The 46443-nt window shown below is 67.0% G+C and carries 47 protein-coding genes; 20 read left to right on the top strand and 27 right to left on the bottom strand.

Annotated elements, in window-relative coordinates; all coding sequences use genetic code 11:
* Positions 1–63: 63 nt before the first annotated feature.
* Positions 64–774 (bottom strand): DUF1194 domain-containing protein, encoded by a 711-nt coding sequence (locus tag DDE13_RS11860; protein WP_111404410.1) that lies wholly within the window; start codon positions 772–774, stop codon positions 64–66.
* 252 nt (positions 775–1026) lie between these two features.
* Here DDE13_RS11860 and DDE13_RS11855 point away from each other — a divergent pair, with 252 nt between their 5' ends.
* Positions 1027–1452: a c-type cytochrome gene (locus DDE13_RS11855; protein ID WP_235868680.1), complete on the top strand. Its 426-nt coding sequence runs from the start codon at positions 1027–1029 to the stop codon at positions 1450–1452.
* 129 nt (positions 1453–1581) lie between these two features.
* Here the strand turns inward: DDE13_RS11855 and DDE13_RS22860 are convergent, their stop codons facing one another.
* From DDE13_RS22860 to parE, 3 genes are all read right to left on the bottom strand, one after another.
* Positions 1582–2376, bottom strand: coding sequence for a hypothetical protein (locus tag DDE13_RS22860; RefSeq protein WP_162630966.1), 795 nt, complete (start codon positions 2374–2376; stop codon positions 1582–1584).
* A gap of 59 nt (positions 2377–2435) precedes the next feature.
* Positions 2436–2825, bottom strand: coding sequence for a BrnA antitoxin family protein (locus tag DDE13_RS11850; RefSeq protein WP_222626084.1), 390 nt, complete (start codon positions 2823–2825; stop codon positions 2436–2438).
* Between the two features lie 139 nt (positions 2826–2964).
* The gene (gene parE, locus DDE13_RS11845; RefSeq protein WP_111404429.1) at positions 2965–4926 is read right to left on the bottom strand and encodes a DNA topoisomerase IV subunit B; all 1962 of its coding nucleotides are present in this window, start codon (positions 4924–4926) and stop codon (positions 2965–2967) included.
* Positions 4927–5100: 174 nt separating this feature from the next.
* On the opposite strand from parE, the gene DDE13_RS11840 reads away from it, so the two are divergent.
* Both DDE13_RS11840 and DDE13_RS11835 read left to right on the top strand, forming a co-directional pair.
* On the top strand, positions 5101–5868 hold the full coding sequence (locus DDE13_RS11840; RefSeq protein WP_111404406.1) for a hypothetical protein: 768 nt from the start codon (positions 5101–5103) through the stop codon (positions 5866–5868).
* A gap of 113 nt (positions 5869–5981) precedes the next feature.
* Positions 5982–7370 carry an MATE family efflux transporter gene (locus DDE13_RS11835; protein WP_235868679.1) on the top strand — a complete coding sequence of 463 codons (1389 nt, stop codon included), beginning with the start codon at positions 5982–5984 and terminating at the stop codon, positions 7368–7370.
* Here the strand turns inward: DDE13_RS11835 and DDE13_RS11830 are convergent.
* On the bottom strand, positions 7363–8565 hold the full coding sequence (locus tag DDE13_RS11830) for a pyridoxal phosphate-dependent aminotransferase (protein ID WP_111404404.1): 1203 nt from the start codon (positions 8563–8565) through the stop codon (positions 7363–7365). The genes DDE13_RS11835 and DDE13_RS11830 overlap by 8 nt on opposite strands.
* A gap of 75 nt (positions 8566–8640) precedes the next feature.
* Between DDE13_RS11830 and DDE13_RS11825 the strand changes: the two genes are divergently transcribed.
* From DDE13_RS11825 to DDE13_RS11815, 3 genes are all read left to right on the top strand, one after another.
* Positions 8641–9033, top strand: a complete 393-nt coding sequence (locus DDE13_RS11825; protein ID WP_111404425.1) for a helix-turn-helix domain-containing protein — start codon at positions 8641–8643, stop codon at positions 9031–9033.
* Positions 9030–9344: an FAD assembly factor SdhE gene (locus DDE13_RS11820; RefSeq protein WP_111404402.1), complete on the top strand. Its 315-nt coding sequence runs from the start codon at positions 9030–9032 to the stop codon at positions 9342–9344. Before DDE13_RS11825 ends, DDE13_RS11820 begins: the two co-directional genes overlap by 4 nt.
* 80 nt (positions 9345–9424) lie before the next feature.
* Entirely contained in the window at positions 9425–9922 is a 498-nt protein-coding gene (locus DDE13_RS11815; RefSeq protein ID WP_111404400.1) for a MarR family winged helix-turn-helix transcriptional regulator, read from the top strand.
* Positions 9923–9979: 57 nt separating this feature from the next.
* Here DDE13_RS11815 and DDE13_RS11810 read toward each other — a convergent pair whose 3' ends face one another.
* Positions 9980–10414, bottom strand: coding sequence for a VOC family protein (locus DDE13_RS11810; protein WP_111404398.1), 435 nt, complete (start codon positions 10412–10414; stop codon positions 9980–9982).
* Between the two features lie 146 nt (positions 10415–10560).
* Here DDE13_RS11810 and thyX point away from each other — a divergent pair, with 146 nt between their 5' ends.
* On the top strand, positions 10561–11475 hold the full coding sequence (gene thyX, locus DDE13_RS11805; RefSeq protein WP_111404396.1) for an FAD-dependent thymidylate synthase: 915 nt from the start codon (positions 10561–10563) through the stop codon (positions 11473–11475).
* Position 11476: 1 nt separating this feature from the next.
* Here thyX and DDE13_RS11800 read toward each other — a convergent pair whose 3' ends face one another.
* Together DDE13_RS11800 and DDE13_RS11795 are read right to left on the bottom strand one after the other, a co-directional pair.
* The gene (locus DDE13_RS11800; RefSeq protein ID WP_111404393.1) at positions 11477–11761 is read right to left on the bottom strand and encodes a hypothetical protein; all 285 of its coding nucleotides are present in this window, start codon (positions 11759–11761) and stop codon (positions 11477–11479) included.
* Positions 11762–11967: 206 nt separating this feature from the next.
* A complete protein-coding gene (locus tag DDE13_RS11795; RefSeq protein ID WP_111404390.1) occupies positions 11968–12177 on the bottom strand; it encodes a cold-shock protein in 210 nt (69 codons plus the stop codon).
* A 178-nt stretch (positions 12178–12355) separates the two neighbouring features.
* Here DDE13_RS11795 and DDE13_RS11790 point away from each other — a divergent pair, with 178 nt between their 5' ends.
* Positions 12356–12691 carry an arsenate reductase family protein gene (locus DDE13_RS11790; protein ID WP_328587841.1) on the top strand — a complete coding sequence of 112 codons (336 nt, stop codon included), beginning with the start codon at positions 12356–12358 and terminating at the stop codon, positions 12689–12691.
* On the opposite strand, the gene thrS is transcribed toward DDE13_RS11790, so the two are convergent.
* The 3 genes from thrS to DDE13_RS11775 form a co-directional block, all read right to left on the bottom strand.
* Positions 12688–14634: a threonine--tRNA ligase gene (thrS, locus tag DDE13_RS11785; protein ID WP_111404388.1), complete on the bottom strand. Its 1947-nt coding sequence runs from the start codon at positions 14632–14634 to the stop codon at positions 12688–12690. The genes DDE13_RS11790 and thrS overlap by 4 nt on opposite strands.
* A gap of 194 nt (positions 14635–14828) precedes the next feature.
* Positions 14829–15230 carry an MAPEG family protein gene (locus tag DDE13_RS11780; RefSeq protein ID WP_111404385.1) on the bottom strand — a complete coding sequence of 134 codons (402 nt, stop codon included), beginning with the start codon at positions 15228–15230 and terminating at the stop codon, positions 14829–14831.
* Positions 15227–16003, bottom strand: a complete 777-nt coding sequence (locus DDE13_RS11775) for an ArsR/SmtB family transcription factor (RefSeq protein WP_111404421.1) — start codon at positions 16001–16003, stop codon at positions 15227–15229. Before DDE13_RS11775 ends, DDE13_RS11780 begins: the two co-directional genes overlap by 4 nt.
* Positions 16004–16156: 153 nt before the next feature.
* Here DDE13_RS11775 and DDE13_RS11770 point away from each other — a divergent pair, with 153 nt between their 5' ends.
* Entirely contained in the window at positions 16157–16897 is a 741-nt protein-coding gene (locus DDE13_RS11770; RefSeq protein WP_111404383.1) for an alpha/beta fold hydrolase, read from the top strand.
* Positions 16897–17898 carry an alpha/beta hydrolase gene (locus DDE13_RS11765; protein ID WP_111404381.1) on the top strand — a complete coding sequence of 334 codons (1002 nt, stop codon included), beginning with the start codon at positions 16897–16899 and terminating at the stop codon, positions 17896–17898. The genes DDE13_RS11770 and DDE13_RS11765 overlap by 1 nt, the downstream gene beginning before the upstream one ends.
* A gap of 184 nt (positions 17899–18082) precedes the next feature.
* Here the strand turns inward: DDE13_RS11765 and phaZ are convergent, their stop codons facing one another.
* Positions 18083–19351, bottom strand: coding sequence for a polyhydroxyalkanoate depolymerase (gene phaZ / locus DDE13_RS11760; RefSeq protein WP_111404379.1), 1269 nt, complete (start codon positions 19349–19351; stop codon positions 18083–18085).
* Positions 19352–19462: 111 nt separating this feature from the next.
* Between phaZ and phaC the strand changes: the two genes are divergently transcribed.
* The 4 genes from phaC (at position 19463) to DDE13_RS11740 (ending at position 23627) form a co-directional block, all read left to right on the top strand.
* Positions 19463–21256: a class I poly(R)-hydroxyalkanoic acid synthase gene (phaC, locus tag DDE13_RS11755; RefSeq protein ID WP_111404376.1), complete on the top strand. Its 1794-nt coding sequence runs from the start codon at positions 19463–19465 to the stop codon at positions 21254–21256.
* A 153-nt stretch (positions 21257–21409) separates the two neighbouring features.
* The gene (locus tag DDE13_RS11750) at positions 21410–21853 is read left to right on the top strand and encodes a phasin, PhaP (protein WP_111404419.1); all 444 of its coding nucleotides are present in this window, start codon (positions 21410–21412) and stop codon (positions 21851–21853) included.
* Positions 21854–22003: 150 nt separating this feature from the next.
* On the top strand, positions 22004–22597 hold the full coding sequence (gene phaR / locus DDE13_RS11745; RefSeq protein WP_111404374.1) for a polyhydroxyalkanoate synthesis repressor PhaR: 594 nt from the start codon (positions 22004–22006) through the stop codon (positions 22595–22597).
* A gap of 37 nt (positions 22598–22634) precedes the next feature.
* Positions 22635–23627 carry a LysR family transcriptional regulator gene (locus DDE13_RS11740; RefSeq protein WP_111404372.1) on the top strand — a complete coding sequence of 331 codons (993 nt, stop codon included), beginning with the start codon at positions 22635–22637 and terminating at the stop codon, positions 23625–23627.
* Positions 23628–23636: 9 nt separating this feature from the next.
* Here DDE13_RS11740 and DDE13_RS11735 read toward each other — a convergent pair whose 3' ends face one another.
* The 9 genes from DDE13_RS11735 to DDE13_RS11695 form a co-directional block, all read right to left on the bottom strand.
* Positions 23637–24827, bottom strand: a complete 1191-nt coding sequence (locus DDE13_RS11735) for a DegT/DnrJ/EryC1/StrS family aminotransferase (RefSeq protein ID WP_111404370.1) — start codon at positions 24825–24827, stop codon at positions 23637–23639.
* A 109-nt stretch (positions 24828–24936) separates the two neighbouring features.
* Positions 24937–26238: an NAD(P)/FAD-dependent oxidoreductase gene (locus DDE13_RS11730; RefSeq protein WP_111404368.1), complete on the bottom strand. Its 1302-nt coding sequence runs from the start codon at positions 26236–26238 to the stop codon at positions 24937–24939.
* 6 nt (positions 26239–26244) lie between these two features.
* Positions 26245–27603 (bottom strand): glutamine synthetase family protein, encoded by a 1359-nt coding sequence (locus tag DDE13_RS11725; RefSeq protein WP_111404366.1) that lies wholly within the window; start codon positions 27601–27603, stop codon positions 26245–26247.
* A gap of 1 nt (position 27604) precedes the next feature.
* Entirely contained in the window at positions 27605–28360 is a 756-nt protein-coding gene (locus DDE13_RS11720) for a type 1 glutamine amidotransferase (RefSeq protein WP_111404364.1), read from the bottom strand.
* Between the two features lie 58 nt (positions 28361–28418).
* Complete coding sequence (locus DDE13_RS11715; RefSeq protein WP_222626083.1) at positions 28419–29732, bottom strand: glutamine synthetase family protein; 1314 nt, start codon at positions 29730–29732, stop codon at positions 28419–28421.
* Between the two features lies 1 nt (position 29733).
* The gene (locus DDE13_RS11710; protein WP_111404362.1) at positions 29734–30564 is read right to left on the bottom strand and encodes an ABC transporter permease; all 831 of its coding nucleotides are present in this window, start codon (positions 30562–30564) and stop codon (positions 29734–29736) included.
* Entirely contained in the window at positions 30561–31442 is an 882-nt protein-coding gene (locus DDE13_RS11705) for an ABC transporter permease (protein ID WP_111404360.1), read from the bottom strand. The genes DDE13_RS11710 and DDE13_RS11705 overlap by 4 nt, the downstream gene beginning before the upstream one ends.
* A 64-nt stretch (positions 31443–31506) precedes the next feature.
* Positions 31507–32226, bottom strand: coding sequence for a transporter substrate-binding domain-containing protein (locus tag DDE13_RS11700; RefSeq protein ID WP_111404357.1), 720 nt, complete (start codon positions 32224–32226; stop codon positions 31507–31509).
* A gap of 31 nt (positions 32227–32257) precedes the next feature.
* A complete protein-coding gene (locus tag DDE13_RS11695) occupies positions 32258–33034 on the bottom strand; it encodes an ABC transporter ATP-binding protein (protein ID WP_111404354.1) in 777 nt (258 codons plus the stop codon).
* A 242-nt stretch (positions 33035–33276) separates the two neighbouring features.
* Here DDE13_RS11695 and DDE13_RS11690 point away from each other — a divergent pair, with 242 nt between their 5' ends.
* Positions 33277–33459 carry a hypothetical protein gene (locus DDE13_RS11690; protein ID WP_111404352.1) on the top strand — a complete coding sequence of 61 codons (183 nt, stop codon included), beginning with the start codon at positions 33277–33279 and terminating at the stop codon, positions 33457–33459.
* On the opposite strand, the gene DDE13_RS11685 is transcribed toward DDE13_RS11690, so the two are convergent.
* Complete coding sequence (locus DDE13_RS11685) at positions 33447–34226, bottom strand: alpha/beta fold hydrolase (protein WP_111404350.1); 780 nt, start codon at positions 34224–34226, stop codon at positions 33447–33449. The two genes, DDE13_RS11690 and DDE13_RS11685, sit on opposite strands and share 13 nt — an antisense overlap.
* A 134-nt stretch (positions 34227–34360) precedes the next feature.
* Here DDE13_RS11685 and DDE13_RS11680 point away from each other — a divergent pair, with 134 nt between their 5' ends.
* Entirely contained in the window at positions 34361–34747 is a 387-nt protein-coding gene (locus DDE13_RS11680) for a hypothetical protein (protein WP_111404348.1), read from the top strand.
* A gap of 190 nt (positions 34748–34937) precedes the next feature.
* Here DDE13_RS11680 and glyA read toward each other — a convergent pair whose 3' ends face one another.
* Positions 34938–36233, bottom strand: coding sequence for a serine hydroxymethyltransferase (gene glyA, locus DDE13_RS11675; protein WP_111404346.1), 1296 nt, complete (start codon positions 36231–36233; stop codon positions 34938–34940).
* A 219-nt stretch (positions 36234–36452) separates the two neighbouring features.
* Here glyA and DDE13_RS11670 point away from each other — a divergent pair, with 219 nt between their 5' ends.
* On the top strand, positions 36453–37211 hold the full coding sequence (locus tag DDE13_RS11670) for an NAD kinase (RefSeq protein ID WP_111404344.1): 759 nt from the start codon (positions 36453–36455) through the stop codon (positions 37209–37211).
* A 63-nt stretch (positions 37212–37274) separates the two neighbouring features.
* Complete coding sequence (locus tag DDE13_RS11665) at positions 37275–38291, top strand: endonuclease/exonuclease/phosphatase family protein (RefSeq protein ID WP_111404342.1); 1017 nt, start codon at positions 37275–37277, stop codon at positions 38289–38291.
* Between the two features lie 170 nt (positions 38292–38461).
* Here the strand turns inward: DDE13_RS11665 and prpE are convergent, their stop codons facing one another.
* The 4 genes from prpE to DDE13_RS11645 form a co-directional block, all read right to left on the bottom strand.
* Positions 38462–40366, bottom strand: a complete 1905-nt coding sequence (gene prpE, locus DDE13_RS11660) for a propionate-CoA ligase PrpE (protein ID WP_111404340.1) — start codon at positions 40364–40366, stop codon at positions 38462–38464.
* Positions 40367–40443: 77 nt separating this feature from the next.
* Entirely contained in the window at positions 40444–41697 is a 1254-nt protein-coding gene (locus DDE13_RS11655) for a CoA transferase (protein ID WP_111404415.1), read from the bottom strand.
* Entirely contained in the window at positions 41694–42548 is an 855-nt protein-coding gene (locus tag DDE13_RS11650; RefSeq protein WP_111404413.1) for an FAS1-like dehydratase domain-containing protein, read from the bottom strand. The genes DDE13_RS11655 and DDE13_RS11650 overlap by 4 nt, the downstream gene beginning before the upstream one ends.
* A 90-nt stretch (positions 42549–42638) precedes the next feature.
* Positions 42639–44918, bottom strand: a complete 2280-nt coding sequence (locus DDE13_RS11645) for an NADP-dependent malic enzyme (protein WP_111404337.1) — start codon at positions 44916–44918, stop codon at positions 42639–42641.
* A 163-nt stretch (positions 44919–45081) separates the two neighbouring features.
* Between DDE13_RS11645 and DDE13_RS11640 the strand changes: the two genes are divergently transcribed.
* Both DDE13_RS11640 and DDE13_RS11635 read left to right on the top strand, forming a co-directional pair.
* Positions 45082–45525: a cytidine deaminase gene (locus DDE13_RS11640; RefSeq protein ID WP_111404335.1), complete on the top strand. Its 444-nt coding sequence runs from the start codon at positions 45082–45084 to the stop codon at positions 45523–45525.
* Positions 45518–46443: thymidine phosphorylase (locus tag DDE13_RS11635; RefSeq protein ID WP_235868678.1), on the top strand; the 926-nt coding region annotated here is incomplete at its 3' end. The genes DDE13_RS11640 and DDE13_RS11635, both read left to right, overlap by 8 nt.

The following is a 46443-nucleotide window of genomic DNA, read 5'->3' as shown; positions in this document are numbered from 1 at the left end:
CTCCGTTTTCGATCTTGAATCAGAAATGAGACCAAACGGGAATCCCTTGATTGCAGACACGGCCTAGCGCGCGGCGACGTCGCGGTCGGGCATCGTGCCGGAGATTTCGAGGATCAGCTTGCGTTTGACGGCATCCGCGAAGCTTTCGCGGCTGTCGGCGGTGACGACGAAGGCGCCGAGGCCGCCGATGATGCGGGATTCGTACTGGGATTCGAGATCTCCGGAGCCCGCACGGCCGGAAGGGCAGTCGAAGCACAGGATCGGCAGGCCGTTGATGGTGATGCCGGCGTCGACGACGGTGTCGCGGGCGGACTCCATGGGGGCGCCGCGCCACGAATTCGCGCTGTCGCCCGAGAAGTCGATCACCTTGCGCCAGCCGTCCATATCGTTGGTTTCTATAAGGGTTTTGCCGAACAGAAGCGCGTCGCCGATGGCGTTTCGCCCGAACGCGCCGCGGGGGCCGGTGCGGATTCTATCGGCGAAATTTGCGGCGGCTTCGGGGCCGTCTATGAGGGTCCAGGGGGCCACGACGGCCTGGTTGGCGGCCCATTCGGCGTAGGTGACCAGAATGTGGCCGTAGGCGGTTCCGGCAATGACTTCAAGCACTTCGGGGTCGGTGATGGCGGTGGCGTAGCCTTCGCGCTGGAAGGCGATCTCGGCCTGGTCGATGGAGCCGGAGGCGTCCGCCAGCAGCACGAGTTCGAGATCGGTGTCCTGGGCAAACCCTTGGGTTGCCATGAGAATTCCGAGGGCTGCGAGAAAGGCGCGGGGCATGGGCGGCTCCGGTTCTGGGAAAGGGGGCGTTATATGAATCGCATATGACTTTCATATGACTCTCATAGGACTCCGGTCGGACGCGCCCGCGCCGGGGTCGGAACCATGAGCGTCTGACCGGGGCGCGTGGACACATCTGCCGACCCTAACCCGGCGTGGCGCACGCGGTGGTCACGGATGGGTGATGCGGGTGCCGCAGGGACGCGCGCCGGGCGGCGTGGTATGATCCGAACAATGACAGGAGGGACGGTCATGCTGGAACGAGTGATGATGGCGGGGCTGGTGGCGGTGTGCCCATTGGTATTCCATGCGGGTGTGGCGGCGCAGGAGGCGGACCCGGACCCGGCCGAGGGACAGGCGCTGTTCGCGGCCTATTGCGCGCAGTGCCACGGGGCGGATGCGACCGGCAACGGGCCGATGTCGGAGATCATCGCGGTGCCGACGCCGGACCTGACGCGGCTTTCGGCGCGGAACGACGGGGTGTTCCCGGTGGAGATGGTGGCGCGCCAGATCGACGGGCGCAACCGGGTGCTGGCGCACGGGGGCGACATGCCGATCTTCGGCCCGTTCCTGAGCAGCGACGACCACGTGGTGTTCCGCCTTCCGAGCGGCCAGCCGATGATGACGGGGATGCCGGTGGCGGATCTGGTGGTGTGGCTGGAGTCGGTTCAGGGCTGAGGTCGTCTTGCAAACGCTCCGGGGGAGCGTTTGAGGCCGAAGCGCGCGGAGTGCCGGGAGAGGTCGTCTTGCAAACGGTCCGGGGGACCGTTTGAGCCCGAAATGCGCGGAGCGCATTACGAAGTCCGTCTACTCCGCATTGCTTTGAGGATGAAGTTGGCGTTTGCTGCGAGCAATGATCTTCTGTGAGGTGTCTTGAAAGCCCATCATTAAGTGGAAGATGTTGTGATTGTGAAATCTCGCTCCCGGGCGTATCTTTGAGTTATTTTTCTTATTGTTAAATTCATACCCAACCAAAGTAGGAGTTCCATGGCCAAGTAAGTTGAATGCGTCCGAAAATAATGCATGGTGCCTCATAGCGTTTCCAAGGCAGTTTATCAAGCCAAGGTAATCAAGAGTGCGATCTTCTGTATCTTGATCGTCAAAAAAGCACAGCGATAGCGTTTTCTGGAGCTCTCTGCTTTCACGATTTCTTATTAGCGCTCCCAAATCGTCTGGATCTATCGCGTCTGGAAAAGATTCGGAGTTGCTCTTCTTGCCCCTATGGATGATGATTTGCATCAAGTGCAAGTGTGTTTCAAAGAATCGTCGGATATCAAAAACAAAACTTTCTGCAAGAAAGTGGTAATCATGAAGGCTGTAGGTAGAATAAGTCACATCCTTAACGCTTTCCTCGATAGGAAAATTTCTCTGCCAAGGACTGCAGAATCCTAGCATAATGCTTTCTTTTTCCGAGAGTGCTTCATGAAGGCGCAAAAGGGAAAGAAATTTTTTGTGGACTGCTCTAAATCTAAAGATTTGATCAAGTGACATTTTTCCCTTGAATGGATAGTCGCAATGACCCAAATCAATCATTTCAAGGGTATGGGATGGGCGGCCAGCGTCATAGTTTATTTCAGTAATATCAACGTCGCAAATTCTCATTTTCTCATTTCTTTAAATCTTGCGTTCGAAAAACCAAGTGTCGCAATTGCGAATCGTTCTCAAACCCCCAACGCCTTCCGCAACGCCGCATTCGCGCGGGTTTGCCAGCCTTTGCCGTCAGCCTTCAACGCCGCCACGATATCGCGGTCGAGGTAGAGGGTCACGCGCTGTTTGCGCGCGGATTCGGGCAGGGGCGGGCGGCCGAGTTTGCCGTGGCGGCGCAGGATGTCGGCGATTTCGGGATAGTCGGTGACCGGGCGGGCGTTCTCGAAGAAGTTGTCGTCCAGCGGCGGGTTGTCCGGGTCTTCTTCGACCGCGCGCGTGATCGCAGCATCCTCTTCGTCTGACGGAATGTGGATCTTGCGGGTCAGGCGCTGTTCGTGAGCCATCGTTGCAATTCCCTTCTGTTCGCGTTGCCACGCGAAATTAGCCGCCGTCGCCCTGCGCATCTACGAAGAATAGAGGGTTTTTTCCGGGGCGTCAGCCCCGGATCGCGCCCGACCCGCCCCCCAGGGCGGGCGCGAACGCCCACCCTCGGGCCGGGCGCGATCCTCAGTTCGTAAATTGCGCGCGTCGCCAAGCGACTTACTACACGTCCAATTCTTCGACAAACCGCGCGTTGTCGGTGATGTATTCGAACCGCTTCTCGGGGCGTTTGCCCATGAGGCGGTCCACCAGATCGGCGGTCTCTCCCGGTTCGTCATCGTCGATGCTGACCCGGATCAGCTTGCGCGTTTCGGGGTTCATGGTGGTGTCCTTGAGGTCCTTGGCGTCCATCTCCCCCAGCCCCTTGAAGCGGGACACGTCGATCTTGCCCTTGCCGCCCAGCCCGGTGGCCATGAGCGCGTCGCGCTCGGCCTCGTCGAGGCAATAGGCGCGGTTGGGGCCCTGGGTGAGCCGGTAGAGCGGCGGGCAGGCGAGGTAGAGGTGGCCGCCGTCGATCAGCGGGCGCATCTGCGAAAAGAAGAACGTCATCAGGAGGGCGGCGATATGGGCGCCGTCCACGTCGGCGTCGGTCATGATGATGATCTTGTCGTAGCGCAGGTCGTCGATGCGGAACTTGGACCCCATGCCGACGCCGAGCGCCTGGCAGAGATCGGAGATCTCGGCGTTCTGGGACATCTTGCCGGAGGCGGCGCCGAGCACGTTGAGGATCTTGCCCCGCAGCGGCAGGAGGGCTTGTGTCTTGCGGTCGCGCGCCATCTTGGCCGAGCCGCCCGCGCTGTCGCCTTCGACGATGAAAAGCTCGGTGCCGTCGCGGGCCGACAGGGTGCAATCCACGAGCTTGCCGGGCAGGCGCAGCTTCTTGGTGGCGGATTTGCGGGCGGTTTCCTTTTCGGCGCGGCGGCGGAGCCGTTCCTCGGACCGCAGCACGAGGAAGTCGAGGATGGCGCCCGCGGATTTCGTGTCGGCGGCGAGCCAGTTGTCGAAATGGTCGCGGACGGCGGATTCGACCAGCCGGGCGGCCTCGGTCGTCGCCAGCCGGTCCTTGGTCTGGCCGACGAATTCCGGTTCGCGGATGAAGCAGGACACGACGGCGCAACCGCCCGCGGCGAGGTCCTCGCGGGTGATCTGGGCGGCCTTGCGGTTGTTGGCGAGATCGCCGTAGGCGCGGATGCCCTTGAGGATGGCGGCCCAGAACCCGGCCTCGTGCGTGCCGCCCTCGGGGGTGGGGACGGTGTTGCAGTAGGACTGGATGAAGCCGTCGCGGGCGGGGGTCCAGTTGATCGCCCATTCGACGGAGCCGGGGGCGTTGAGCCGTTCGCGGAAGCTGACCTTGCCGGCGAAGGGGCGGTCGGCATAGGTGGCGGCGTCGCCCAGCGTTTCGCCGAGATAGTCCGAGAGCCCGCCGGGGAAGTGGAAGCGGGCCTCGAGCGGCGTTTCGCCGTCATCGATGGCGGATTTCCAGCGGATTTCCACCCCGGAGAAGAGATAGGCCTTGGAGCGGGCCATCTTGAGCAGGCGGGCGGGCTTTAACTGTAACTTTCCGAAGATGTCGGCATCAGGGTGAAAGGTGACCGAGGTGCCGCGGCGGTTGGGGGCCTGCCCGATCTCGGTCACCGGACCCTGCGGGATGCCGCGGGCGAAGTCCTGCGCGTAGAGGGTGCGGTTGCGGGCAACCTCGACGCGCAGGTGATCCGACAGCGCGTTGACGACGGAGACACCGACCCCGTGCAGCCCGCCCGAGGTTTCGTAGCTGTCGCCGCCGAACTTGCCGCCGGCGTGGAGCGTGCAGAGGATCACCTCCAGCGCGGATTTGCCGGGGAATTTCGGGTGCGGGTCCACGGGGATGCCGCGGCCGTTGTCGCGGATGGTGACGGAGCCGTCGGCGTGCATCTCCATCTCGATGCGGGTTGCGTGGCCTGCCACGGCCTCGTCCATGGAATTGTCGAGCACTTCGGCCACGAGGTGATGCAGCGCGCGTTCGTCGGTGCCGCCGATATACATGCCAGGGCGCTTGCGGACGGGTTCCAGCCCTTCGAGTACCTCGATGGACGAGGCGTCGTAGCCATCGCCGGGGGCTGCACCGGAGAGGAGATCGTCTGCCATGGGCTGCTCGTCCTTCGCTGTCGCGCGGTGTCGCGGGCGCGTCATTGTCCTGTCATTGACGGGCACCATAGCGCGCGGAGGATGGGACAGGCAATCGGCAGCGGCGCGCGCGGTTGATTTGCGCCCTATGACATGCCACAAGATACTGGGGCGTGAGCGGCAGGGACAAACAAGATGCGCAGGATCAAGGCAGGAATTGTCGCGGCGGGCGTCGCCGGGGTCGTGGCCGGGACGGCGGGCGCACAGCAGTTCGACGCGGGCTTCGGCTATACCGCGCGCGACGAGATCGAGAAACCGGGATCGACCGAGGAACTGGACAACGATATCGCGCGGCTGGTGCTGGGCCTGACTTGGGGGGCCGGCGGCGACGGGCGGATGCGCGGGGCCGTGGAGCTTGGCTTTGCCAATAACGACGACTGGTCCGGCGATCTGACCGGCAATTACGGGGCCGAACTGGTCTTTGCCCGCAAGGTCGGCAATCAGCGTTACGGGCTGGGCGGGCGGTTCCGCGACGACGAGGAACTGACCAGCACCACCGAAGTCGCCTATTCCATCGAGCATCTGGGCGAGTCGCTGGACCTGCGCGGCCTCGTGGGGCTTCAGATGCTGGCGGATGCGGACAGGGTGCCGGGGCGGGACGACAACACCTTCTTCGCGCAGGGCGAGATCACGATCTATCCCACAAGCGGGCTGGCCCTGTCGGCGGCTGTTCTGGCCGATGGCGATGGCGAGGGCTATGGCGTGGGGGTCGAATACCGCCCCGCGGGCTGGGGCGTGAGTTTCTATCTCGACTATGCTGAGGCGTTCGACGACTACCGCGACGTGGCCAGCTATGACGCGTTCGCGGGGGGCATCCGCTTCGTGCCCGGCACATCGTCGCTCAAGGCGCAGCGGCAGGGCGGGCTGGGCCGGATCATGCAGCGCTATTTCGAAGCCCAGTAAGCGGCCCGGCCCGACATCCCGACATGTGCCGTCCCGGCGAAAGCCGGGACCTCCCGGCGGGCCTGCCGTGGCTGCCGCTGGACGTCGGCGTTCTGCCGCGCTAAGGGCCGCGCATGCCCCAGATGTCCTATCCCGCCCATGTCCGGGCCACGCTTGTCCTTGGTCTGCCGCTGATCGGCGGGCAACTGGGGCAGTTCCTGATCCATGTCACCGATGTCGTGATGGTGGGCTGGTACGGCGTGCCGGACCTTGCCGCGCTGGTCGTCGCCAATTCCATCATCATGGTGCTGATCCTGTTCGGGTCGGGCTTCGCCTGGGCGGTGATGCCGCTGGCCGCGGCGGCGGCGGAAGCGGGCGACGACCTTGTGGTGCGGCGGGTCACGCGCATGGGGCTGTGGGCGTCGCTTGGGTTTGCGGTGCTGACCGTGCCGCCGCTGGTGTTCACCCCGGACCTTTATGGCCTGATGGGCCAGCCGCCGCGCGTGGCGCTGCTGGCGGGGCAGTATTTCGCCATCGCGGCGTGGGGTGTGTTTCCGGCGCTGATCATCATGGTGCTGCGCAGCTACCTGTCCGCGCTGGAGCGCACGCAGGTCGTGCTGTGGGTCACGCTCGCGTCGGCGGTGGCCAATGCGGGTTTCAACTGGGTGCTGATCTTCGGCAATCTCGGGGCGCCGGAGCTGGGCGTGCGCGGCGCGGCCATCGCGTCGATCCTGACCAATCTCGTGGCGATGGCGGGGCTGGCCGTCTATGCCCGCTGGCGCGAACCGCAGCACGAGATCTTCGTACGCCTGTGGCGGCCGGACTGGAGCGCCCTGCGCCGCGTGCTGCGCATGGGTTTTCCCATCGGTGTCACGACGCTGGCCGAGGTCGGGCTGTTTTCGGCGGCGTCGATCATGATGGGCTGGGTCGGGACCGAGGCGCTGGCCGCCCATGGCATCGCGCTGCAACTGGCGACCGCCGTGTTCATGGTGCATCTGGGCCTGAGCCAGGCGGCGACGGTGCGCGCGGGCCGGGCCTATGGGCGGGGCGATGTCGGGCATCTGCGGCGCGCCGCGCTGGTGGCGGCGGCACTGTCGCTTGTCGTGGCGCTGGTGACGGTGGCGGTGTTCCTGGCCGTGCCGCGGCCCCTGATCGGGCTGTTCCTCGACCCGGCGGAGCCGCAATTGCCCGCGATCATGGCCATCGGCGTGACGCTGCTGGCGGCGGCTGCGCTGTTCCAGGTGGCCGACAGCGTGCAGGTCATGGCGTTGGGTGTGTTGCGCGGCGTGCAGGACACGCGCGTGCCGATGATCTATGCCGCGATCAGCTATTGGCTGCTGGGGGCGCCGGTGGCGTATCTGCTGGGGTTCACCGCCGGATGGGGCGGGGTCGGCATCTGGGTCGGTCTGGCCTTCGGGCTGGCCTGTGCCGCCGTGCTGATGCTGCGCCGGTTCTGGTGGTACATCGTCCCGGGGCTGGAGCGCGCGGAGGGCTCCCCCGCGCGCCCCGCATTCGTCATGTGAGCGTGGCGCAGAATTCCTGGATGCGCGTGCAGGCGGTTTTCAGCGCATCGTCCGAGGTCGCGTAGCTGACCCGGAAGCAGGGCGAGAGCCCGAAGGCCGCGCCGAACACGACCGCGACGCCCTTTTCCTCCAGCAGGGCCGTGGCGAAGGTTTCGTCATCGTCGATCTTCGTCCCGCCGGCGGAGGTCTTGCCGATGCAGCCCGCGATCATCGGGTAGACGTAGAACGCGCCTTCGGGCGTGGGGCAGGTGATGCCCTCGCAGGCGTTGAGCATCGACACCACCAGATCGCGGCGGCGGCGGAACGTCTCGTTGTTGACCGGGATGAAATCCTGCGTGCCGTTCAGCGCCTCTACCGCGGCCCACTGGCTGATCGAACTGGGGTTGGAGGTGGATTGCGACTGCACCTTGCGGATCGCGCCGATCAGCTGTTCCGGGCCTGCGGCGTAGCCGATGCGCCAGCCGGTCATGGCATAGGCCTTGGACACGCCGTTGACGGTCAGCGTGCGGTCGTAGAGCGCCGGTTCGACCTGTGCGGGGGTGCAGAATTCGAACCCGTCATAGACGAGATGTTCGTACATGTCGTCCGACATCACCCAGACATGGGGATGGCGCATCAGCACGTCGGTCAGGGCCTTCAGCTCGTCCCAGGCGTAGCCCGCGCCGGTGGGGTTGGAGGGCGAGTTGAAGATCAGCCACTTGGTCTTGGGTGTGATCGCGGCTTCGAGCTGTTCCGGCGTCAGCTTGTAGCCGGTCTGGCTGGAGGCTTCGGCCACGACCGGCGTGCCGCCCGCGAGCAGCACCATGTCGGGGTAGCTGACCCAGTAGGGGGCAGGTATCACCACCTCGTCGCCGGGGTTCAGCGTGGCCATCAGCGCGTTGTACAGCACCTGCTTGCCGCCCGTGCCCACGGTGACCTGCGCGGGCGTGTAGTCGAGCCCGTTGTCGCGCTTGAACTTGGCGCAGATCGCGTCCTTCAGTTCGGGCAGGCCGTCGACGGCGGTGTATTTCGTCTTGCCCGCGTTGATGGCGGCGATGGCCGCATCCTTGATGTTCTGGGGGGTGTCGAAATCGGGCTCCCCGGCGCCAAGGCCGATGACGTCCTTTCCGGCTGCTTTCAGCTCGCGGGCCTTGGTGGTGACCGCGATCGTGGGGGACGGTTTTACGCGGGCAAGGGTCGCGGACAGGAAGGTCATCGGGCTCTCCGGTTGTCATGGATGATGCGGGTGCTTAGGATGTGCAGCATGATCGATCAAGAGATGACCGCCGATATGGCGGAAACCGACGAGCCCTGGTTCACGCCGGAAAACAGCACGCTGGGCGACCGGCTTGCTGGGGCGCGGGAGGCTGCGGGCATGACGCGGGCCGAACTGGCGCGGCGCATGGGGCTGAAGCTGTCTACCATCGACAAGTGGGAGGACGACCTGGCCGAGCCGCGCGCGAACCGGCTGCAGATGCTGTCGGGGCTGCTCGGCGTGTCGCTGACATGGCTGCTGACCGCCGAGGGCGACGGGCCGGGGCCGAGCGACGAGCCGTTGGGCGACGACCTGCGCAAGGTGCTGTCGGAGATGCGGCAGGTGCGTACCGACCTTCTGCGCGAGGCGGAGCGGATCGGACAGCTGGAAAAGCGCCTGCGCAGCCTGCTGAAGGAACCGGCGGCATGAGCGATCCCGTGCGCGATCCCCTGCGCGAAACCGGCGGTGGAGCGGACGAGCCCCGCGAGACGCGGCTGAAACGGCTGCGCATGCGGTCGATCCGCCGGGGCATCAAGGAGATGGACCTGATCCTCGGCGCCTTCGCGGCGGAGGAGCTGGCGAAGCTGCCGACGGCAGGGCTGGACCTGTACGACGCGCTTCTGACCGAGAACGACCACGATCTTTACGGGTGGGTCAGCGGGCAGACGCCGACGCCGCCCGAATACCTGGACCTCGTCAGCCTGATCGCGGCGCACCAGTCGAATATTGCGCGCAATTGAAGCATCTTCGCCGCGCAACTTAACCCAATTTTGGCAGAATCCCGCGACCTTCGTCAGACGTGTAACGATGGAGGATTGCGATGAGCATACACCCTAACCTGCCGGAGCGGGCAGAGGCCGACCTGATGGGCGGCTATCTCGAATCGCTCGCTCTTGTCGAACGGCTGCACCGCCTGCTTCTCGATGTCATCAAGGACGAATTCGAACGGATCGGCATCCTTGAGATCAACGCGGTGCAGGCGCTGCTGCTGTTCAATATCGGCGATAACGAGGTCACGGCCGGTGAACTGAAGACCCGCGGGTATTACCAGGGGTCGAACGTGTCCTACAACCTGAAGAAACTGGTGGAGATGGGGTTCATGGACCACCAGCGCTGCCAGGTGGACCGCCGTTCTGTCCGCGTGAAGCTGACCGAACGGGGCCGCGAGATCCGCCGGATCATGGAGGGCCTGTTCGCCCGCCATGCCGAGGGTCTGGAAAGCCGCGGCGTGATGGGGGCGGACGGAATCGCCACCATCAACAGTTCGCTCAAGCGGGTCGAACGGTACTGGACCGACCAGATCCGCTATATCTATTGATCCGCCGGGCACCGCCCGACCGATCCGGACCAGAACGGTCCGCCCTTTCCGACCCGATCACCAGTGGCCGACATTTTCCATGCTTGCCCACGGTTCCTGCGGCGGAAGCGACTCCCCCATCTGAAGCAGTTCCACCGACACGTTGTCCGGCGACCGGACGAACGCCATGTGACCATCCCGCGGCGGGCGGTTGATCGTCACACCCGCGGCCTGCAATTCCGCGCATTTGTCATAGATGTTCTCGACCCGGTAGGCGAGATGGCCGAAGTGACGGCTGTCCGACGGCAGGGCGTCGTCGCCGTCCCAGTTGTAGGTCAGTTCCACGTCGGCGCGCCCATCGGCCTGGTCGGGCGGGCACAGGAATACGAGCGTGAAGCGGCCCTTGTCGTTCTCGATCCGCCGCCGTTCGACCAGCCCGAGCAGCTTGTAGAAGGCCAGCGACGCCTCCAGGTCCTTCACGCGCACCATGGTGTGCAGGTATTCGATCTTCATGGATAATCCTCCTTGGTTGTCCCTGACATACCATTGCCTCATGCGCGAACAAGCCCTGCGTCGATCCTGTGGAAAACTCCATCTGGTGGTTTCGCGCCCCCGCTTGTCCATATATCGTAAGCGTAGCGACTCAGACGGAGACCGCCATGTCCCTGACCCAAGACCAGCTTGACGATATCGCCGCGGCCCGTGCCGAGACCCGCCCGACCCGCCGCGCGGTGAGCGAGGGAATGGAGGCGCATCTCTACACCGCCCACCCGGTGCTGGACCACGGCTTCGTGCGGGTCATCGATTACATGGGCGATGACAGCGCCATCGTGCAGGCGGCGCGGGTCAGCTATGGCGCGGGCACGAAGAAGGCGCGCGACGATGCGGGATTGATCCGCTACCTCATGCGGCACTGGCATTCGACGCCGTTCGAGATGTGCGAGATCAAGCTGCATGTGAAGCTGCCGGTCTTCGTGGCGCGGCAGTGGATCCGGCACCGCACCGCGAACGTCAACGAATACTCGGCGCGGTATTCGATCCTTGACCGCGAGTTCTATATCCCCGCGCCCGACCAGCTTGCCGCGCAATCGACCCAGAACAACCAGGGCCGCGGTGCCGTGCTGGAGGGGGAGGAGGCTGCGCGCGTGCTGGACATGCTGCGCGCCGATGCGGACCGGGCCTATGACCATTACGAGGCGATGCTGTCACAGGAGGGGCAGCAGGGACTGGCGCGGGAACTGGCGCGGATGAACCTGCCCGCCAATGTCTATACCCAGTGGTACTGGAAGGTGGACCTGCACAACCTGTTCCATTTCCTGCGCCTGCGGGCCGACCCCCATGCGCAGTACGAGATCCGGGTCTATGCCGACACGATCTGCCGGATCGTGGCGGACTGGGTGCCCGCCGCCTATGCCGCGTTCGAGGATTACCGCATGGGCGGGGCGCAACTGTCGGCGCGGGGGCTGGACTGCCTGCGCCGGATGCTTGCGGGGGAGACCGTCACGCAGGACACCAGCGGCATGAGTGCCGGCGAGTGGCGCGAGTTTCGCGCCCTGATCGCGCCGGGCGGCTAGCTCAGGCGGCGGGACCGTGGCCCTGCCAGTCGCGTGCCATCGCCTTGAGCGCCGCGACAGCGTCCGGGTTCGCGGCTTCCCATGCGCGAAAGGCCGCGAAGGCCGCGTTGGACTGGGTGGCGCGGGCAGGGCTGCCTTGCGGCGCCGGATCTGCACTGTAGAAATGGGTCTTGGCAGTCTCGTAGGCGCGCGAGCAGCGCATCGCGTCCGCGCCGGGCATGCTTGCCGCCTCGGATGACAGCGCGCAGGCGTAGTAAAGAACGAGATCGAGAACGAAACGGGACATCTCCGGCTCCTTTCGCGGATGCGAAGGACCGGCAAAAGGGGCGTGTGTGCCGAGCGCCGATCCCCCTGCATCCAAGATGGTCGAGCCGGGGCGCGGCGCAAAACAAGAAATGCTGCACCGCAGAAACCAGATGCGGTGTTGCCGATTTCCTGATCGGCTTCTGGTTATTTGCCTAAATCAAGGGCGCTGTCGGCGCCCCGTCCGTTTCAGTCGAGGAGCCGCAGATCGGTGGCGGATTCGCGCCCGTCCCGCCCGGCGCGCATTTCGTATTCCACTTTCTGGTTGTCCGCGAGCCCCGTCAAACCGGCGCGTTCGACGGCCGAGATATGGACGAAAACGTCCTTTCCGCCCGTGTCGGGCGCGATGAAGCCGAAACCCTTTGTCGTGTTGAACCATTTCACGGTGCCTGTGGGCATCGCGTATCTCCCCGTTCTGCGCCCGTGTCCGGGCCGGCCGCCTTCGACGCGCGGGGCGGACCCGACCGAATGCCCGATCCCGCTTGCACCCTGTTCGTGCAGGGATAAAACAAGGGTGAATCGGCGCGAAGGCAAGTAAATTTCCCGAAAAATGCGGGCGCGCGGGCAGGGGGACGCCATGGCGGATATCACGATCTACGGGTTGAAGGCGTGCGATACCTGCCGCAAGGCGATGCGGGCGCTGACGTCGGCGGGGCATGATGTGGCGCTGCACGACGTGCGGTCGGACCCCGTGCCGCGCGCGACGCTGGCCGCATGGCTGGATCGGTTCGGGCCCGAGTTGGTGAACCGTAAGTCCACGACATGGCGCGGGCTGTCGGAAGGCGACCGGGCGCGTGACCCGGCCGACCTGCTGGCGGAGCACCCGGCGCTGATGAAGCGCCCGGTGATCGTGACGGACGGCGCGGCCCATCTGGGCTGGACCGCGCCGGTGCAGGCGGCCCTGCGGGTCTAGACGATATCCGGTGCGCGGGCGTCGCGGGCCAGCGTGTCGGTGATGGCGTCCAGCGGTTCGGTGACGGTGGCCTTTTCACCAAGCCTGCGCACGGTGACGGTGCGGTTCTCGACCTCGCGCGCGCCACAGGCAAGGATGACGGGGACCTTGGCGACCGAGTGTTCGCGCACCTTGTAGTTGATCTTCTCGTTGCGCAGGTCGGCCTCGGCGCGGATGCCCGCGGCCTGCAGGGCGTTGACGACCTCGCGCACGTAATCATCCGCGTCCGACACGATGGAGGCGACGACGACCTGCCGCGGGGCCAGCCAGAACGGCATCCGGCCCGCGTAGTTCTCGATCAGGATGCCGATGAACCGCTCGAAGCTGCCCAGCACGGCGCGGTGAAGCATCACGGGGCGGTGTTTCTCGCCATCCGCGCCGATGTAGTTGGCGTCGAGCCGTTCGGGCAGGTTGAAATCCGCCTGGAACGTGCCGCATTGCCATTCGCGCCCGATCGCGTCGGTCAGCTTGAAGTCGAGCTTGGGGCCGTAGAACGCCCCTTCGCCCGGGTCGACTTCATAATCGTTGCGCACCGACAGGATCGCCTTTTCAAGGGCGGCTTCGGCCTTGTCCCAGACGGCATCGCTGCCGACGCGGACATCGGGTCGGGTGGACAGTTTGATGTCGAAGGTGCCGAAACCCGTGTCCTTGTAGACGCGCGACAGCAGGTCGATGAACTTCGCGCATTCCGCCTCGATCTGGTCTTCGGTGCAGAAGATATGCGCATCGTCCTGGGTGAAGTTGCGCACCCGCATCAGCCCGTGCAGCGCGCCATGGGCTTCGTAGCGGTGGCACGATCCGAATTCCGCCAGCCGCAGGGGCAGGTCGCGGTAGGACTTGATGCCCTGGTTGAACACCTGAACGTGGCAGGGGCAGTTCATGGGCTTGAGGGCGTTGACGCGCTTTTCGTTGGCGTGTTCCTCGTCGATTTCCGTGATGTACATGTTTTCACGGTACTTGTCCCAGTGGCCCGAGGCTTCCCACAGCTTGCGGTCCACGACCTGCGGCGTGCGGATCTCGCGGTAGCCGTCGCGGTCCAGCTGGCGGCGCATGTAGTCTTCGAGCTGGCGGTAGATGGTCCAGCCATCGGGATGCCAGAAGACCATGCCCGGCGCTTCGTCCTGGAAATGGAACAGGCTCATCTCGCGCCCCAGCCGCCGGTGGTCGCGCTTTTCGGCTTCTTCGAGGAAATGCAGATGCGCCTTCAGGTCTTCGCGGTTCTGGAAGCCCACGCCGTAGATGCGTTGCAGCATGGGCCGGGTGCTGTCGCCGCGCCAATAGGCGCCCGCGACCGACATCAGCTTGAACGCATCCGCGGGCACTTGGCCCGTGTGCTGCAGGTGCGGGCCGCGGCACAGGTCCTGCCAGTCGCCATGCCAGTACATCCGCAGCGGTTCGTCGCCCGGGATCGAGTCGATCAGTTCGACCTTGTAGGGTTCATTGTTCGCCTCGTAATGGGCGATGGCGCGGGCGCGGTCCCAGACCTCCGTGCGGACGGGATCGCGCGCCGCGATGATCTCTTTCATCTTTTGTTCAATGAGACCAAGGTCTTCGGGGGTGAAGGGATCTGCCCGGTCAAAGTCGTAGTACCAGCCGTTCCTGATCACGGGGCCGATGGTGACCTTCACGTCGGGCCAGATCGCCTGCACGGCGCGGGCCATGATATGCGCAAGGTCGTGCCGGATGAGTTCCAGCGCCTGCGCGTCGTCCTTCATGGTGTGGATGGCGATATCGGCATCCGCGTCGATGGGCCATTGCAAATCCCAGTGAGCGCCGTTGACCTTGGCGGAAATCGCCTTTTTCGCCAATGACTTGGAGATATCCTCGGCCACGGCGGCGGGGGTCGTTCCGCCGGGATAGACGCGCTGGGAGCCATCGGGAAGGGTGAGGGTGACGTTCGCCATTGTCTGGCCTCCTCGTCGGTTCGGCGCCTACGAAACGCCCGGTTGCGGGTATGGGTTTGGCGCGTTCTGGCCGGGGCGCGGCGCGGTGTCAAGCCGCCCGCCGAGGCCGCGATCCCGTGTATGACTCCCGTATGACTCTTGTATGACTCCGGTATGCCCTGCGTCCGCGCCGCCCGTGCGCCGGGACTGTCGGGTCATACCACGAGAACCACCGCCGCGATGGCGAGGATGCAGACCCAGCCGGCGGTGAACAGGACCGGCCGCAGGGGCATCCGCGCCATGCCCGAGATCATGCCCGCCGCGTGGGCGAGACGGACCCAGAAGAACGCGACGCTGGCCCAGACCGTCACCGGGGTGGATACCCCGGCCAGATGCGCGACCAGCACGACCACGGCGAAGGGCAGGAACTGTTCGAGCAGGTTCAGATGCGCCCGGTGCGCCCGGTGCATCCAGGCGGGCAGCGCGCGCAGGTCGGGCGGCCGCAGGAAATCGGCGTGTGCCCGGCCTGCCTGCGTGTTCATCCCGACGATGAAGGGAAGCCAGAGCGACGCGGCCAGCAACGCGGTCAGCGTCAGCCAGAACAGTTCCGCGGTCATGCCGCGCCCCCGTCGGACACATGGGCAAAGCGGACCGCTTCGCCGGTTTCCAGCCAGGTCTTCAGCCCCGCCGCCCAGCGGGCCCAGCCGTCGGACACCCCTTCGCCGGGGAGGACGGGGAAGGTCAGGCCGTAATGTTCGACCGTCAGGCTGCAATGGTCGCCCTCGGCCGCGATCCGGAACACGGTGCGCGACGGCGCGCCGCCGCCTTCCCATTGCGGCTCGAACGTGGCGACGATGCGGGTCTTCGGCGTGATCTCGATCGCGCGCGACCGCAGCATCAGCGACCCATCCGCGAAGCGGTAATCGAAGCAGTCGCCTTCCCGGTCCACGCGATGGGCCATGAAGTGCCACGCCGCCATCTGGTCTGCCCGGGTCAGCGCATCCCAAAGCGCGTCCTGCGAACAGCGGATGAAGGTCTGCAGGACGAAATCGGGTTTGGCGTCGGTGTCGTGCATGGTCTGGTCTCCTTCCAGTGTGGACTTGAGTTCGATGAGCGCACGGGCCGCGGGTTTGGCGATCAGCGGTTCGATCCAGCGGTCGATGGCCTGCTGGAGCGGCACGGCGTTGAGGTAGTGGTACTTGAACCGCCCCCGCCGGAGCGTGGTGATGAGCCCCGCGTCCTCCAGCACGCCGAGATGTTTCATCACCCCGAAGCGGGTCATCTCGAACCGCGTGGCCAGATCGCCGAGCGTCTGCCCGTCGCGCGCGCGCAGGGCATCGAGGATTTCGCGTCGGGCGGGGTCGCCGAGGGCCTTGAAGAGCTTGTCCATGAACCGCATATACGTGATTCTATGGTCACGTGACAATATGGTAACTTATGCGCGATGTGCGTCCAGTCCCCTTTCTGCCGGGACCGTGCCCGGACGGGCTTGCGCCGCGCGCGTCGTGAGGCGAGGCTGGTCCCGCGCGCAGGGAGGACACGCATGCGAGGGCCCGAATTTCTGGACACGCCCGAGGGACGGCGGATCGGCTATGGCCGGGTCGCGGGAGATGGCCCCGGCGTGGTCTTTCTGGGTGGGTTCGCGTCGGACATGTCCGGCACCAAGGCGACGCATCTGGAGGCCTGGGCGCGGGCGCGGGGCCGGGCATTTCTACGGTTCGACTACAGCGGTCATGGGGTGTCGTCGGGCGCATTTGCCGATGGCTGCATCGGCGACTGGGCGGCGGATGCGCGCGCGGTGCTGGATGCGCTGACCGCGGGGCCGCAGATCCTTGTGGGGTCGTCCATGGGCGGGTGGATTGCGTTGCTGCTCGCGCGCGCCGTGCCGGACCGGGTGGCCGGGCTGGTGACCATCGCCGCGGCGCCGGACTTTACCGATGACCTGTGGGACGGGATGGACGGCGCCGCCCGCGCGCGGCTGGACGCGGAGGGATCGGTTGCGCTGCCGTCGGATTACGGGGCGCCCCTGCCGGTCACCGCGCGGATGATCGCCGAAGGGCGCGCGCGCAGGATCTTCGATGCGCCGCTCGCGTTGCCGTTCCCGGCGCGGTTCCTGCAGGGCACAGCGGATGTGGAGGTCTCTGTGGCGAAGGCGGTGCGGCTGCTGGACCACGCGGAGGGCGACGACATGCGGCTGGTGCTTGTGAAGGATGCCGATCACCGTTTTTCCAGCCCCGCCTGCCTGTCGCTGATCGAGGCCGCGATCACGGAGGTCGGGGGCTGATGGACACGCTGATGGCGGTGCTGCGGTGGGTGATCGGGGTCGGGGTCGTCCTGTGGCTGGCGATGCTCGTGCTGGACTGGGTGGGGCCGACCGAGCCCGTGGTGCTGTCCGCACCCGCGCCGGACCTGCCGCCGCTGGATGACTTGGAGCCATGGGTTGCCGCGCAGGAGGCCGCGGTGCCCGACCTGCGCCCCGAGGCGGCGAAGCGGATCGTCTGGGCCGGTGCGCCGGGGGAGCGCACCGACTGGGCGGTGGTCTATCTGCACGGGTTCTCGGCCAGCCGGGAGGAAATCCGCCCGGTGCCGGACGAAGTGGCGGCGGCGCTGGGGGCGAACCTGTTCTTCGCGCGCCTTTCGGGGCATGGGCGGGATGGGGCAGCCATGGCCGAGGCATCCGTGGCGGACTGGATGGCCGACACGGCGGAGGCGCTGGCCATCGGGCGTGCGCTTGGAACGCGGGTTCTGGTGATCGGCACCTCGACCGGCGGCGCGCTGGCCGCGATGGCCGCGCAGGATGGCGCGATGTCGGAGGGTGTGGCGGGAGTTGTCCTCGTGTCGCCGAATTTCCGCGTGGCGGGCTGGCCGGGGCGGCTGATCGAATGGCCGGGCGTGCGGGTCTGGGCGCCGTTCGTGGTGGGACAGGAGCGCGGGTTCGAACCGCGCAGCCCCGACCATGCGCGGCACTGGACGACGCGCTATCCGACGGTGGCGCTTGCACCGCTCGGGGCGCTGACCCGGGCCGTGCGGTCGCTGGATGCCGGGGCGGCGCGGGTGCCCGCGCTGTTCATGGTGTCCGAGCGGGACCTGATCGTGGACAGCCATGCGGCGCTGCGGGCGGCGGCGCGTTGGGGGCAGGACAGCGGCGCATCGGCGGAACTCATGTCGGTGTCCCTGCGGCCCGGCGACGACAGCGCGGGGCATGTGCTTGCGGGCGATATCCTCAGCCCCGGCGGCACGGCACCGCTGGTCGCCCGGATAGAACGCTGGGCCGCAGGGTTGTAGCGGCGCGGGCGTTTCCCGCATCTTCGCATCGGGGACGGGCCAGTCCTGGACGACGACCGGGGCACGCCCCGCCGCGACGCGGTGCCGCCTGCGCCGGGCGAAGAATTCCGGTCGAGGGCCTAGTCCGTGGCGACCCGTCGAAGCGGATTTGCCGGGCGTGTGTCGGTACGCTGTGCCCGCGTTGTCAGACGCTGCGCAGGCCCTGAGCCGGCTGCGGGGCGGGGCGGGCGTTGCTGTCGATGAAATTCAGCACCAGCGGGCGGATGTTGTTGCGCCAGCTCTTGCCCGCGAAGATTCCGTAATGGCCCGCGCCGGGTTCGAGATGGGCGGCCTTCTTGCCGTCGGGCAGACCCGTCAGCAGGTCCAGCGCGGCAAGGCACTGGCCCGGCGCGCTGATGTCGTCCTTTTCGCCCTCGACGACCTTGACCGCGATGTCGGTGATCTTGCCGATATCCACGGGGTGGCCATCCACCACGAAGCGGTTCTCGGCGATCTCGAGGTTCTTGAAGATGCGTTCCACCGTCGAGAGGTAGAATTCCGCGGGCATGTCCATCACGGCGAGGTATTCGTCGTAGAACTTGTTGTGGTGGTCATGGTCGCTCGACTCGCCCTTGGCGGTGCGCACGATCTGGTTAAAGAACGCCTCGCCGTGCCGGTCGGCATTCATGGAGATGAAGGATGTCAGTTGCAGCAGGCCCGGATAGACCAGCCGCCCGGCACCCCGGTAGTTGAAGCCGACACGCTGCACCGCAAGCTCTTCGAGCTGGCCCATGGTGATGCGGCGGCCGAAATCGGTCACGTCCGTCGCCGCGGCGTCCGGGTCGATCGGGCCGCCGATCAGGGTCAGGGTCGCCGGTTGCGCGTCCGGGTTCCGTTCGGCCAGCAATGCCGCAGCGGCCAGCGTCAGCGGCGCGGGCTGGCACACGGCGATGACGTGCAGGTCGGGGCCAAGCTCTTCCATGAACTCGACCAGATACCGCGTGTAATCCTCGATATCGAACTTGCCTTCGGACACGGGAATGTCGCGCGCGTTGTGCCAGTCGGTGATGAACACGTCGCAATCGGGCAGCAGGCTGAGCACGGTGGAGCGCAGCAGCGTGGCATAGTGTCCCGACATCGGGGCCACCAGAAGCACGCGGCGGCGCATCGGGTTGCGTCCCTGCACCTCGAATTTCACGAGATCGCCGAAAGGCCGGGCCACGACGCTGTGGGTGGTCACGATATGGTCGCGCCCGTCATCGCCCACCACGCAGGTGATGTTCCAGTCGGGCTTTGCGATCATGCGCGCGAAGCTGCGTTCCGCCACCTCGCCCCAGGCGGCCATCAGCTTGAACGCCGGGGTCGGCGCCAGCCCCATGGCGGGCAGCGACCCGATGGCGCGCGCCGTGGACCCCATCCACTGAAAGGTGTTGCGGGCCGTTTCCATAACGTCGTAGGTCGCCATGTAGCGCATCATCGTCTCCTGGGGCCGGGTCATGTGACCGCCCGTAACAATTCGTCGCTTTGGCCCCCCTCCTCTACGACGATACAAACAGTTTGCAGAGACTACGGGGGAATCCGGGACATGACAACTGACGAAAAAGCCACGGGCGCCGAACTGGAACGCCTGAACGAGAACGTATCGCGGCTTGAGGAACTGTCCCAGCGGCTGGTGGCGGCGATGGCCAACAAGCGGCAGGTGGACCCTGCTCTGCACGGTCCGAGCCAGGACGTTTTTGTCAAGGCGGCAACCGCGTATTGGCACGAGTGGCTGAACAATCCGGCCAAGATCATCGAGCACCAGGCGGGATACTGGGGCAAGATGCTTCAGCATTACGTCGACGTGCAGAAGACCCTGTCGAGCGGCAAGCTGATGGCGCCGCCGGACGACACGCCGGGCGACAAGCGATTTGCCCATCCGTTGTGGCAAACGCATCCATACTTCAATTTCATCAAGCAGAACTACCTGCGCACCGCGCAGGCGATCGACGATGCGGTGGCGGCGCTGGAGGATCTGGACGACAAGGACCGCCAGCGCGTGAGCTACTTCACGCACCAGATCATCGACATGTTCGCGCCCACCAATTTCCTGGCGACCAACCCGGATGCGCTGGAACGCGCGGTGGAAACGCAGGGCCAGTCGCTGGTGCAGGGGCTCGAGAACCTCGTGCGCGACATCGAGGCCCATGACGGCGAGCTTCTTGTGACGCTGTCGGATCCGAGCGCTTTCAAGGTGGGCGAGAACCTTGCGACCACGCCGGGCAAGGTCGTGTTCCGCAACCGCCTGTTCGAGCTGATCCAGTACGCGCCCACGACCGAGACGGTGCACACCACGCCGCTGCTGATCTTCCCGCCGTGGATCAACAAATTCTACATCCTCGACATGAAGGAGAAGAACAGCCTGATCCGGTGGATCGTGGACCAGGGCTTCACGCTGTTCGTCGTGTCCTGGGTGAACCCGGATGCCAGCTATGCCGATGTGGGCATGGATGACTACGTGTCCGAAGGATACCTGACCGCCATCGACAAGGTGAAGGAAATCACGGGCGAGGCGCAGATCAACGCTGTGGGCTACTGCATCGCGGGCACGACGCTGAGCGTGACGCTGGCCCTGATGGCCAAGCGCGGCGACACGTCGATCAAGGCCGCGACGCTGTTCACGACGCTCACCGATTTCTCCGATCCGGGCGAGGTCGGCGTGTTCCTCGACAACAATTTCGTGGACGGGATCGAACGGGAATGCGGGCGCACCGGGATTCTCGACAGCTTCTTCATGTCGCGGACCTTTTCCTTCCTGCGCTCGAACGACCTGATCTATGGCCCCGCGGTGCGCAGCTACATGATGGGAGAGACTCCGCCCGCCTTCGACCTGCTGCACTGGAACAGCGACGGGACGAACCTGCCGGGCAAGATGGCGGTGGAGTACCTGCGCGGGCTGTGCCAGCAGGATCGGTTCGCCACGACGGGCTTCACGATCTGTGGCGAGACGGTCAGTTCGGGCGACGTGAAGACGCCGCTCTGTGCCATCGCGTGCGAGACCGACCATATCGCCCCGTGGAAGCCATCCTATCGCGGGGTGCAGAAATTCGGCAGCCGGTCGAAGACCTTCATCCTGTCCCAGTCGGGTCATATCGCCGGGATCGTGAACCCGCCGTCGAAGAAGAAATACGGCCACTACACCAATACGGACCTGAAGCTGGACCCCGAGGCCTGGCTTGACGGCGCCACCTTCAACGAAGGGTCATGGTGGCCGCGCTGGGGCGAATGGCTGGCCAAGAAGTCCGGCAAGCAGGTGCCCGCGCGCACGCCGGGCAATGCCGATCATCCGCCGCTGGCCGATGCGCCCGGCACCTATGTGGTCGCCCAGTCGAAGGGGTAGGTGCCGCAGCGTCAAAAATATGCCGCGTTGCAGAATTAGGGGTTGAATTGCTGCGGTGCAGCATGCATATACGGGTCAGCAACAACGAAGGCGGTCAAGTGTTTCCGCCTACTGCTCAGGAGAAGACAAATGGCTGCGACCAAATCGAACGACATGACCAAGATGATGCAGGAAATGATGGGTGCATTCCCCGTCGACACCAAGGCGATGCAGGACGCGTTCAAGACGTCGGCGACGCTGAGCGACAAGATGTCGAAAGTGGCGCTGGAAGCCGCCGAGAAGTCGAGCGAAATCTCGTCCAAGTGGACCAAGGACACGCTGGCCAAGTTCGCCGCCGTGACCTCCGTCAAGGAAGAGCCGGCCGACTACGGCAAGGCGATGACCGACTTCGCATCGGCTCAGGCGGAAATGACCTCGGAAGCCATGGCTGCTTTCGCCGAAGTCGCGAAGAAGGTGCAGATGGAAACCGTCGAACTGATGCTGGCCGCCGGCAAGGACATCAGCGAAGACGCTACCGCCGCCGTCAAGAAGGCGACGACCGACATGACCGCGGCGGCCAAGAAGGCCACCACCACGGCGACGGCTGCGGCCAAGTAATTCCGCCACGCGCGGAACGGCCGGTCCGGGGCATCCTCCCTGATCCCGGATCGGACGGTTTGGAACGGAGCGGGCTTTTCGAGCCCGCTCTTTTCTTTTGATCTATGCTGTCCTACTCTGCACTGCGGCGACCCGAGCGGAGGATACCCGGTGGCGGACAACGACAAACCCCTGTTGATCAAGCGGTACGCCAGCCGGCGGCTCTATAACACCGAGACGAGCGATTACGTCACGCTGGAAGATATCGCGGGGTTCATTCGCGCGGGCCGCGAGGTGAAGATCGTCGATCTGAAATCGGGGGACGACCTGACGCGGCAGTATCTGCTTCAGATCGTGGCGGAGCATGAAAGCAAGGGCGAGAGCGTCCTGCCGATCGCGGTGCTGACCGATCTCGTGCGCAGCTACACGACGCAGGCGCAGTCGGTCGTGCCGCAATTCCTCGCCATGTCCTTCGAGATGCTGCGCGACAGCCAGTCGAAGATGATGGAAGGCTTCACCCAGATACCCGGCCCGATGACGGCGATGAACCCGATGAATCCCATGTCGGGGATCGAGGCGATGAAGCGCCAGCAGAAGGCGTTCCTGCAGACGATGGTACCGGGCTGGAAGGGTGACGGGACGGACACCGCCCCGGACGCCCCCGCGCCGAAGACCGAACTGAGCAGCGCCGAACGCGAGGAACTGGACGATATCCGCGCGCAACTGGCCGAGTTGAAGGACAAGATGTCCAAGCTGGGCGAGTGACCGCGGCGCGCGCCCGATGAACGGCTGAGGGCCGCCGATGGCCGATCCGGGCGGGCGCCTTACGCTGTGGATGATCGAGTGTTTCGTGGGGATCGCCGAGACGCGGTCGATTTCCGGGGCGGCGCGCAGGGTGGGCGCCAGCGTGTCGGCCGTGAGCCAGCAATTGAGCAAGCTGGAAGCCGGGCTTGGCACCGTTCTCGTGGACCGGGCGGCCCGGCCCCTGGCGCTGACCCCTGCGGGGGAGACGTTCCTGCGCCGGGCGCAGACCATCCTTGACGAAGCGGCCTTGGCGCGGTCGGACCTGTTGGGGACCGATCTGTCGCACCTGACCCGCGTGCGGCTCGGCATGATCGAGGATTTCGATGCGGACGTGACCCCGCGGCTGCTGACCGACATGGCCGATGCGCTGCGAACCTGCCAGTTCCTGCTGGAAACGGGGCCGACCCATCGTCTTCTGGCGGGGCTGGGCGACCGGGCGCTCGACATGGTGGTGGCTGCCGATACCGCAGCACCCGCCGAGGGGCTGGAAATTCACCCGCTGCTGGTGGAACCCTTCGTCGCCGTGGTGCCGCTGGCGGACGGTGTGCCGCTGGCCACCGATGCGGGGGCGCTGCGGGCGCTGCCCTTCCTGCAATACACCCAGCGGCATCACATGGGCCGGCAGATCGCGGCGCATCTGGCGCGGCAGGATTTCGTCCTGTCGCCCCGGTTCGAGATGGACAGCTACCACGCGATCCTGTCGATGGTGGCCGAAGGCGCGGGGTGGTCGATCCTCACGCCGCTGGGGCTTTTGCGCGCGCACCGGTTCGAATCGCGCGTGGGCGTGGTGCGGCTGCCGGTCGCGCCCTTCGGGCGGGCGCTGTCGCTTTGGGCGCGGCGGGGCGCGCTGGGGGACATGCCCGCCGATACCGCGGCACGGCTGCGCGTGATCCTGGCCGATCTGATCGTGCGGCCCGCGCGGGTGCGTATCCCGTGGCTCGGCGCGGCGATGGCCGTTCTGGGGCAGGACGGTGGGCCAATCCCTGTCTGATCCGGGCGATCAGGTCCCGTAGGCCCGCGGCGCCGTCACGTCCTCCGCCGCCATCAGCAGCGCACCGGCGATCAGGTCGCATTCCGCCGGCGTCAACCGCGCGGGCAGCCGCACGTCGCAGGCCCGCATCAGCATCGCGCGGGTGCGCGGCAGGTCGGGAATGTCACCGAGGAACTGCCAGTTCCAGAAGGCGCGCGCGTTGTCCGTGCTCATCCCGAAGACCTGCACCTTGACGCCGCGCGCGGCGGCTGCGGCGGTGAAGCCACGGGTGGTGTCGTCGTCCATCCCGACCAGATTGAACTGGATCGAGTCGGGCGCGCGGCGTTCCGGGGCGAGCGGCGGGGGCACGTCGAACGCGGGATGGGCGTTCAGTTGCGCCGCGACATGGTCGTGGTTGCGCAGCCCGTCGCGCACCCGCCGGGGCAGCTCGTCGAGTTGCGGGCGCACCAGCGCCGCCGACAGGTTGTTCAGCCGCGTGTTGTAGAGCGGCAGACGGTTCTGCCAGCGCGCGACATGGTCGGTCACACCGGGATGTTTCTTCCAGTTGTGTTCATAGGCGCCCGACATGATGACGGCGCGCGCGAAGATCTCGGGGTCGTCGGTGACCAGCATCCCGCCTTCGCCCGCGTTTAGCAGCTTGTAGGACTGGAACGAAAAGCAGCCCACGCGCCCCAGCGTGCCGATGTTGCGGCCAGCCCATGTCGTGCCCAGCGAATGGGCCGCATCCTCGATCACCGGCAGGCCATGGGCTTCGGCAAGCGCCATGATCGCGTCCATGTCCGAGGTATGCCCGCGCATGTGGCTGATGAGCACCGCGTCCGCGTCCGCGATCTTCGCTTCGAAATCGGCCGTGTCGATGCGGTAGTTTTCACCCACGTCGACCAGCACGGGCACGCAATCGGCATGGACCACCGCCGAGGGCACCGCGCCGAAGGTGAAGGCCGGAATGAGCACCTTCGCCCCGCGCGGCAGATCGAGCGCCTTGAGAGTCAGGAACAGCGCCGCCGAGCAGGACGCCACGGCCAGGGCGTAGCGGCTGCCGAGCAGGGCCGCGAACTCCGCCTCCAAGAGCGCCACCGGGGCGTCCGCGCTCGTGTAGCGGAAGAGATCGCCCGACGACAGAAGGCGGTCGATTTCCGCCCGCGCGGCCTCGGGGATCGGTTCGGCGTCGTAGACATTCGGGAACGGGGTCGCGGTCATTTTCGATTTCCTGAAACGGATGTTTCGAAAACCTGTACACCAAGCCGGGTAACAATTCCACGACACCGTGCGCGTCGGCGCGATTCGTCGAAACGCCCTACGGTCGCGGTCAGATCCCCAGCCGGTCGCGCAGGGCGAACCACGTCATCGCCAGCACCAGAAGCGGGCCGCGCAGCGCCGGGCCGCCGGGAAAGGGCGGGCTGGGCAGGCGGGCCATCACGTCGAAGCGGCCCGCATCGCCCGCGACTGCTTCGGCCATCAACTGCCCCGCCAGCGTCGCCAGCGCCACGCCATGGCCGGAGTACCCGCCCGCGGTGTAGAGTCCCGGTTCCGACCGCGCGAGATAGGGCAGGCGGGAGCGCGTGATCGCCAGCGTGCCGCCCCAGGCATGGGCGATTCCGATGCCGGTCAATTGCGGATAGAGTGCCGCCAGCCGCGGGCGCACCATCGCGGCGATGTCCGCGGGGAAGCGGTAGCCATAGGTCTCCCCCCCGCCGAACACGAGCCGGTCGTCCGCGCTGCGCCGCCAGTAGTTCACCACGAAGCGGTCGTCGGCGACGGCGATGCCGCCCGGAAGCACCTCGGGGAAATCGGTCAGCGGGTCGGTCGCCACGATGAAGTTGTTGATCGGCATGACCCGCGCCGCCGTGGGGCCGTGCAGCCGCCCGAGATAACCGTTGCAGGCGAGAATCACGTGATCCGCCTGCAGCGTGCCCCGCGCGCTGGCCAGTTGCCACCGCGCACTGCGGGTCAGGCCCGTGACCTCCGACCCTTCGTGCAGCACCGCGCCCGCGTCCCGCGCCGCCCGCGCGATCCCAAGGGCGAAGGCCAGCGGGTCGAGATGCCCGGCCCCAAAGTCGATCACTCCGCCCGCGAAGCCCCGTGCGCCGGTGGCCTGCGCCGCCCCAGCGCGGTCGAGCGGTTCGAGCCGGTCATAACCGTAGACCCGCGCAAGGTGATCCGCGTGGTCGCGTTCAGCGCCCGCCGCCCGGTCGCTGCGCGCCAGATGCGCCACGCCGTCGCGCCAGTCGCAAGGGATGGCATGGTCCGCGATGAGCCGTTTGACCAAGGCCTTCGCATCCTCGCCAAGGTCCCAAAGCTGCCGCGCATGATCCGCGCCCAACCGCGCCTCCAGCGTCTGCTGGTCCACGCGCTGGCCTGACCCGACCTGCCCGCCATTGCGCCCGGACGCCCCGAAGCCGATCCGTTGCGCCTCCAGCAGACGCACGGACAGGCCGGCCCGTGCTGCGTGCAGCGCCGCCGACAGGCCGGTATAGCCGCCGCCCACCACGCAGACATCCGCGTGGGTGTCGCCGTCCAGCGGCGGATGGCGCGGCACATCCCCGGCGCGCGCTGCGTAGAGGCTCGGCGGATATTCCCCGGCCCGGTCGTTGGCGTGAAGCAGGTTCATTGCGCGTCAGACGTTCAGCAGCAGGTGCTCGCGTTCCCAGGGCGAGATGACCTGAAGGAATTCGTCGTATTCCTCGCGCTTGACGATCTCGTAGACACGGCTGAAATCCGGCCCCAGCATGTCGCGCAGTCCCTCGGCCGCCGCGAACAGGTCGAGCGCCGAAAACAGGTCGCGCGGGATGTCGCTGCCGCCCGCATAGGCATCGCCCGCCATCATCGCACGGGGCGCCTGCGCCTCGCGCAGGCCCAGAAGCCCGCAGGCCAGCGACGCGGCAATCCCCAGATACGGGTTGCAATCCATCCCCGCGAGCCGGTTTTCCACCCGCCGCGCGGCGGGCGAGGAAATGGGCACGCGGATACCCGTGGTCCGATTGTCGCGCCCCCATTCGAGGTTGATGGGCGCCGCGTGGTCGCGCACGTAGCGGCGGTAGCTGTTCACGTAAGGGGCGAGGATCGCGATGGCCTCGGGCAGGTGGCTTTGCAGCCCGGCGATGAAATGGTGGAAGGCCGGAGTCTCCATCCCGTCCGCGGTGGAAAAGATGTTCTGCCCCGAGGCGCGGTCGAGAACGGAATGGTGGATATGCATGGCCGATCCCGGCTCGTCCTCGATCGGCTTGGCCATGAAGGTGGCGAAACAGTCGTGGCGCAGGGCGGCTTCGCGGATCAGGCGCTTGAAGAAGAACACCTCGTCCGCGAGCTTGACCGGGTCGCCGTGGCGCAGGTTGATCTCCAACTGGCCCGCGCCGCCCTCCTGCGTGATGCCGTCGATCTCGAAGCCCTGTGCTTCGGCGAAATCGTAGATATCATCGATCACGGGTCCGTATTCGTCCACCGCCGACATGGAGTATGCCTGCCGCGCGGCGGCGGGGCGGCCCGAGCGGCCCAGCATCGGTTCGATCGACCGCGCGGGGTCGAGATTGCGGGCGACGAGGTAGAACTCCATCTCCGGGGCCACCACGGGCACCAGCCCCGCGTCGTGATAAAGCTGCACGATCCGGCGCAGCACGTTGCGGGGCGCGAAGGGCACGTCGGTCCCGTCGGGGCGGCGGGCGTCATGAATCACCTGGAGCGTCCAGTCGCCGGTCCATGGGGCGGCGGTTGCTGTCTCCAGATCCGGGGTCAGGATCATGTCCGGTTCGGTGAAGCCCTGCGGTCCCGCGGCTTCCCCCCAACCGCCCGCGATGGTCTGGAAGAAGATCGACTCGGGCAGGTAGAACTTCGCCTGCCGGGCGAATTTGCCCGCGGGCACCGCCTTGCCGCGGGCGATGCCCGGCAGGTCGGAAATGATGCACTCGACCTCGTCGAGCCTGCGGCCTTCGAGGAACCGTTGCGCGGCCTCGGGCACGCGGGTCAGCCAGTCCGCCATCCTATGCCCTCCGGCGCGCTGGCGTGCTGGCGGCAACGTGATCGCCCGGACCTTCCGGGCGCGTCCGTTGGCCGAGTGCCGCTTCTTCGAGGAAGTCGCCAAGCCATGCCGCGACCGGTGTGCAGTCATGGGGCTTGTCGAGAACCGAACGCGCCTGCGCGATGAGATCCTCGTCGAACTCCCCGTCGCGGTCCCGCAGGTCGAGGAACTCGCCCATCAGAGCGGGGTCGAATTCCGGGTGCGGCTGGACGCTCAGCCCCCAGTCGCCATAGCGCAGCGCGGCGATGGGACAGAAATCGTTGCGCCCGATCAGTTCGGCCCCGTCCGGAGCGCGCGTGACCTGGTCCTGGTGGATGGCACTCAGCGCCACTTCGCCGAGCCCGTCGATGGCATAGGTCTGCCGCCCGAATCCCCAGCCCTTCGCGGATTTCTCGACCCGCCCGCCCAGAGCCTGCGCCATGATCTGGTGGCCGAAGCAGATGCCGACCATGGGGATACGTGCGTCGCGGGCAGCGCGGATGAAATCCTCCAGCGGCTGGATGAAGGGCATCGGGTCGTACGCGCCGTAGCGCGATCCGCTCAGCAGCCAGCCGTCGGCGGCATCCGGCCCCTCGGGAAAGGCCATCTCGTGCACCGCCCAGCCGGTGAAACGGCGACCGGGTGCGTCGAGAAGGCGCGCGAAAATATCGCCATAGGTGCCGTGGCGGGCGGCAAGGTCGGGCAGCACCGGCCCGCATTCCAGTATTCCGATATGCATCGGGGCCTCATTGTCGGAGATGCCGCAGGCTAACCCCGCGCGCGGGCCGCGTCCAGCGTCAGACGCGGTCATGGCACAGCCACGCGGCGGCGTCATGCTCCAGCGTGGCGGTGCGGCGTTGTTCCTGCCGCTTCACGCGCACCAGCATGTCGATCAGAAGCTTGGGGAACACGCGGGCCATGCGCGGCGAGGTCTCGAACCGTGCGATCGCCTCGTCCCAGTCCGTGGGCACCTTCAGGATGGCTTGCGCATAGGCATTGCCCATCACGGGCGGGGGCGGGGTCACGTCGTCTTCCACCCCGTTCAGCGCGGCACCAAGGATCGCGGCCAGCACGAGGTAAGGGTTCGTGTCGCCGCCCGGCATCCGGTGTTCCAGCCGCCGTGCGGCCGGATCGCCGCCGGGGATGCGGATCGCCGCCGTGCGGTTCTCGTACCCCCAGGATGCACCGGTTGGGGCGTGGCTGCCGGGCGCGAAACGCGCATAGCTGTTCGCGTGCGGCGCGAAGATCAGCATCGCGCCGGGCATCCCCGATAGGCACCCCGCCACCGCCTGCTTCAGCACGCCGCTGCCCGCCTGAAGCCCGTTGTCGAACACGTTCTGCTTGTGCGCGTCGGTGACGGATACATGCACATGCATCCCGTTGCCGCTGTCCTGGGCAAAGGGCTTGGCGAGGAACGTCGCCGCCATCCCGTGCTTGCGGGCCATTCCGCGGATCAGTGCCTTTGCGAGCCACGTGTCGTCGGCCATCCGCATGGCGGGTCCGTGGTCTAGGGTCAGTTCGAACTGGCCCACCCCCGCCTCGGACGATGCGGTCTGCGCGGGGATGCCCATCGCCTCCGCCCCGGCATAGAGATCGTCGAAGAACCGCGCGAAGGTGTCGAGCGCGTCGATCCCGTTGATGTCCCCGCCACGCAGCGGATGACCCGTGACCGGGTCGCGCACCGTGTCCAGCGTGCCACCCGCCGCGTCCAGCAGCGTGAATTCCAGCTCGGTCGCCGCCGTGACCTTCCAGCCGTGTTTCGCGTACCGCGCCAGCACGCGGGCCAGCGCGTGGCGCGGGCAGCCGTCGAAGGGGCGGCCGTCTTCGGTGAACATCCACATCGGGAACAGCAGGGGCGCTGAGTCGAGCCACGGCATCGGCACCGGCCCGCGTTCGGTCACGCGCACTTGCCCGTCCGTGTCCCCGGACGCAAGAACCAGCGGGCTGCCCTCGATATCCCGCCCCCACAGGTCGAGCGACAGCGCCGACAGCGGCATCCGCTGGCCCGCGAATTCCAGCTTTGCCGCGTGACGGGCGGGCAGGCGCTTGCCGCGCATCTGGCCGTTCAGGTCTGCGCAGGCGGTGCGCAGGCTGGCCGCGTCGATCTCCATCTCAGCGTACCAGTTGCGGGCGGATGCGCAGGCGGGGGCGTGCTGCGGGTGCCAGATGCCGGTTCAGGCGGCGGTTGATGCGCCCGAAGATTGTGATGACGATCACCGTCAGCAGTATGAAGTAGAAGGCGAAGATCGGGTAGGGCACGAACGGGTTGAAGGTCCGGTCCGCGAAATAGCTGGCATAGTAGAGCGCGTCGCCCTGCTGCCGCCACGCCGGGAAGCTGGAAAAGAACACCAGCGCGGTGGCGTGGAACAGGAAGATCGCCTCGTTCGTGTAGCCGGGCCACGCGAGCCTCAGCATCGTGGGAAAGGTGATGCGCCGGAACTTTGTCCAGCCCGCCATGCCGTAAGCGTCCGCGGCTTCGGATTCGCCGCGCGGGATGGATTTCAGCGCGCCGTGGAAGATCTCGGCGGCATAGGCGGAGGTGTTGAAGAACAGCACCAGCAGCGCGCCCGCCCAGGCCCGCGTGACCCAGGACGTTTCGAGCATCAGGCCCAGCGGCAGGGGGATGCCCGTGCGCGGCAGCAGCGTCAGCGCCTCGTAGGCGAGGAAGAACTGGATGAACAGCGGCGAGCCACGGAAGGCGAACACGAACCAGTCGCAGGGCTTGCGGATGGCGGGGGCCGGGTGCGCCTTGCCCATGGCCAGCGCCACGGACAGGAAGAACCCCGCCGCCAGCGCCAGCACGCCGAAATAGACGTTCCAGATCATGCCGGACCCGATCAGGGTGAACTGCTCGCAGAGCGTGATGTCGGCCCGCGGCAGCAGCCGTTCGCCGATCCCGAGCGACCGCAGCCCGTAATCCTGGATGGTCTGCCAGCAGCTCATGCCGCGGCCTTGCGCAGCGCGTCGCCCGCCGCCGTGGCCTGCCCGACCGACAGGCGCCGCATGATCCGCGCGAAGACGGTTTCCGAGGCTTGCGTGAGCGCGAGGTAGAAGACCAGCAGGAACAGGAAATACCACAGCCGCCAGTCGGGATGGGGGTATTCGAAGATGGTGGTCTTGGCGCCGCCCAGCTCGCGCGCCCAGTAGACGATGTCTTCCACCCCCAGCAGGAACAGCAGCGGCGTCGCCTTGACGAGGATCTGCCACAGGTTCGACAGGCCGGGCAGGGCATAGACCCACATCTGCGGCACGAGAATGCGCCAGAACGCTTGCCTGCGCGACATGCCGTATGCCTCGGCGGTTTCCATCTGCGCGCGCGGCACGGCCTGCATCGCGCCGCTGAGGACATTGGCGGCGAAGGCCCCGAAGACGACGGCGAAGGCGACGACGGCGGTGGCAAAGCCATAGGCGTCATGCACCCATGCATCGGCGGTGGACAGGGGCAGCTTGGCCGCGTCGCAGACGACGAAATCGTTGCCGCGCCGGATCGGTTCGGACCAGTCCGGGCAGCGTGCGTGGTGGCGCAGCCATTCCAGCCCCTGGTCGAGTGCTATGGGCACGAACAGGAAGAACGCGATATCCGGGATGCCGCGCACCATCGACGTGTAGCCGACCCCGAACCAGCGCAAGGGCGCGACCCGCGACCGGCTGGCGACCGCGCCGCCGAACCCGAACAGGAGCGCCACGGGCGCCGTGATCGCCAGCAACAGCAGCACCGTCCCGAAGGACGCGTAGAATGCCATGTGCTTGCCATTGGTCAGATAGCACGCGAACCATGGCAGCGTGTCGAGCGTCGCGGGATCGGTGCAAAAGGCGAACACGGGCGGGGATGTCTCGGGTCAGGGGCGGCGCCGGGAGGCAGGTTCCCGGCGCCGCACGGAAGGATCAGAACGTCGCGCTGCCGGGCAGCCATTTCTCGATCAGCGCGTTGAGCGAGCCGTCGTCCTTCATCGACTGGATCGCGGCGTCGAAGGTCGCCTTCAGCTCCGGGTCGCTTTCGCGGATGCCCAGCCCCATGCCGCCGCCGAGCAGGATATCCTCGCCCACGAACATCAGGTCGGGGTCTTCGGCCACGATGGCCTCCAGGAACGCCTTGTCGGCGATGACCGCGTCCACCTCGCCGTTGCGGACGGCGGCGACGGTTTCATCGGGGCTTGCGAATTCCACCAGCGTCGCGCCGATCTCGGTCACGTAGCCCGCCTGGATCGTGCCGGTCTGCGCGGCGATGATCGCGTCGGACAGGTCCAGCCCGTCGATCATCGACGCGACGGCGGACGGGTCGGGGCGGGAATAGGGCTGGGTGAAATCGATCACCTCTTCCCGTTCGGGCGTGATCGACATGCCCGCGATGATCGTGTCGTAGTTGCCGGACACGAGGTTCGGGATGATGCTGTCCCAGTCGTTCGTGACCCATTCGCAGGTCAGTTCCGCCCGCGCGCACAACTCGTCGCCAAGTTCGCGTTCGAATCCGTCGATCTCGCCCGCGTCATTGATGAAGTTGTAGGGCGGGTAGGCGCCTTCGGTGCCCATGCGCACCACGTCCTGGGCCATGGCGGCCCCGGCGGTCAGTGCTGCGAAAGCGGTGGCAAGTGCGAGTGTCTTCATCGTGTTTCCCCTGTTGATGAAAGTGGCCCCGTCAGGCCGGGGCGGAGTGGGACAGGAACTGTTTCAGCCGGGCCGAGCGCGGCGCGCCGAACAGTGCGTCGGGCGGGCCCTCTTCCTCGATCAGGCCTTGGTGCAGGAAGATCACGTGGCTCGACATGTCGGCGGCCATGCGCATGTCATGGGTCACGATCATCATGGTGCGCCCCTCGGCTGCGAGGCCCTTGATGACGCGTACGACCTCCTGCTCCAGTTCCGGGTCGAGCGCAGAGGTCGGTTCGTCGAACAGAAGCGCCTGCGGTTCCATGCAGAGCGCCCGCGCGATGGCCGCGCGCTGCTGCTGGCCGCCCGACAGTTGCGCCGGGTAGACGTCGCACTTGTCGCCGATGCCGACCTTGTCGAGCAGCGCGCGGGCGCGGGATTCGACCGTGGCGCGGTCGTGGCGCAGCACGGTCACCGGGGCCTCCATGACGTTTTCGAGGATCGTCATGTGCGCCCACAGGTTGAATTGCTGGAACACCATGGACAGGTTCGTGCGCACGCGCAGCACCTGTTTCGGGTCGGCGGGGGCGCGGCCATGGCCGGTGCCCTTCCAGCGGATCGGATCCCCGTCGAACAGGATCTCGCCCGACTGGCTGTCTTCGAGCAGGTTGCAGCAGCGCAGGAGCGTGGATTTGCCCGATCCCGACGACCCGATCAGCGACACGACGTTGCCCCGGTCGGCCGTGACCGACACGCCCTTCAGCACCTCGAGCGCGCCATAGGCCTTGTGCAGGTTGCGGATCTCGATGACGGGCGGGGTTTCGGTCACGCGGGCTCCTTGTTCTCGCCGGGGGATTTGGGAAGAAACCGCGGCGCTTTGCAATGCCTTCCGGCGGTGACGCGGCGAAAAAACGGCCAGTCGTGTGAAAATCGGGCAGACATGGCTTGGTCAGACGCGGCAGGTTTCGTGCGCGAAACGCCAACCGGTCCTGTCTGACACAGATCAAGGCGGGGCGCAGCATGGACGGCTATCGCATATCCGTCACTGGGCTTTTGAACTGGAGCATACCCATGCTGCGACTTGCATCCATTCTCTATTCGCTGATCGGCACCACGCTGGCCGGTAGCGCGATCGTTTTCGCGCTTGTGGCTGGCCATGACGATGCGCAGGGTATCATCTGGGCCGCCGTGATCGGCGGACTGGCCGGGTTGCCGGTGGCTTGGCTCGTGGCGCGGCGGCTCTACGACGCCTGATCGGCGGTCGCGTCGAGCCACGCGTTGACCGCGGCTTCGAAATCGCGGGGCTTTTCCGCGTGCAGCCAGTGGTTTGCGCCGGGGATCTTGACGAGCCGGTGGTTCGGGAACAGGCGCCGCATCGCCGGGCGGTGATCGGGCCGGACATAGTCCGACGTGCCGCCGGCGAGGAACAGGGTCGGCTTGTCGAAGGTGGCTTCGGTCTCGGGGAAATCCATGATCGCCGCCATGTCGCGTTCGAGCGCGTCGAGGTTCAGTCGCCAGCGCTTTTCGGCAACGTCCAGCGATTGCAGCAGGAAAGCCCGGATGGCGAGTTCGGGCACCTCGGGCCGCAGGGCGCGGTCGGCGTCTGACCGGGACGTGATGCCATCAAGATCGAGGGCCTTCATCGCCTGAAGATACTTCATCTGGGTATGGGTGTAGGCCACGGGCGCGATGTCGGCGACGATGAGCCGGGCGACCGTTTCGGGCCGGGTCAACGCCAGCCACATCGCTGCCTTGCCGCCCATGGAATGGCCCAGCACGTCCGCCGTGCCGCCATGGGCGTCGATCACCTCGGCCAGATCCCCGGCCATGTCGGCGTAGGTATGGCTCTCTTTCCAATCGCTTGCGCCATGGTTGCGCATGTCGACGGTCAGCACCCGGCGATGTTTGGCAAGGTTCCGGGCGATCACGCCCCAATTGCGCGCCGACCCGAATAGGCCGTGCACGATCAGGAGCGGGCGGACGCTGTCGGGTGCGTCGCCATGGGTGGTGGTGGCCAGCATGATCGGTCCTTCGGTCTGTCGCCCAGCGTTATCCGGGGCGGGCGAGCCGGGGTCAAGGCGGCCCGAAACGACTGTCGGACCCGCATATGACTCGCGTATGACTCTTGTATGACTCGGTGACAGGGCGGGCAGCGATGGCGGTGAAGGGTATCAAGGCGCGCAACGACACGCTGGCGCGGCATCTGGGACGCAAGCTCGACGTGCCGGGTGACGATCTGGCGACGCTGCGGGCGCGGGCGGGGCGGCTGTTGCCGGGGCGGCTGGGCCGGGCGGCGGACGACCTTGTGCTGGCCGAGACGATGGCCGCGCACCCGAAGCTGCGGCATCTGGTGGACCGCGCGCAACTGCGGCGCGAGGCGCGGATGCTGCAGCGGCACGTGCAGGGGATGGACCCGGCAAGGGCACGGCGGGATCGGTTCCTCGGCCAGTTGGCCGGGATCGTGTTCGGGCTGCTGGTGTTCTTCGCCGCGCTGGTCTGGTTCCTTGCGTGGCGGGGCATGATCGGCCCCGGCGCGGGATAGGGCGGTCGGCGCGGTCGAGCCGCGGGGGGAATCGCGCGACCGAATGACCGTGTCTTGCCGTGGCGCGGCGCTGCGGGCACCCCAGTGAGGCGCCGGGTCAAGCCCGGCGCGTCGGGGAATGGGGTGGTGACGTGGATGCGCCCGCGCACCGGCGCGCCGGGCCTGACCCGGCGCCTCCGACCGGTGTCTTTCAGACTTCGGGGTAGATCGGGAAGCGGCCGCAGAGATCCAGCACCTCGGCCTTCACGCGCGCCTCCACATCCGCATCGCCCGCGCCGTCCGACGCTGCGAGCCCGTCCACCACCTGCACGATCCAGTCGGCGATCTGGCGGAACTCCGGCTCACCGAAGCCGCGCGTGGTGCCCGCGGGGGAGCCGAGCCGGATGCCCGAGGTGATTGTCGGCTTTTCCGTGTCGAAGGGGATGCCGTTCTTGTTGCAGGTGATGTGCGCGCGGCCCAGTGCGACCTCGGTCGCGTTGCCCTTCACGCCCTTGGGGCGCAGGTCCACAAGCAGTAGGTGGCTGTCGGTGCCGCCCGTCACGCAGGCGAGCCCGCCCTTGGCCAGTTGGTCGCCCATGGCCTGCGCGTTCTTCACGACCTGGTCGATATAGGTCTTGAACTCGGGGCGCAGCGCCTCGCCGAAGGCGACGGCCTTGGCGGCGATCACGTGCATCAGGGGCCCGCCCTGGATGCCGGGGAAGATGGCGGAGTTGAACTTCTTCGCCAGCGCCTCGTCATCGGTCAGGATCATGCCGCCGCGCGGGCCGCGCAGGGTCTTGTGCGTGGTGGTCGTGGCGACATGGGCGTGCGGGAAGGGCGAGGGATATGCCCCCGTCGCCACCAGCCCGGCGAAATGCGCCATGTCCACCAGCAGGTAGGCGCCGACCATGTCCGCGATCTCGCGGAAGCGCGCGAAGTCGAGGATGCGCGGGATGGCCGACCCACCCGCGATGATCATCGCAGGTTTGTGTTCCTTCGCCAGTGCCTCGATCTGGTCGTAATCGGGCAAGAGGTCGTCCTCGCGCACGCCGTATTGAACCGCGTTGAACCATTTGCCCGATTGGTTGGGCTTGGCACCATGGGTCAGGTGACCGCCCGCATCGAGGCTCATGCCCAGAATGGTGTCGCCCGGCTTCAGCAGTGCCGTGAACACGCCCTGGTTCGCCTGGCTGCCGGAATTGGGCTGCACGTTGGCGAAGCCGCAGCCGAAGAGTTGCTTGGCGCGGTCGATGGCGAGGTTTTCGGCGATGTCGACATACTGGCAGCCGCCGTAATACCGCCGGCCCGGATAGCCTTCGGCATACTTGTTGGTCATGACCGAACCCTGCGCCTGCATCACGGCGCGGGAGACGATGTTTTCCGACGCGATCAGTTCGATCTCGTCGCGCTGGCGGCCGAGTTCGCTGGTGATCGCGGCGAAAAGATCGGCGTCGCGGGTGGCGAGGTCTTCGGTGAAGAAGCCGGTATCGCGGTGCGGTGCGTTCATCGGGTGCAACCCTCCTTGTGGAGAACGTCTGGCGAATGATCCTGTCGGCTGTGTAGTCCACGGGCCGCGACAAAAAAAGGCCCGTAAGGGACGCATCCCGGTTCATTTGCGAAATGCCGTTGGCTTTCAGGGGCTTGTTTTCGCGCGAAGCGGGGGTCATCACTGCGCGGGCAGGCAGGCGGCCAGACAGGCGGCCGGACAGGCGGGACGGCGCGGGACATGAAGAGGATATCGTTTCTGGCGAGCGACTCGCCCGTGGCGCAGGCGGCGCAGCGGGAATTGAAGGCGCTGTACGGCCATGTCGCGCCCGAGGATGCCGAGGTCATCGTGGCGCTGGGCGGCGACGGGTTCATGTTGCAGACCCTGCACGGGACCGAACGTCTGCCGGTGCCGACCTATGGCATGAACCGCGGCACCGTCGGGTTCCTGATGAACGAGTATTCCATCGTCGGGCTGCACCAGCGGCTTGCGGCGGCGGAGGAGACGATCATCAACCCGTTGGCGATGCGGGCGGGCACGATGGATGGCACGATCACGCGGGCGCTGGCGATCAACGAGGTTTCGCTGCTGCGCGCGGGCCCGCAGGCGGCGCGGCTGCGCATCAGCATAGACGGGCGTGAACGGCTGTCTGAACTGGTCTGCGACGGGGCACTGGTGAGCACGCCCGCGGGGTCCACGGCTTATAACTATTCCGCGCATGGGCCGATCCTGCCCATCGGGGCGGAGGCGCTGGCGCTGACGGCGATCGCACCGTTCCGGCCCCGCCGCTGGCGCGGGGCGCTGCTGCCGAAAAAGGCGCGGGTGCGGTTCGACGTGCTGGAGCCGGAGAAACGCCCGGTGATGGCCGATGCCGACAGCCGGTCGGTGCGCGACGTCGTGTGGGTGGAGATCGAGAGCGAGCCGATGGTCGCGCACCGGCTGCTGTTCGATCCCGGCCACGGGCTGGAGGAACGGCTGCTGCGCGAGCAATTCGAGTAGCCGCCGCTTGCCGGGGCCGCGATTCGGGCGCAGGCTCTGCCCCGGTTTGCGGAAGGATCGGGCGTGGCGTCCTACAAGGAACTCGACCTTTATCCCGAGGGCGACGCGCGTCCGGGCCAGAGAGGCTGGATCGCGGCGCATCTGCTTGCGCTGCGCTCGGAACTGGCACGGCAGGTGCTGGACGAGCGGCGGCCCAATTCGCTGATCGTGGGGTCGTGGAACATCCGCCATTTCGACGGCGGGCGCCCGCGACTGGACGAGAGCTATCACTACATCGCCGAGATCGTTGATCATTTCGACATCTGCGCGGTGCAGGAACTGAAGCCCGACCTTGCCCCGGTGCGGCGGCTGGCGGGGCTGCTGGGGCCGAACTGGACCTATTTCGTCACCGACGTGACCGCCGGGGTGCCGGGCAACAGCGAACGGATGGCGATCTTCTACAACACCGACCGGGTGGTGTTCCGCAACCTGATCGGCGAGGTGGTGCTGCCCGCCGATGCGCTGATCGACGGGCGGCAGATCGCGCGCACGCCGTTCTTCGCGGCGTTTCAGGCGTCGTGGTTCCGCTTCACCCTGTGTTCGGCGCATATCCATTTCGGCAGCGAGGCGGCGGCGGACCTGACGCTGCGCGCGCGGGAGGTGGGCACCATCGCCGCGATCCTGGCCGAACGGGCGCGCGCGGCGGACGAGGTCTACGTGCTCTTGGGCGACATGAACATCGAGCATCCCGACGACGACATCATGGCCGCCCTGCGGGCCGAGGGGTTCGATGCGCCGTTGCTGGGGCCGACGAACCTGGGCGGGACGCGGCATTTCGACCAGATCGCGTTTTCCGGCAATCACGACCGCACGCGGATGCTGCGGGCGGGGAGTTTCGACTGGCGCGCGGCGGTCTATCGCGCGGACGAGGTGGCGGATTATCGCGCCGCAGCGGAGGCCGAACGCGGCGAAGCCTATGCCGACTGGGCGGGGTATTATCCGCAATGGTGCACGCACGAAATGTCGGATCACCTGCCCGTCTGGATCGAGCTGGAGATCGATTATTCCGACGACTATCTGCGCCGGTTTATTCCGGGTTAGCATGCGCCGCGGTGCGGCCCCGCCCAAGAGGGCGCAGGCATGGCTTCGAGACGCACAGGGGGCGTGTTCCCAGTGCCGCGCGACGTTCCCGACGCGTCCGGTGCCTGCCGTTGCGTCTGTGGATGCCCCGGCCCATGCAGCGCACGGCGCCGGGGACGGGGACGGGTGGATCAGGCGGTTTCGGTCTTCGATCCGTAGCCGAGGGTCTTCAGCGCCGCCGCGATCTCGTCAAGGATCGCGGGGTCGTCGATGGTGGCGGGCATCTTGAAGTCAGCACCATCCGCGAGCTTGACCATTGTCGCGCGCAGGATCTTGCCCGACCGGGTCTTGGGCAGCCGGTCCACCACCGCGCACAGCTTGAACGCCGCGACAGGGCCGATCTTGTCGCGCACCAGCGTGACGCATTCCTTGACGATGTCGGCATGCGGGCGGTTCACGCCCTTGGTCAGGCAGACGAAGCCCATGGGCAGTTGGCCCTTCAATTCGTCCGCGACGCCGATGACGGCACATTCTGCCACGTCGGGATGGGAGGCGAGCACCTCTTCCATCCCGCCGGTGGACAGGCGGTGACCGGCGACGTTGATGACATCGTCGGTGCGCGCCATGATGTAGAGATACCCGTCTTCGTCCATCATCCCGGCATCGCCAGTCTCGTAATAGCCGGGGAAATGGGTCAGGTAGCTCTTGCGGAAGCGGTCTTCGGCGTTCCACAGGCCCGGCAGGGTGCCCGGCGGCAGGGGCAGGCGGATGGCGATAGCGCCCAGTTCGCCGGGCTTCAGCGCATGCCCGCCCTCGTCGAGGATGCAGACGTCGTAACCGGGCATGGGCACCGAAGGGCTGCCGATCTTGACCGGCAGGTGTTCGATCCCCACCGGGTTGGCGGCGATGGCATAGCCGGTTTCGGTCTGCCACCAGTGGTCGATCACCGGCACACCGAGCATGTCCTGCGCCCAAGTGATCGTGTCGGGGTCCGCCCGTTCGCCCGCAAGGAAGAGCGCGCGCAGGCCCGAGAGGTCGTATTTCTTCAGGAACTCGCCCCTGGGGTCCTCGCGCTTGATCGCGCGGAAGGCGGTGGGGGCGGTGAAGAACACGGAGACCTTGTGCTCCTCGATGACGCGCCAGAATGTGCCCGCGTCGGGCGTGCCCACGGGTTTGCCCTCGAACACGATGGTGGTGCAGCCGTGGATCAGCGGTGCGTAGCAGATGTAGCTGTGCCCGACGACCCAGCCCACGTCGGACGCGGCCCAGAACACCTCGCCCGGTTGAACGGCATAGATGTTGGCCATGGTCCAGTCGAGCGCCACGAGATGCCCGCCCGTGGGCCGGATCACGCCCTTGGGTGCGCCCGTGGTCCCCGAGGTATACAGGATGTAGGCGGGGTGGTTGCCTTCGACCGGCAGGCAGTCTGCCGGTTCCACGCCATACTGGAAGGCGTGCCAATCGACATCCCGACCCTCTTCCAGATGCGCGACTTCCTGTTCGCGCTGGAAGATCACGCAGAAATCGGGCTTGTGGGTGGCCGCGTCGATGGCACCGTCCAGCAACGGCTTGTAATGCACCACGCGGCCCGGTTCGATCCCGCAGCTTGCCGCGATGATGCATTTCGGTTTCGCGTCGTCGATGCGCACTGCAAGTTCGTTGGCCGCGAAGCCGCCAAACACCACCGAATGGATCGCGCCGATGCGTCCGCAGGCGAGCATCGCCTCCAGCGCTTCGGGGACCATGGGCATGTAGATGATGACCCGGTCGCCCTTTTCGACGCCCTTGGCGCGCAAGGCACCCGCAAGGCTGGCCACCCGGTCGCGCAGCTCGTCATAGGTGATTTCGTGCTTGGAGTGCGTCACCGGGCTGTCGTGGATGATGGCGATGCGGTCGCCATGCCCGGCTTCGACATGGCGGTCCACGGCGTTCCAGCAGGTGTTCACCATCCCGTCGGCATACCATTCGAAGAACGGGGCGTTGTCGTCGAAGAGCGCCTTGCTGGGCTTCGTGTGCCAGTCGATCGCGTCCGCCGCCTGCATCCAGAAGGCGTCCGGGTCGGCTTTCCACGCCGCGTATACATCTTTGTATGCCATGGTATTCCTCCGCCAGTTTGCCCGGGTTTACGCTACGGCGCGGGATCCGGGACTGCGCCTTGGGGTCGCGGTTTACGCTAACGGTTCTGCGGTGCAGAAACGGGGTGCTGCGCGGGGCGCGGCCCGGCCACGATGCCCGTGTCGAAGAGCCGCCCGATCTCGCCCGAAGGCAAGCCCGCCACGTCCGCCAGAACGGCCTCGGTATCGGCACCCAGGTCCGGTGCGGGTCGGGGCGGGTCGCGGTCGAGGGCGGAGAACGTGGCGGCGAGGCCCGGCACGGGATAACGCCCGATGCCGGGCTGGTCGATCTCGGCCATCATCGGATTGTCGGGGGACAGGTCCGGGTCTTCGGCCACGGCCTGCGCGAAGCTGCGGAAAACCGACCATGTCAGGCCGGCCCCGTCGAAGAGCGGGGCCACCTGATCCAGCGTGCGGGCGGCGAACCACGGGCGCAGGGTGTCGGTGATCGCGTGGCGGTGGGTCCAGCGCGCGCCTTCCGCCCGCAGGTCGGCACCGAGCCGTGCGGCCAGCGCGTCGAACTCCGCGTCCATGCCGGTGGTCTTCACCAGCACGCGCCATTGCCGGTCGGTCAGCCCGATCACCATGATCCGCCGCCCATCGGCCAGCACGAAATCCTGCCCGTAGGCGCCATACAGGCTGTTGCCTGACTTGGGGCGGTCGGTGCCGTTCACGCAGACCTCCCCGATGATGCCGAGATGGCCGAGCATGGCCGCCGCCACGTCCTTCAGGGTCAGGACGGCCTCCTGCCCTTGCCCGGTGCGCAGGCGGTGGCGTTCGGCGGCCAGCAGGGTGGAGACGGCAAGGTTGCCCGCGATGCAGTCCCATGCGGGCAGGGTGTGCGCGACGGGTTCGGTACTGCCTTCGGGACCGGTGGCAAGGGGGAAGCCAAGGGACGGGTTGACGGAATAGTCCACCGCCGGGTTGCCGTGCCGGTCGCCCAGCAACGTCACCATGATGAGATCCTTGCGGTGCTGGCTGAGCGTCTCGAAGTCCATCCAGTCGCGCACGCGCAGGTTCGTCAGGAACAGGCCCGCGTCGTCGCCGGGGGCCGTGACGATGCGGGTGATCAACTCGCGGCCTTCGGGGGATTTCATGTTCACCGCGACCGACCGCTTGCCCTTGTTCAGCCCCGCCCAGAAGAGCGAGCGCCCGTCGCGGGTGACCGGCCAGCGCTGGGCGTCGAGTCCGCCTTCGAGCCGGTCGAAGCGGATCACGTCCGCGCCCATCTGCGCCAGCGTCATCCCTGCGAGCGGCACCGCCACGAAGGCCGAGCCTTCGACGACCCGCATCCCCGACAGGATCCCCATCAGGACCACGCCGCCGTGGCCTGCATCCCCTGGTGCCCCGCGGGGGCGGCGGTGCAAAGCGCCAGCGTGCCGTCGGGCTTGTCCACGCCGATCAGGCGCAGGTCGTGGTGGTCGAACATCGGGTACAGCCCGCGGAACTGGAAGCTGTCGGGCGGGCTGCCCCGATGGGCGGTGGCCGCGGCCATCAGGAGCGTGGCCTGAAGCGGACCGTGCACGACGAGGCCGGGATAGTGTTCGACCCCGGTGGCGTAGGCACGGTCGTAATGGATGCGATGGGCGTTGAAGGTCGCCGCCGAGTAGCGGAACAGCAGCGGCGCGGTCACGGGCAGGGTGCGCTCAAAGGCCGGGGCCTCTGGGGCCGGGATCGCCTTCGGCGGGCGGAATTCGGGCGGGATCTGCAGGTAGACGATGGTCTGGTCTTCCTCGATCGCCGGGCCTGCGGCCCCGTCGATCCTGTGGCGCAGGGTGACGAAGGCCATGGGGCCGCCGGCGGTGTCCTTGTGGTCCACCGACGCGATTTCGGACAGGCGTGTCAGGCGCTCGCCCACGTGGATCGGCCGGAGGAAGCGCAGGCTGCCACCGGCCCACATGCGCCGGTTCAGGCCGAGATCGGGGAGGAAATCGCCGAGCTTCGGGTGCCCGTCGGGGCCGAGGTCCTCCATGGGTGCCGCAGGTGGAAAGGCCGCCCAGTGCCACAGCTTCGGGACAGGCGCGCCATCCGGCAGGGTGCCGACCGTCCAGCCGGGCACCAGCGTCGCGCCCAGCATGTCGGCCTGTGCCGAGGTGACCGCGCCATGGCGCGCCTTTTGCCGCCCGACAGCGCCGTGGGCCTGTTCCGGCCTGTCCTTCGGCATCATGGCTCCCCCCATATGCGAATATGTAATCCGCCTAGGCAGGCATCGCGCGCCCCTGTTTGTCAATGCGCGATGCCGGTCGGGGAGGTGTCAGCCGTATTCCGCGACCGGCGTGCCGGCAATGGCGGCGATGTTCAGCAAGCCCCGCGCCGTGACGCCCGGCGTGGTGATATGGGCGCGGTTGCCCATGCCCATGAGGATCGGCCCGACCTCGAGCCCGCCCGCCCGCGCCTTGAGCGTGTTGCGCACCGCCGACGCCGCGTCGGAATTGGCGAAGACCAGCCCGTTGGCCGCGCCGGAGAACCGGCTGTGCGGAAAGACCCGTTCGCGCAGGGCCGGGGTCAGGGCCGTATCCACGTTCATCTCCCCCTCATAGGCGAAATCGCGCGGCGCGCTGTCGAGAATGGCCAGCGCGGCGCGCATGGTCCGCCCCGAGCGGGTGTCGAGATTGCCGAATTCCGACGACGAGCACAGCGCGATGGCCGGTTCCACCCCGAAGCGGCGCATGTGCCGCGCGCAACCGATGACGGCGTCGGCCAGTTGCTGGGGCGTGGGTTCGGCGTTCACATGGGTGTCGGCGATGAAGAGCGGCCCGCCTTCGCCGATCACCAGCGACAGTGCCCCCACCGGGTGCAGCGTGTCGGTCCCGAGGATCTGGGTGACGTAGTTCAGGTGCCACAGGTATTGGCCGAAGGTGCCGCAGATCATGCTGTCCGCTTCCTCGCGGTGGACCATGATCGCGCCGATGGCGGTGGTGTTCGTGCGCATGATCGCACGGGCGAGGTCCGGGGTCACGCCGTGGCGTTCGCGCAGGCCGAGATAGGTTTCCCAGTAGTCGCGGTAGCGCGGGTCGTTTTCCGGGTTCACCACCTCGAAATCCGTGTCGGGGCGGATGGCAAGGCCCGCGCGTTCGCAGCGGGTTGCAATCACGTCGGGCCGGCCGATCAGGATCGGGGTCTCGGTCGTTTCCTCCATGACGGCATTGGCGGCGCGCAGGACGCGTTCGTCCTCGCCCTCGGCAAAGACGATGCGGCGGCTGGATTTGGCCGCGGCCTGGAACACCGGGCGCATGATGAGCGCGGACTTGAACACCGACCCGTCGAGATCGGCCTTGTATTTCACCAGATCGTCGATGGGCCGTTCGGCGACGCCGCTTTCCATCGCCGCACGCGCCACGGCGGAGGCGACGACACCCATCAGGCGCGGGTCGAACGGTTTGGGGATCAGGTAATCCGCCCCGAAGGTCAGCTGTTCGCCCTGGTAGGCCGCCGCGGCCTCGGCGCTGGTGGTCGCGCGGGCGAGCGCGGCGATGCCTTCGACGCAGCCGATCTGCATGGCGTCGTTGATCTCCGTCGCACCCACGTCGAGCGCGCCGCGAAAGATGAATGGAAAGCACAGGACGTTGTTGACCTGGTTGGGAAAGTCCGACCGGCCCGTGGCGATGATCGCGTCCGGGGCCACGGCGCGGGCGTCGGTCGGCATGATCTCGGGCCGGGGGTTCGCCAGCGCGAAGATGATCGGGCGCGCAGTCATCTTCGCCACCATCTCGGGCTTGAGCACGCCGGGGCCCGACAGGCCGAGGAACAGGTCCGCGCCCTCGATCACGTCGTCCAGCGTGCGCTTGTCGGACGGTTGCGCGAAGGCGGCCTTTTGCGGGTTCATGTCCACTTCGCGGCCTTCGTAGACCAGCCCGTGGATGTCGCACAGCCAGATGTTCTCGCGCTTCACGCCCAGCTTGACCAGCATGTTCAGGCAGGCGATGCCCGCCGCCCCCCCGCCGGTGGACACGATGCGGATATCCTCGAAATTCTTTCCGGCCACGCGCAGCGCGTTGGTCGCGGCGGCGCCAACGACGATGGCCGTGCCGTGCTGGTCGTCGTGGAACACGGGGATGTTCATCCGTTCGCGGCAGATCTGTTCGACGATGAAGCAGTCGGGGGCCTTGATGTCTTCGAGGTTGATGGCACCGAAGGACGGTTCGAGCGCGCAGACGATATCGGCCATGCGTTCCGGATCGGTCGCGTCCAGTTCGATGTCGAAGCAGTCGATATTGGCGAACTTCTTGAACAGGACCGCCTTGCCCTCCATCACCGGCTTGGATGCCAGCGGCCCGATATTGCCGAGCCCCAGCACCGCCGAGCCGTTGGTGACGACCGCGACGAGGTTGCCGCGGGCGGTGTAGCGGCGCGCGGCGGTGGGGTCGGCGGCGATTTCGGTGCAGGCTTCGGCCACGCCGGGCGAATAGGCGCGCGCAAGGTCGCGCCCGTTGGCGAGCGGCTTCGTGGCGCGGATCTCCAGCTTACCGGGACGGGGGAATTCATGGTAGTAGAGCGCCTCGTCGCGCAGGCTGTCGCCGGTGTCGGTGGTCATGGGTCCGCTCCCTGTCAATCGTGCCATGGTCGTAGCCGAACAAAGGGGCCAAGACCATGCCCAAGCGGCAGGAGCAGTTTCAAACGCGGGCGTGCAAAGCGCCGGTCTTGCAAAGGGCCGGGGCGCGCCGCAGGGTGGGGCGGTTCTGGTCAGGGAGTGTCACATGGATCTCGTCGCCGCCGCCCGTGGGGTCATGACCCGCGCCTATGCCCCCTATTCCCGGTTCCAGGTGGGGGCGGCCATCATGGGCGCCGGCGGAGCCGTGCACCTAGGATGCAACGTGGAGAACGCCGCCTATCCCGAAGGCACCTGTGCCGAGGCGGGCGCCATCGCCGCCATGGTCGCGGCAGGCGAGACGCGCATCATGGCCGTGGCGCTGATCGCCGACACGCCGCGCCCGTTGACCCCTTGCGGCGGCTGCCGCCAGAAGCTGGCCGAGTTCGCGTCGGCGGATACGCCGGTCACGCTCGCCAGCGTTTCGGGCGCGCGGCAGGAAACGACCGTGGGCGCGCTGTTGCCCGGCGCCTTCGCCGCCGATGACATGGACCCGGGGCCGGGTCCGGCCATGGGTGCGGATGCCGCGGGCGAAGGCGGCGGGGATGGCTGACGCCGCGGCCCAGGACATGCGCGACCTGCGCGCGATCCTGTCGCGGCTGCGCCACGGCACGGCCCCCGATGGCGATGCGCTGGCGCTGCTGGCGCGCGGGCTGGCCGATGGCACGGTCAGCGATGCGCAGGCCGGCGCGCTGGCCATGGGGCTGTGCCATGTCGGGCTGGACGATGCGCGCACCGTCGCGCTGACGCGGGCGATGCGTGACAGCGGGCGGGTGTTGCGCTGGGACCTGCCGGGACCGGTGCTCGACAAGCATTCCACGGGCGGCGTGGGGGATGCGACCTCGCTCATCGTGGCGCCGGTACTGGCGGCACTCGGGGCCTATGCGCCGATGCTGTCCGGCCGGGGGCTGGGGCACACGGGCGGGACGCTCGACAAGCTCGAAGCGATCCCCGGCGTGGAGACGGTCGTGACGGAGGCGCGCCTGCGGGCCATCGTGGCCGATGTGGGCTGCGCCATCGTGGGGGCGAGCGCCGAGATCGCCCCTGCTGACCGGCGGCTTTACGCCATCCGCGACGTGACCGGGACGGTGGATAGCGTGCCGCTCATCACCGCGTCGATCCTGTCCAAGAAGCTCGCGGGCGGGGCGGATGCGCTGGTGCTCGACGTGAAGGGCGGCTCGGGTGCCTTCATGCGGACGCGGGCAGAGGCTGAAGGGCTCGCCCGGCGGCTTGTCACGACGGCGCAGGGGGCTGGCATGGCGTCTCGCGCCGTCATCACCGACATGAACCAGCCGCTGGCCGATGCGGTGGGTAACGCGCTGGAGGTGGCGGCGGTGCTGGACGTGCTGCGCGATCCGCGCCCTGACGACCGGCTTTGCGCGCTGTCGCTGGCACTGGCGGGGGAGGCGCTGGCGTTGGGCGGGCTGGCGGACAGCGCGGAGGCGGGCGCGCGCGCCGCGCTGGCGGCGCT

The sequence above is a fragment of the Meridianimarinicoccus zhengii genome, from assembly GCF_003254465.1.
Classification (GTDB): domain Bacteria; phylum Pseudomonadota; class Alphaproteobacteria; order Rhodobacterales; family Rhodobacteraceae; genus Meridianimarinicoccus; species Meridianimarinicoccus zhengii.
This window is presented reverse-complemented; position numbering and strand designations above follow the sequence as displayed.

Coding starts and splice junctions, on each gene's coding strand:
- DDE13_RS11720 (WP_111404364.1), bottom strand. CDS start 28,360: ATGCATATCGGAATACTGGAATGCGGGCCGGTGCTGCCCGACCTTGCC.
- DDE13_RS11645 (WP_111404337.1), bottom strand. CDS start 44,918: ATGACCACCGACACCGGCGACAGCCTGCGCGACGAGGCGCTCTACTAC.
- DDE13_RS11815 (WP_111404400.1), top strand. CDS start 9,425: ATGAGCATACACCCTAACCTGCCGGAGCGGGCAGAGGCCGACCTGATG.
- DDE13_RS22860 (WP_162630966.1), bottom strand. CDS start 2,376: ATGAGAATTTGCGACGTTGATATTACTGAAATAAACTATGACGCTGGC.
- DDE13_RS11740 (WP_111404372.1), top strand. CDS start 22,635: ATGGCCGATCCGGGCGGGCGCCTTACGCTGTGGATGATCGAGTGTTTC.
- DDE13_RS11775 (WP_111404421.1), bottom strand. CDS start 16,003: ATGGACAAGCTCTTCAAGGCCCTCGGCGACCCCGCCCGACGCGAAATC.
- DDE13_RS11735 (WP_111404370.1), bottom strand. CDS start 24,827: ATGACCGCGACCCCGTTCCCGAATGTCTACGACGCCGAACCGATCCCC.
- DDE13_RS11690 (WP_111404352.1), top strand. CDS start 33,277: ATGCTGCGACTTGCATCCATTCTCTATTCGCTGATCGGCACCACGCTG.
- DDE13_RS11640 (WP_111404335.1), top strand. CDS start 45,082: ATGGATCTCGTCGCCGCCGCCCGTGGGGTCATGACCCGCGCCTATGCC.
- DDE13_RS11825 (WP_111404425.1), top strand. CDS start 8,641: ATGGCGGAAACCGACGAGCCCTGGTTCACGCCGGAAAACAGCACGCTG.
- DDE13_RS11680 (WP_111404348.1), top strand. CDS start 34,361: ATGGCGGTGAAGGGTATCAAGGCGCGCAACGACACGCTGGCGCGGCAT.
- DDE13_RS11780 (WP_111404385.1), bottom strand. CDS start 15,230: ATGACCGCGGAACTGTTCTGGCTGACGCTGACCGCGTTGCTGGCCGCG.
- DDE13_RS11840 (WP_111404406.1), top strand. CDS start 5,101: ATGCGCAGGATCAAGGCAGGAATTGTCGCGGCGGGCGTCGCCGGGGTC.
- DDE13_RS11730 (WP_111404368.1), bottom strand. CDS start 26,238: ATGAACCTGCTTCACGCCAACGACCGGGCCGGGGAATATCCGCCGAGC.
- DDE13_RS11715 (WP_222626083.1), bottom strand. CDS start 29,732: ATGGAGATCGACGCGGCCAGCCTGCGCACCGCCTGCGCAGACCTGAAC.
- DDE13_RS11750 (WP_111404419.1), top strand. CDS start 21,410: ATGACCAAGATGATGCAGGAAATGATGGGTGCATTCCCCGTCGACACC.
- DDE13_RS11810 (WP_111404398.1), bottom strand. CDS start 10,414: ATGAAGATCGAATACCTGCACACCATGGTGCGCGTGAAGGACCTGGAG.
- DDE13_RS11850 (WP_222626084.1), bottom strand. CDS start 2,825: ATGCGCAGGGCGACGGCGGCTAATTTCGCGTGGCAACGCGAACAGAAG.
- DDE13_RS11830 (WP_111404404.1), bottom strand. CDS start 8,565: ATGACCTTCCTGTCCGCGACCCTTGCCCGCGTAAAACCGTCCCCCACG.
- prpE (WP_111404340.1), bottom strand. CDS start 40,366: ATGGCATACAAAGATGTATACGCGGCGTGGAAAGCCGACCCGGACGCC.
- DDE13_RS11835 (WP_235868679.1), top strand. CDS start 5,982: ATGCCCCAGATGTCCTATCCCGCCCATGTCCGGGCCACGCTTGTCCTT.
- DDE13_RS11725 (WP_111404366.1), bottom strand. CDS start 27,603: ATGGCGGACTGGCTGACCCGCGTGCCCGAGGCCGCGCAACGGTTCCTC.
- DDE13_RS11790 (WP_328587841.1), top strand. CDS start 12,356: ATGGCGGATATCACGATCTACGGGTTGAAGGCGTGCGATACCTGCCGC.
- DDE13_RS11820 (WP_111404402.1), top strand. CDS start 9,030: ATGAGCGATCCCGTGCGCGATCCCCTGCGCGAAACCGGCGGTGGAGCG.
- DDE13_RS11855 (WP_235868680.1), top strand. CDS start 1,027: ATGCTGGAACGAGTGATGATGGCGGGGCTGGTGGCGGTGTGCCCATTG.
- DDE13_RS11710 (WP_111404362.1), bottom strand. CDS start 30,564: ATGAGCTGCTGGCAGACCATCCAGGATTACGGGCTGCGGTCGCTCGGG.
- phaC (WP_111404376.1), top strand. CDS start 19,463: ATGACAACTGACGAAAAAGCCACGGGCGCCGAACTGGAACGCCTGAAC.
- DDE13_RS11670 (WP_111404344.1), top strand. CDS start 36,453: ATGAAGAGGATATCGTTTCTGGCGAGCGACTCGCCCGTGGCGCAGGCG.
- phaZ (WP_111404379.1), bottom strand. CDS start 19,351: ATGCGCTACATGGCGACCTACGACGTTATGGAAACGGCCCGCAACACC.
- glyA (WP_111404346.1), bottom strand. CDS start 36,233: ATGAACGCACCGCACCGCGATACCGGCTTCTTCACCGAAGACCTCGCC.
- DDE13_RS11770 (WP_111404383.1), top strand. CDS start 16,157: ATGCGAGGGCCCGAATTTCTGGACACGCCCGAGGGACGGCGGATCGGC.
- DDE13_RS11765 (WP_111404381.1), top strand. CDS start 16,897: ATGGACACGCTGATGGCGGTGCTGCGGTGGGTGATCGGGGTCGGGGTC.
- DDE13_RS11700 (WP_111404357.1), bottom strand. CDS start 32,226: ATGAAGACACTCGCACTTGCCACCGCTTTCGCAGCACTGACCGCCGGG.
- DDE13_RS11650 (WP_111404413.1), bottom strand. CDS start 42,548: ATGCCGAAGGACAGGCCGGAACAGGCCCACGGCGCTGTCGGGCGGCAA.
- DDE13_RS11860 (WP_111404410.1), bottom strand. CDS start 774: ATGCCCCGCGCCTTTCTCGCAGCCCTCGGAATTCTCATGGCAACCCAA.
- DDE13_RS11800 (WP_111404393.1), bottom strand. CDS start 11,761: ATGTCCCGTTTCGTTCTCGATCTCGTTCTTTACTACGCCTGCGCGCTG.
- thrS (WP_111404388.1), bottom strand. CDS start 14,634: ATGGCGAACGTCACCCTCACCCTTCCCGATGGCTCCCAGCGCGTCTAT.
- DDE13_RS11795 (WP_111404390.1), bottom strand. CDS start 12,177: ATGCCCACAGGCACCGTGAAATGGTTCAACACGACAAAGGGTTTCGGC.
- thyX (WP_111404396.1), top strand. CDS start 10,561: ATGTCCCTGACCCAAGACCAGCTTGACGATATCGCCGCGGCCCGTGCC.
- parE (WP_111404429.1), bottom strand. CDS start 4,926: ATGGCAGACGATCTCCTCTCCGGTGCAGCCCCCGGCGATGGCTACGAC.
- DDE13_RS11685 (WP_111404350.1), bottom strand. CDS start 34,226: ATGCTGGCCACCACCACCCATGGCGACGCACCCGACAGCGTCCGCCCG.